This window comes from Streptomyces sp. NPDC037421, from assembly GCF_055602105.1.
This window is the reverse complement of sequence record NZ_JBVJWV010000044.1, coordinates 1-44,652: the sequence shown is the minus strand read 5'-3', so window position 1 is coordinate 44,652 and position 44,652 is coordinate 1. Positions and strand designations below refer to the sequence as shown.

Sequence of the window (44,652 nt, the reverse complement as noted above, 5' to 3'; positions counted from 1 at the left end):
GTCTCAGCAACGTTCTCCGCACTCCGCGCACCAATGAACACCTTGTGGTCCTGCGTGGCGAGGAGGCGAGCCACGGCCAACCCGATCCCACTGGTGGCACCGGTGACTACGGCGACCCGCTTGTCCTGGTCCGACATGTGTTTCTTCTCCAAAGGAAGGGATGAACGGTTGGAACGGGCGGCCGCCGCGTGGGGCGGCGGCCGCCCGGCAAGAGGGAATCAGGCGTCGACGAGGGCGTCGCGCAGGGTCTTGTTGATGGCCGCGACCAGCGATCGGGGCGTGGAGTTGTCGCTGAAGATCTCGTCGTCGAGCGTGATGCCGAACTCGCGCTCGATGCGCCCGCCGGTCTCCAGCAGCGCCAGCGACTCGTATCCCAGCGTCTCGAACTCGTTGTCGAGGATGTCGCCGTCGAGGTCGATGCCCTCATCGGCGCCCGCGCCCTCGAGGAGGATGCGCTTGAGGTCGTCAATGGTGAATTCCTGCTTGGACACGATGGATCCCTTCATAGGTTTTCCGCACCCGGAGGTTTTCGGCTGCGGGGTACATGGAGCGCCCCGTCCGTCAGCTGGGAGCGACGGCGGTTGGGCGCCGGCTGGTGGCCGTCAGTCGACGGCGCGCATCACGACCGCGGAGTTGAATCCGCCGCGGCCGCGGGCGAGGACGAGCGCGGTACGCACCGAGGCCGTCCGCGGCCGCACGGTCACCAGGTCGATGTCGTGCGCGGGGGAGAGTTCCACGTTGGTGGTCGGCGGGATCAGGCCCTCCCGCATGGAGAGGACCGCCGTGACCACGTCGATAGGCCCGGCGCCCGCGTTGATCCGTCCGGTCATCGTCTTGGGAGCGGTGACCGGCACGCCACGGGGGCCGAAGACCGCGGTGATGGCCTCGGCCTCCTCGCGGTCGAGCCGCAGGGTGGCCGAGGCGTCCGCGAAGACCACGTCGACCTCGGCGGGGTGGCAGGCAGCGTCCTTGAGCGCCGTGTCGATGGCACGGCGCAGGCCGGACTCCCGTCCGCTGCCCGGCTTGGGGTCCAGCGTGGAGCCGTAGCCCGCGAACTCGGCGTAGACGGTGCGGGCACCTCGGGCACGGGCGCTGTCCTCGTCCTCGAGGATGAGAAGGGCCCCGCCCTCACCCGGCACGTAGCCGCCGGCGGCCTCGTCGAAGGGCAGGTAGGCGCGCTCGGGCTCGTCACTCGTGGACATGACGCCGCCGTGCAGGTGGGAGGCCCAGCCCAGTGAGCAGATCGAGGCGTCGAAGCCCCCGGCGGCGATCAGCCGGCTGCCCTTGCGCAGCTGGCGGCGGGCCTGGGCGAGGGCGTCGAGGCCACCCGCCTGATCGCTGACGACGACTCCGGTGGGGCCGCGCAGGCCGTTGCGGATGGAGATCTGTCCGCTGTTGACGGCGTAGAACCAGGCGAAGGACTGGTACGCGCTGACGTGTTTGGCGCCCTGGCCCCACAGCTTGCGCAGCTCGTTCTCGCCGAATTCGAAGCCTCCGGAGGCGGCCGCCGTGACGACGCCCATGTCGTAGGGGTCCACTTCCCCCGGGACCAGACCGGCATCGGCGAAGGCGCAGTCGGCGGCGACGAGGGCTAGCTGGGTGACCCGGTCGGTCTGCGGGACGAGCCGGCTGGGCAGGTGGTCCGTGGGGTCGAAGCCACGGATCTCCCCTGCCAGGGGGGAAGGGTACGTGGAGGCGTCGAACCGGGTGACGGGCCCGATGGCGTTCTTGCCGATCCGCGTCGCCGCCCAGAAGTCCTCCACCCCGACCCCGCTGGGGGCGGCCACCCCGATGCCGGTGACCAGGGTCCTGGAGCTCACGCGGTCCTCCTTTCGGGTCGGGTCAGCACCATCGCGCTCTGGAACCCGCCGAATCCGCTGCCGACGGTCAGGACGGCGTCGGTACGGTGTTCCCGCGCGATGAGCGGTACGTAGTCGAGGTCGCACTCCGGGTCCGGCGTGTGCAGGTTCGCGGTGGGCGGCACGACGTGGTGTTCCATCGCGAGGAGGGAAGCGGCGATCTCCATGGAGCCGATGGAACCCAGCGAGTGCCCGATCATCGACTTGACCGAACTCACGGGCGTTCCGTAGGCGCTCAGGCCCAGGGCCAGCTTGTACGCGGCCGTCTCGTGCCGGTCGTTCTGCTTGGTGCCGGAACCGTGCGCGTTGACGTAGTCGATGTCGGCGGGGTTCAGGCGGGCCTCGTCCAGCGCGACCGTGATCGCCTCGGCCAGCTCCCGGCCGTCGGGACGCAGCCCCGTCATGTGGAAGGCGCTGGAGCGGGAGGCGTAGCCGGCGATCTCCGCGTAGACGTGCGCGCCCCGGCGGCGTGCGCTCTCCAGCTCCTCCAGAACGAACACGGCGGCGCCTTCGCCCAGGACGAAGCCCTTGCGGGAGGCGTCGAAGGGCCGCGAGGCCGTCTCGGGTTCGTCGTTGAGCGTGGTCGTGGCCTTGATCGCGTCGAAGCTCGCCAGGGTGAGCGGCGTGATCGGGGCGTCGGTGGCCCCGGTGATCATGATGTCGGCGCTGCCCTCCCGGATCAGGTCGACGGCGTGCGCGACCGAGTCGATCCCGGAGGTGCAACCGGTGGACACCACGGTGGCCGGACCCTCGGCTCCGACGGCCCAGGCCACTTCGGTGGCGAAGGAGCTGGGAACGAAATGGTCGTACAGATGACCCGGCGCGTACATGTGGTCGACCGTGGCGAGCCGGCCGTCGCCGCTGGCCACCCGGTAGGCGCTGTCGAGGCTGCTGATGGCTCCGACGGCGGTTCCGATGCTGACACCGGTGCGGTACGGGTCGAACCCGGCGAGGTCGAGACCGCTGTCGACGACCGCCTCCCGGGCCGCCACCACACCGAACTGCGCGGCGCGGCCCATACGGCGGATCTCCTGCGGAGTCATCCCGTGCAGTTCCGGGAGGAAGTCGGCCTCGGCGGCCACCCTGGAGCGGAACGGAGTGGGATCGAAGAGGGTGATCCCACGTGTCGCGGTATGACCTGAACTCAGCAGATCCCAGAACTCGCGCGTGCCGATGCCTCCCGGCGCCAGTACTCCCAGCCCTGTGATCACTACCCGGCGAGCCACCGGTACGGCCCTCCCCTCGTATCGGCCTGGAGGGACGTCACTCGGACGCCGTCCAGTCGTAGAAGCGGGTGGCCATCGCGTCGGCCGGGGTGCGCCAGGTGGCCGGGTCGTACGGCTGGATGAAGGGCAGCAGGTCATGGCTGATCTTCATGAAGCGCGGGTCGTTGCGGGACTCCTGGATGCGCTTGCCGCCGTCGTCGTCGGCGAAGTCCTGGAGGTGGAAGTAGAGCCCCTTGTACATGAACAGGCGGCGGCGCAGGGTTCCCATGCGCTCCGGCATGTCGGTCTTGTCGAACGCGGCAAAGAGCTCGGCGACTTGATCGCTCGACTTGCCGTCCATCCGGGCCACGATCAGGTTGCTGTGCTGCATCCGGTGTCTCGCTTCCGTGAGTCTGGGGTGTGGTTGGGCGTGGTTCAGGACTGGTAGAGACGGACGAAGTCCGCCACTCCGTCAGCGATCAGTGCGTCCGCCTCGTCCTGGGGCAGTGGCAGGGCACCCAGGAAGGAGCGCTGGACGACCCCGGAGGGAACGAGCAGGATGAAACGCTCCGCCGCCTGGTTCGCGTCCGTGATGTCCAGCAAGCCCTGCGCCGCGAGGTTCCCGAGCCGGCGGGCCAGCTCGCGGCGGGCCTGCCTGGGGCCGGTCGCCTGCCACTTCTGGACGGCTTCGGCCGGCAGGCGCGTGACCTCCGCGCTGATGTGCCGGACGATCGCGAAGTGCTCGCGGAAGGCCTCCAGCGGCGCCAGCCATGCCCGGCCGAGCGCGATCAGGTCCTGTTCCAGATCGGTGATCTCCGCGAGATGGCTCTCGGCGACGGCCGCGAGGGCCGCGGCGACGGAGGCGGAGCTGTCCAGCAGCACGCTCAGCAGCAGCTGCTCGTGGTCGGGGAAGTACCGCGCCACGGAGTCGGCGGGTACTCCCGCCTCCTGCGCGGTCGCCTCGGAGGTGCAGCGCGTCCAGCCGTCGCGCGCCAGCACTGTGCGGGCGGCCCTGACGATGGCGCGGCGTTCCTCGGGAGATCCGGAGTCGGCACGCGCGATCGCCGCCGTGGGCGTTGCCATGGGATTCCTCCTCGTGACGTGCTCGTCCGGCCGTGGGGTGCGCCGGCCGGCGGGGGTGTGCCGGCTGTCAGGGGGTCCCGAACCAGCGTTCGAGCGCCATCGGCAGGTCGTGGTGGCTGCCGGGTGCGGCCCATGCCACGTATCCGTCGGGCCGGATCAGCAGGGCGGTGGTGTCGTGCAGTCCGTCGGCCCCGGACGTCTCCTCGCGTGGCCGGGCGGTGACGATGTCGACCCGTTCCGCCCAGGCGGCGGCGCGCTGGCGCAGCCGGGGGTTGTCCGCCAGGTCGAGGAGCACCCCGCGGGCGGGGCGCAGCAGCTCGGTGCTGGAGGTGGGGCCGTCGGGGCCGGTGAGTTCCACGTTCGGCATGCGCCGGCCGAGCAGCGGGTGGCTGCCCCGGCCCACGTCGTAGGTGATCTCCAGGCCGGTGACCATGGCGGCGAGGTGCCGGGCGACGTCCTCGTACGCCATGAGTTCGCGCAGGGAGTCGCGCAGCGGCTGTACTTCCGCGCCGCTGAGGAACAGCAGTCCCTGGGCCCGGGTGTTCATCAGCAGCCGCCGGCCGACGGGGTGGCGTTCGCCGTGGTAGGTGTCGAGCAGGCCGAGCGGGGCCCGGCCGAGTACGACCGAGGCGAGCTTCCAGCCGAGGTTGACGGCGTCCTGGATGCCGGTGTTCATGCCCTGGCCGCCGGCGGGCAGGTGGATGTGCGCGGCGTCGCCCGCGAGCAGCACCCGCCCGCGCCGGTACTCGGTGACCTGCCGTGCCGCGTCGCCGAAGGCGCTGACCCAGACCGGTTCGGCGGCCGAGATGTCCTCGCCGGTGAGCCGCTGCCAGGCGGCCGCGACCTCGTCGAAGGAGGGCGGGCTCTCGCGCCGGCGCGGCGGGGTGCCGCGTTCGCAGACCACGATCCGGGTGGTGCCGCCGGGCAGCGGGCCCACCATGACCATGCCGCCGGGCAGGGTCTCGCCGATCATCCGGGGCTTGAGTTCGATGCCCTTGATGTCGGCGAGGTACATCTCCATGGTGGCCGCCGAGCCGGGGAAGTCGAAGCCGGCCGCCTTGCGGACGGTGCTGCGCCCGCCGTCGCAGCCGACCAGCCAGCCGGCGCGCAGGGTGTGCGTCCCGTCCGGGCCGCGGACCTCGACGTCGACGCCCTCGCCGTCGTCGCGTACGGAGAGAACCTCGTGGCCGCGCCGGATGTCGGCGCCCAGGGAGGTGGCCCACTCCTCCAGGTGCGTCTCCGTGACGGACTGAGGCACGGTCTTGGCGGCCTGGCAGGCGCCGTCGAGCACGCCGAAGTCCAGCGGCAGCCCGCCGAAGTGGCCCAGCGTGCTCCTCTCGATCTCGCCGAAGCGCGCGAGCAGGCCGCGCTGGTCGAAGGTCTCCAGCGTGCGCGTGGTGAAGCCGAGACCGCGGGATTCGCCCGTACGCCGCTCAAGGCGTTCGAGGACGACTACGGCGACTCCCGCCAGCCGCAGCTCGCCGGCGAGCATCATGCCCGCGGGACCCGCGCCGACGACGATCACTGGGGCGTCCATCACGTCTCCTTGAGTTCAGCCTCCGGAGACAGTGCACCGGATCTTGACTACAAGGTTCTTCGGACACGAACTGCCGTTCAATGGCGGCGGATTCAGGAGTAGGTCAGGTTCCACAAGGCAGGGTCCGGTGCCTCGGAGGACGGCCAAGGGAATGTCAAACAGCGGTCAGACGTCTGGATCCGGGTCCTACCGGATGCCGTGCGGACCGCTGCGAAGGATCATGCGGAAGGGCGGGGCAGAACGGCTCAGGTGCGCGCCGCCGCTCGCTGGGTGAAGCAGTCCCGGACATCGTTCTCGTTGTAGTACGTACGGCCCGCGCGGTTGCGCCTGCGCCAGCGCTGCTCGCTCGCCAGCCGGTAGACGGTGCCGGTCGGGGTGTGCCACAGCTGCGCGATGTCGGCGGCGGTCAGCCAGCGCTCTCCGACGGCAGGAGCCTCTCCGTGCTCCCGCGCCGAGTCCATGGAGCGGCTGAGTTCGCTCCACTGGTCGCTGGTCCAGCGGTGGCCCGGGACCGCGTCGCAGACGATCGCCCGGCCGGCGGTGGCACGCTCGTCGGCCCGTACGTCCAGGACGAGTCCGCCGGAGCAACCCGTCTCGGGGCAGCCGCCGAGGCGGATCCTGCGCGCCGGGTCGGGGAAGGCCACGCGACGGCCGGCCCGCACCAGGCGGGCGATCTCGTGGGTGGCCTCGGCCGCCGCGGAGTGGGCGGTGAGCCAGTCCGCGTTGCGCAACAGGAAGGAGGTGAGCTCGTAGACGGTGCGCGGCGGGGCGGTGGATCCGCGCTGTTGCGCGACGAGCCCGCTCCAGGAACCCAGTACGGAGACCATCCGTGCGCGCACGTCCGCCGCGAGCCCGTTGAAGGGCAGGCCCGGCAGGTCGCCCCCCGTGGTCTTCTCGCGCATGCTGCCGGGTGTCCCGCCACCGAGCATCCGGCCGCACTCCTCGTAGAGGCGCGTCAGCTCGGCCAACCCGGAGGTGAAGTGTTCCCGGCACGAACGGCACAGACGGCTGCCCTCGACGGCGCGCCTGCGGGACCGTCCGTCGGCGTGCCCTCTGCGGCATCCTTCGCCCTGGCACAGCGCCGTCCCCGTCATGTTCTTCGCCCCTCGGCTCGTATCGGTGGTGACGGTCCTGCCGCGGAGTTCCGCGGGGCCGGTTTCAGGCGCCCTGGCCGAACCGGAAGCCGACACCGCGGATCGTGATGATCCAGCCGGCGCCGATCTTGTTGCGCAGCGTGCTCACGTGCGTGTCGACGGTCCGGCGGGACCACGAGTCACCCCATACCTGCTGCATCAGCATCTTGCGGGGGATGACGGTGTCGGGGTGCGACGCGAGGAGGTAGAGCATGTCGAACTCCTTGCGCGTGGTCTCGACGGGCTCACCGTTCAGGGTCACCTCGCGCGTTCCCGCGTCGATCCGCAGTGGTCCGCAGGTGATCGTGGCCGCTACGGGCCGGACCGGCCTCGCCCTGCGCATGACCGCCTCCATCCGCGCCATCAGCTCGCGGAACCCGTAAGGCTTGACCAGGTAGTCGTCCGCGCCGGCCTGCAGGCCGAGGACCCGGTCCAGTTCGCTGCCGCGGGCGGTGACCGCGATCAGCGGGATCTCGTGGGAGGCGCGGATGCCCCGGCAGACCTCCAGCCCGTCCAGGTCGGGGAGCTCGAGGTCGAGGAGGACGAGGTCGGCATCGGCGTAGCCGCGCAGTGCCTCGCTCCCGGTCCCCACGATGTCGACCTCGTGTCCATGGCGGCGCAGACCGCGTGCCAGGGTCTCGGCCTCGTTCGCGTTGCTCTCCACGATGAGGATGCGCCACAGGCCCGACTGTGCCGGTGCGTGCTGTGGCGCCCTCAGGCCCTCAGCCGGCAGGAGCCCCCCGTTCACTGCTGCGGCAGGTGTGTGAGGTTCCAGCACAGCGATGGTCCGCTGGTTCATCTGCCCCCCTCCCTCAAGCTCGGTTGAGCCAACGTCAGCGAAGATACAAACCGCGCCGCCGGTTTGTCAAAGACTGTCAATCCAACCAACCCATCCCCGAGAACGACCAAAACGGGCCGCTGCGGGGCAATAATCACGATCAAATCGGCCACGCACGGGCCCCCGCCAGCCATTCCAATACCAACGGCGCGGTTTAATAATGGAAGGAAACTGATACAGGAGCTATGCGTGATGAAACAAGAACGCGCTGTCCGGACCCGTCATGCACTGATTGAGTCAGCCGCGACCGTGTTTGGACGGCGCGGCTACGCAGAGTCGACGCTGAGCATGATCAGCGTCGGGGCCGGGGTGAGCCCGGGCGCACTGCACTTCCACTTCGAGAACAAGGCGGCGGTCGCCCAGGCCGTCGAGGCCGCCGGGGCCAAGGCCCTGCGCGCGGCCGCCCGGGAGGCTTACGCGCAGCGCACGTCCGCCCTCCAGGCCCTGGCCGACAGCTCCCAGGCGCTCGCCGGGCTGCTCCTGAGGGACGTGGTCGCCCGGGCCGGCTTCCGGCTGGGCAGGGAGCCGGCGTACGCCGCCACCTGCGCCCTGCCCCGGGAGTGGCACGAATACGTCCACCGGCTGCTGGCGGAGGCCTCCGAGGAGGGCGCCCTGCTTCCGGGCCTCAACCACCGCAGCGTGGCGGCGACGGTGGTGGCGGCCACCCTCGGCTTCGAGGCGCTGGGCCGCGACGACCCGCAGTGGCTCGCGCCGCGCACCCTGGCCGGCTTCTGGCGTGTGGTCATGCCCTGCCTGGCCGTTCCCGCCACGCTGCGCACCCTGGACACCGCAGGGCTCGGGCGCTGAGCAGCACGACGGCCCGCCACCGCGGGGGGACACGGTGGCGGGCCGCCGCCAGGGGGGAAAACGGGTGGAGTCAGAGGGGCCGCGAAGGCCAGGGGTGCCTCACACCGAGCGCAGGGTCCTGACCGGGTCCCCCGCGTACCGCGTCGCCGGCTCCAGCACGGCCCGGCTCTCGCGCCCGACCACCTCGCGCACGTACCGCCGCGCCGCCGCCAGTTCCGCACCGTGGCCGGGGCTCCGCCCCACCGCCCGCTCGTCCAGCAGCACGTCGTGCCGGCAGGACACGGTGACCCCCGACGCGTCCGGCTCCAGGCACCACTCGCCGGCGTGTGCCGCGAGCAGCGGGTGCGGCCGGGTCCGCTTGAAGACGATCCGGCCGGCCGCCGGGAAGCACACCCGTAACGCCTCGGTCGCGTAGGCGGAGCCGTCGTCGGCCAGGTTGACCAGCCGGGTGCGCTGCACGCCGGGCCGGTCCTCGGACACCTCGGCCTCCATCACGTGCGCGACCCGGCCGGGCCAGGAGGCCACGCCGTACAGGAACTCGTACACCGGCTCGGCCGGGCCCTCGATCCGTACGGACTCCTCGAAGGACACCATGAGTTCGTCGAGCCGCCGCCAGCGCTCGGCCGTGGTCCGCAGACCGCCCAGCGCGGCCCACGCGCTCTCCTCCGCCCGCGCCACGGCCCGTTCGGCCTCCGCGGTCCGGCCGCCGCCGAGGGTGATCTCCCGTTCCAGGGTCAGCCGAGACCAGCCGGGCGCCAGTTCCTCCACGGTCCAGCCGCCGCCCGAGGCGGCGACGGGCGCGTCGGGGCGCTCCTCGTCGAAGAGGACGCGCCGCCCGCCGGCGTCCAGGGTCCGGCGCACGAGCGAGCGCCGCAGTTCCCCGCCGGCGTCGGCCCACCGGACGTACCGGTCGGTGGCGCCGTCGAAGTCCAGCCGCTCGACGTGGACGGTGTCCGGCAGGAACAGCGGCCACTGGGTGACATCGGCCACCAGGGTGTACAGGGCTCCGGCGGGCGCGGCCGCGTCGACCGCACATGACATCCGGTGCACTCGCTCGACAGACATCGGACACCTCTCTCAACGCTTGGCGCAGAGCCTGTCGGCGCCCGCCGGAGTCCGCGTCGAATGCCGCTGGAGCCTCAGACGGCGGCTCGGCTGCCCAGCACGTCGTTGACCAGTTCGAGGAAGAGCCGCGGGGTCTCGCCCGTTTCGAGGATCTCCCCGTCGAGGAGGACGTCGAACTTCCGCTCGATCGACCCTATGGTCTGCAAGACGGAGAGGCTGTCGTAGCCGAGCTCGATCCAGTACAGGTCCTGGACTTCCTCGGTCAGCTCGACGCAGTCCTCCTCGCCGCCCCAGACCCGCAGGATGCGGGTGAGGTCGGCGAGTTCCAGCCGGACCGTGGCTTGCATGGTTTGCCTCTCTCCTCGTCCGCCGGCGCAGCGGCTCATACCGGGTCGCCAGGAGCCTGACCCCCAGCCCTGGAGAACCCCTCACGCCGGGAACGAGCCCCGCTGGAGCCGCCGCGCCTCCCCTCCGCGACCTGCCCGGCCTACGCCGCGTACAGGTCGAAGGTGGAGCTGCGGCGCGGTCCGGCCACCACGTCGAGCGCCGGGTCCACCCGCAGCATCGCCTGGTGCAGGCGCTGCAGTTGCTGCGAGGGCTCGACGCCGAGCTCCCCGATCAGCCGGGCCCGGAGCCTGCGGTAGACGTCGAGGGCGGTGGCCTGCCGGCCCGAACGGTAGAGCGCGACCATGGCCTGAGAGTGCAGGCCCTCGTGCTGCGGGTTGCGGGCCATCAGCTCGGTGAGCTCGGCGAGCAGTTCGGTGTGCCGGCCGAGGCGGAGGTCCACGTCGATCCGCCGCTCGGTGGTGACCAGCCGGCTCTCGGCCAGCCGCAGCACCTCGATCTCCAGGATCGGGCCGACGCGTACGTCCACCAGCGCGGGTCCCTGCCACAGGTCGAGCGCCTTGCGCAGCAGGTCGGCGGCGCGCTCGTCGTCACCGTCGTCGAAGGCGTTCTGGCCGGCGGCGACGAGGGCCTCGTACTCGTGGACGTCCACCGACTCCTGCGGGATCTGGAGCAGGTAGCCGCCGTGCCGGGTGGCGAGCACGTCCTTGGCGGTGCCGGGAGCCCCCGGACCCATCGCCGTACCGAGCCTGCGGCGCAGCTGGAGGATGTACGTCTGCAGGGTGGTGAGCGCGCTTTCGGGCAGGTTCGTCCCCCAGATCTCCTCCATGAGGGTCGGTACGGGCATCACCCGGCCCGGGTAGAGCGCGAGAAGCGCCAGGATCTGACGCGGCTTGCCCGCCGTAGGAACGATCGATGCCCCGTTGACCTCGGCACTCAACGGACCCAGAACCTGAATCTTCACGGTCTCCCGTCTCCCCTCCATATTTCGTCGAGATACTCTCGGTTTTCAGTATTCGACCCGATGACGGTAAGCCAGCCCAGGGCAACATCACCGGGCATTCAAGCCGACATCGAGTGGACCTCCGAAACAGGCGAACAGACGGCGGATTCGAAAGACAGGATTCCGATTGGATGCCAAACCCCGTGCTCAGCCCGCTGATCGAGCTCGTCGTCTTTGTTCCGATTGACGTTGATGCAAATTAAATCTCAGGTCGTTCCCAGCGCTTCCTTAAATCCCCGTGCACCATTCACCGGACGATCACCCGAATGCCTGGATCAGCCGACCCGGGCGAGCCGCTTACGGGCGGTCTCCGGGGATTCGGCGGTGGTCGCCTCGGGACCGCTCATGAGGATCGACCGCTGGAGGCTGCGCAGGGCGGCCGAGGGCTCGATGCCGAGCTCGCGCACCAGCGTGGCGCGCAGCCGCTGGTAGACATTGAGCGCCTCGCCGCGCCGGCCGGAGCGGTGCAGGGCGAGCATGAACTGGCCGTGCAGGTTCTCGTGGATCCGGTAGCGGCTGGCCAGAACGGTCAGTTCCGCGAGCAACTCCCGGTGCCGGCCGAGCCGCAGGTCGGCCTCGATGCGCTGGTCGAGCGCGCACAGCCGGGTCTCCTCCAGGCGGCGCGTCTCCATGTCCAGCTGCACCCCGCCGTCGACGTCGGCGAAGGCCGGCCCCGACCACAGGGCGAGCGCCTCCCGCAGCAGCCGCGCGGCATTGGGGAAGTCCGCGGCGTCCATCGCCCGGTAGCCCATCCCGGCCAGCCGGTCGAACTCGCGCACGTCGCTGGTGCCGCCGGCGCTGTTCAGCATGTACCCGCCGGGCAGCGTCACGAGGACGTCCTTGGCGGTGCGCGCCCCGTCGGTCCCCTCCAGCGCGGTGCCGATGAGCCCGCGCAGCTGGAGCACGTAGGTCTGCAGGGTGGTCCGGGCGCTGCGCGGCGGCTCCGTCCCCCACAGCTCCTCTATCAGCGCGGCCACGGGCACGACCTGGTCCGCGTGCAGTGCGAGCAGCGCCAGCACCTGCCGGGGCTTGGCCGCCGTCGGCGTGATGGAGACCCCGTTCTCCCGAACGGTCAGTGCACCCAGTACATCGATGTCCACGCCGTACTCCCCTGCTTCGTCCTTGGATGAGCTCTCGACTTTCGCTGGAACGAGCAAAAAACAGACGAGCCGGTTTGTCAATACCAAACCGGCTGTACCGTTTTCTGGCACTCGCCACCCCTAGAGGAATCCAAGAACCGGCCTCTAGCTGCGAGTTTGCCCGTAAGCGGAGCCCCTGAGGCACTCATTCCGCCGCCACGAGAGGGCAGGGGTACGACCGAGGAGGCACTATATCGGCCAACAAACGGCCGAAAACCGGCCTCACGGTCGGCTCGCCCCGCGCTCTCCGAGACCCTCTCCGCAAGGAGTCAGACCGCTTGGCCTACCTCGACACGGCACCCGGAAGGGCATTACAAACCGCTTTAGCGGTTTGCTGAAGAATATTTACGCTCGGCAAGCGGCGGAGTCGGGCCGGAGGCCGGCTCGAACGCCACTCAAGATGAAGGGGAAGGACTCCCACCGGCCCTGGGCCGCGAGGCTCCGCCCAGGCCGGAACCCAGCAAGCGGAAGGCCGGCCCGCCATCCCGTCGGCCTTCCGGAATCTGATCCGCCAGCCAGTGGACCAGTCGCCCGCCCGCCCCGGGGCCCGGAGCTCGACGCGTCGGAACCGGGCGACGGAATCGCCCAGAACCTTTCACCTCGGCAAACCGCGAACGCACGTGACAGGCGGATGGGGCCGCGCCGGCAGCCGGCGGCGCGCATCCCGTCGACCACCCGGCCCACCCCGCCGATCGCGGAACGGCAGCACCGTTCCGGACGGCACAAGCCCTGCGGCAGGCTGGTGCAAGACTCTTCCGCGGCGGGAACCCGTCGTCCCCCCCGGGGACCCGGCGGTGCACCGCGGCGAACGGTCCGACCGTCCCGCAGACCGTAAAGCGATCTTCCGATGCGAATCGGCGGCCCTCCGTGCCGAACTCCTACCGGGAACCTGCTCAAGAACCGCTCTTGGCCCGGTTGAGCTGGTTCCAGCCGGGTGGCAGAGATTCGACGTCGCCCCACTGGCAGGGAACTGGGGAAACAGTCCGGCAGAGGTTTGGCCGGAAGGCAGACCTCCGCATATTTCCCGGGCAAGGATGATGCTCCCCCTGGATAAAAAACCGGTTGGTATATATTTTTCTCGCAGGTCACACCTGTAACTCGCCAGCGCTGTCTAGGGGGAACAATGAGCGCGAGCACGTTTCATGTCGAGCGCACTCCGACCTACGCCCCGACGTGGCGGGACACGCTCTCGCCGCTCGAACGGAGCGGATACGACGGCCCGTCGTTCACGACCACGGTCCCGAAGGAACTGGTGCACCGTGCGTCCGCCGCCGAAGTCTTCCTGACCGACTGGCGGCGCCTCGACGACACCCGCTTCTCGGTCACCGCGGAGTGGCCCCGCAACCACGGCTTCTACACCCAGGTCGCCGGAGACCACCACGATCCGCTCATCTGCATCGAGACGATCCGGCAGCTCGGCATCCTGCTGGGACACGCCGAGTTCGGGTTGCCCCTCGGTCACCAGTACCTGCTGTGGGACCTCGGCATCACCATCCACCAGCCGGAGCACCTCAAGGTCCGGCGGGCGCCGACGTCTCTCGACATCGACGTCAATTTCACCGAGATCAGGCGCCGGGCCGGGAAGCTGAGCAAAATCGCCTACGAGGTCGTGGTACGCCGCGACGGGCACGTCGTGGCGACGGGGCATGTCTCTTCCACCTGCACCAGCCCGGCGGTCTACGAGCGCCTGCGACCCCCGCACGCCCTGCGGGCCGACCACCGTCCGCTGCCCCTGACGGCTCCCGTCGCACCGCAGAGCGTGGGGCGGCTGTCCCCGATCGACGTGGTCCTGTCTCCCACGGCCGAGTCGAACCGGTGGCAGCTGAGGGTGGACACCCTCCACCCGGTCCTGTTCGACCACCCCCTCGACCACGTGCCGGGCATGCTCCTCGTGGAGGCCGCCCGACAGGCCGCCGCCGCCACCCTCGGGCGTTCGTCCTTCCTGCCGCTCGGCATCAACAGCGACTTCGAGCGGTACGTCGAGTTCGACGTACCCTGCGTGATCGAGGCGGAGCGCCTTTACCCGGACACGCCCGGAGCGGACGAGACCGTGCGGGTGACGGGCCTCCAGAACGGCACCGTCGCCTTCCGCGCCACCGTCACGGCGGCCTCGTACTAATCCTGGTGAGCGCCGCTCCGGCCGTCGTTCCCCAGCCGAGGCATGCCCGGCTCCATCGAGGCGTGACCCGACTCACCGCCGCCGACCGCGCGCCGCCCTCATCGCCCCGAAGGGATTCGGCCCTTCTCGCCGTCCGGGCAACCCGTCCCGACGCCCCGTTCCAACTTCCGGCACGACGGAAGCCAGCAGGTCAGTGACGGGCCGGCGGGCCCTTCTCGGACCGGCAGTTTCGGTCGTGCCGCTCCCGGGAACCGTCTCCCCTCCCTTCCCTCACCGTGTGTCTACGCGGCATCGATGTTGGCTGGACAGTCACCCGCTGTAAGATACGTACGGGACGGGCGGTTTGCACAAGGGCTTCCGACCCAGAGAGGAAGGAGCCAACATGGCTGAGCAGGTTCAGCAGGTCCGAGCCATCCGCACGCGTCAGGCGATCCTGTCCGCAGCGGCCAAGATCTTCGAGGAGCGGGGATACCAGGCAGCCACCATCTCCGAGATCCTCGCCGCTGCGGGGGTGACGAAGGGGGCCTTGTACTTCCACTTCCAGTCGAAGGAAGACCTGGCCCACGGCGTCCTCAGCTCTCAGAACCAGAACCTCACCATCCCCGACCGGTCGACCATGACCCAGGAAATCGTGGACATGATGATGCTCCACACCTACCGGCTCCAGACCGATCCCATGGTCCGGGCGAGCGTGCGGCTGGCCATGGACCAGCTGGCACGGGGCCTCGACCGCAGCGGGCCATGGCTCGCCTGGGTCGCTCCCATCACGGAGCGGCTGGAGAAGGCCCGGATCCGGGGCGAGCTGCTCCCCCACGTCATCCCGGCCGAGACCTCCGATGTGATCGTGGGGACCTACGCGGGCATCCAGTCCATGTCGCAGGCCCTCACCGACTACCAGGACCTCATCACCCGGGTGACCGCGCTCCTGCGCCACCTGCTGCCCAGCATCGTGCAGGCTTCCGTTCTCACCTCCGTGGACATCTCGGAGAGCCGGGCGTTCACTGTCTACAACGACGCCGTGAGGTGCTCCGAGGAGCATGAAGCGGCGAAGGCGACCGCCTGACCCTCGCGCGCCCCCTGGTACGCGCCGGCTCCGGAGCGGTACCAGGGCCGATGTGCGCCCGCCCGGGGTCGTACCGATCCGCAGGACCCGACATCCATCCCCTCCCCCTTGATCGACCTCTAAAAGATACCGCGCGTCCCGTTCTTTTCAAAGCCTTCGGACGACGAACTAAGCTCCGCAGATGATCAGCTCATCCCTCCGCCTCGTGCCGGTGACCCCGGACAACTTCGAAGCGGTGACCGCCGTCCGCGTCCGCCCCGACCAGGAGCACCTCGTCGAGTCCGTCGCGCGGTCCCTCGCCGAGGCGTACGTGCACGGCGAGACCGCCTGGCCCCGCGCCATCCTCGACGGCGACGAGGTCGTCGGCTTCGTCATGGCCTTCCTTGACATCGTCTGGAACCCGGCGAAGGACCCGGAGCACCGCCGCTCCGGCATCTGGCGCCTGAACATCGCCTCCGAGCACCAGGGCAAGGGCTACGGCCGCTTCGCCGTGGAGGCCGTCACGCAGGAGATCCGCCGCCGCGGCGGGAGCCGTGCGTACGTCACCTGGCACGACAGCGACGACAGCCCGGCGCCCTTCTACCTCGGCCTCGGCTTCCGCCCCACGGGCGAGTTCAGCGGCCCCCAGCCCGTGGCCGTCCTCGAACTCGCGTAGGCACTAGGGGGTGTCCGGCGGATCAGGGCCGGACACCCCCTAACCGAGCACCACGGTGCCGGGCACCCCCGGCACCGGGCCCGCTCCCGCGCCCTCCCGGAACTGCTGCGGGCTCACCCCCCGCACCCGCTTGAAGGCCGCCGACAGCGCGAACGCGCTCCCGTAGCCGACCCGGCGGGCCACCGTCGCCACCGTGGCGTCCGGCTCGCGCAGCAGGTCGGCGGCCAGGGCGAGCCGCCAGCCCGTCAGGTAGGCGACCGGCGGCTCACCGACCAGCTCGGTGAAGCGCCGGGCCAGCGCGGCCCGCGACACCCCGGCACGGCGCGCCAGTTCCTCCACGGTCCACCCGTACGCGGGGTCCTCGTGCAGCAGCCGCAGCGCCGCCCCCACGACCGGGTCGCCCTGGGCGCGGTGCCAGGCCGGCGCCCCCGATCCGGGGGCGGCGAGCCAGGCCCGCAGCACGCCGATGAGCAGCAGGTCCAGCAGCCGGTCCAGCACGAGCTCCTGCCCCGGCTCGTCCTGCGCCACCTCCGAGGCCAGCAGTGTGATCAGGGTGGCGTCGGCCGCCCGCACCGGCCGCACCAGCACCGCCGGCAGCGCCCCCAGCAGCCGCCGCCCGATCTCGCTCGGCGCCTGGTAGGTCCCGCTGAGCACCACCACCGAGCCGGCGCCCTCCCGGGACGGGCCCCAGGTCCGCACCCCGAGCGAGAACCGCTCGGTGACGTCCTCACCCTCCTGCGAACTGCACCGCTGGTCGGGGCCGATCCTGACGCTCACCGGGGTGTCCGCCGCGTCGGCGAGCGTGTACGGCACGGGCCCCCGCACCACCGCCACGTCGCCCGGCCCGATCCGCACGGCCTCGCCGTCGTCGGGCAGCAGCCACGCCGAGCCGCGCACGAGCGTCATCACCGACAGCGGGGCCCGGTCCTCGACCCGCATGGCCCACGGCGGGTCGAAGACGGACTTCATCAGGAAGGTACCGCGGGCCCTTGGCCCTTCGAGGAGACCGGTCAGCGTGTCCATGCCCTCATCCTCGGACGTCCCAGACCCCGCTCGCCGCCGCTTCGCGCGCGTAGTCGGCGAAATCCCTGGCCGGGCGCCCCAGCACCTCCTCGACCCCGTGGACCAGGTGCGCGTTGCGCCCGTCCGAGATCAGGGTGAACAGGTCGGCGAACTCCTCCGGGAGGTCGTGCTCGCGCAGCACCGCCCGGTACTGCGCGTCCGTGACCGGGACGTACGCGATCTCGCGCCCGGTCGCCTTCGACAGCTCGGCGGCCACCTCCGCGAAGCCGAGCAGCCGCGGCCCGGACAGCTCGTACGTCCTGCCGGTGTGCCGGTCGTCGGTCAGTGCGGCCACCACCACGTCGGCGATGTCGTCGGCGTCCACGAAGGCCTCCACCGCGTCCCCCACCGGCAGGACGATCTCCCCGGCCAGTACGGAGTCCAGGAAGAAGTACTCGTCGAAGTTCTGGTTGAACCAGCTGGCGCGTACGACGGTCCAGTCGGCTCCGGAGTCCCGCAGCCGGCTCTCGGCGAGCCGGGCCGCCTCCTCCCCGCGCCCGGACAGCAGCACCAGGCGCCGCGCCCCGGCGGCCACGGCGGCCACGGCGAAGGCGCCGATGCGGTCGGCGGCCCCGGGGAAGGCCAGGTCGGGGTGGTAGGTGACGTACGCCCGGTCCACGCCCTCCAGTGCCGGGCTCCAGGTCTCGGGCCGGTCCCAGTCGAAGGCCGGCTCGCCGCTGCGGGAGCCGATCCGCACCGCGCGCCCCTGGGCCTCCAGCCGCTCGGCGACCCGCCGTCCCGTCTTGCCGTTGCCCCCGATGACGAGGGTGACCGTGTTCTGCGTCGTCTGCGTCTCGTTCGTGTTCTTCGTCATGACACCCAGTCAAGCCGCGTCCGGCGAGACAGGACATGGCTCAGACACTCCCCCGCATACGCGAGCGTCTACTTCTCCGTGAGGGTGTGCTTGACCAGGGCGTTGGCGTGGCCGTGGCCCATCCCGTGCTCCGTCTTCAGCCAGGAGACGAGCTCCATGTGCTTGGTCAGGGGGGAGGAGCGGATCAGCTCCTGCCACTGGGCCACCGGACGGCCGTACTTCTTCTCGATCGAGGGGAAGTAGCTCGCGGGGCCCTTCACCGGCTGCTCGCTCATGTCGTGTTGCTCCTTGTGTCTGTGACGTACGGAAACGGAGGGGGACGGAAGCGCCGGAGGGAAACCGGACGCGGGGGCTCAGCCGGCCACGGGGGCGTACGCGTGCACCTGCGCCCCGCTGTCGCCGAGCACGGTGGTGCCCACCGGGCGCAGGGTCTTCACCGGCGAGTCCCCGCCGAACAGCCTGCGCCCCCTGCCCTGCACCACCGGCAGCGTCCACAGCCGCAGCTCGTCGAGCAGATCGTGCTCGATCAGGGCGTTGACGAGCCGCCCGCTGCCGTAGACGAGCAGGTCGCCGCCGCCCTGCCGCTTGAGCCGGGTGACCTCGGCGGCGAGGTCACCCGTCAGGAAGGTGGCGTTCCAGTCAGGGGCGGCGGTGCTGGAGCCTACGACGTACTTCGGCATCGCGTTCATCCGCTCGGTCCCGGCGTCGGCGCCCTCGGCGCGCGCCATCCAGGCCGGCGCCATGGCCTCGTACGTCACCCGGCCCAGCAGCAGGGCGTCGGCGGCGGCGAGCTGCTCGCCGGCGAACTCCTCCGCCTCGGCGTTCCAGAACGGCATGGACCAGCTCGGGTCCTCGAAGACGCCGTCGACGGAGACGAAGACGGAGGCGACGACCTTGCGCATGATGCTTCCCCTGACTATGTGTACGGCGTCCACATCCGGACACCCCGCAGCCTACCCAGAAAAGTGGACGCCGTCCACATTCGGGGTCGCGGGACCGGCTCCCGCTCTTCACAGGGGTAGACCGGCCCCCTCCCCGAAACTCATCGCCGAAGCCGCGAGAAGTTTTCGTACACCCCTCCCCACCGCCCCCCACCTGCGCAAATGAGATGCGGAGCGGCCAACGCGCCCCGTAGGGTCGACTCCCGTGGAACCGCTCACCGAAAAACAGATCCGCTCGTCCTTCGTGAACTGCACCAAGGGCGAGGCGGCACGCCTGCGCCTGCCCCTCGACTTCGCCGAACTGCCCTGGCAGGACCTGGACTTCCTCGGCTGGGTGGACCCGGGCGCCCCGCTGCGGGCCCATCTCGTCATCCCGCGCCCCGGGGGTCCGGTCGGCATCACCCTGCGCGTGCCCGCCGCGACCCGCACGAGCGCGGTGAAGTCCAGCCTGTGCCAGATCTGCCTGACGGGACACGCCTCCTCCGGCGTCACCCTGCTCGCCGCCCCGCTGGCGGGCGCCCGCGGCCGCGAGGGGAACACGGTCGGCACGTACATCTGCGCCGACCTCGCCTGCCCCCTCTACGTACGCGGCAAGCGGCAGCCGAAGCTGCGCGCCGGGCGACACGAGGAGTCCCTCACCGTGGACGAGCGCGTCGCGCGGATGTGGGGCAACCTGGACTCCTTCGCCGACAGGATCACCGCCGGAGCGGCGGCCTGAACCGAGCGGCCGGACCCTCAAGGAGAGTTGAGGGCCAGGAATGTGATCACATAACCGCATGACGAGGACTCTCTACCTGTTCTGCTCCGCCGCCCCGCCCGTCTTCGACGTGGCCCATGTGATCGAGGACGCCCAGTCGCGCGGCTGGGACGTGTGCCTGGGCCTGACTCCGACGGCGGCGCGGTGGGTGTCGGAAAGCCTCGACGGCCTCGCCGCCCTGACCGGCAACCCGGTGCGCTGGCAGTACAAGCTCCCCGGGGAGCCCGACCTGTGGCCGGCCGCCGACGCCGTCCTCTTCGCCCCCGCCACCTTCAACTCCGTCAACGCCTGGGCCCTCGGCCTCACCGACCGGTTCACCGTCGGCGTGGCCGCCGAGGCCCTCGGCAAGGGCACCCCGGTGGTGGCCATGCCGTGTACGAACGCCGCGCTCGCCGCCCACCCCCAGTTCGAGCAGTCCCTGGCCGTGCTGCGCGGCGCCGGCGCCGAACTGCTGTACGGCGAGGGCGGCTTCCTGCCCGGCCCGGCGGGCCCCGACGCCCCGCCGCACTTCCCGTGGCAGGTCGCCCTCGACGCCGTGGACCGGGCCGGCGCGGTGTCCGCGTAGGTCCGCCGGCTACTCGCCCGTGGCCCCGTCGATGGCCTCGCGCAGCAGGTCGGCGTGCCCGTTGTGCCGGGCGTACTCCTCGATCATGTGGGCCAGGATGTAGTGCAGCGAGTACGCCTGGTCGCCGAAGTGCCCTCGTACGTCGAGGGACTCGGCGGCCGCCACGACGGCCCGCGACCGCTCGCAGGCCTCCTCCCAGATCCGGAAGGACTCGGCGGGGTCGGCGTCCTCGACGTCGAACTCCGTCCCCTCGCCGGCATCGTCCTTCGGAAAGTAGCCGCGCACGTCCTCACCGTTCAGGACGTTGCGGAACCAGCCCCGCTCCACCTCCGCCAGGTGCCGGACCAGCCCCAGCAGGCTCAGTCCGGACGGCGGCACGGCCCGGCGCCGCAGCTGCTCGTCCGTCAGGCCCGCGCACTTCATCCGCAGGGTGTCGCGCTGCCACTGGAGCACGCTGGTCAGGGTGGAGCGTTCGTCACCGGTCAGTACGGGCGGGGTGCGCTGTTCGAGGTCCATCGGCCGATGATCACAGCGGTACGGGGCTCCCGCCGCCCATTTCACATGCCGGACACCCGCTCCGCCCCGGTCGCCGCCAGCGCCCGCACCCCCTCCGGGCTGCTCCCGTACCGCGGCTGCCAGCCCAGCTCCCGCCGGGCCTTGGCGTTCGACAGCCGCAGCGAGCTGCCCATGATGGCGTGCGCCAGAGGGGCCGCCCGCAGCACCCACAGCGGCACCGTCAGCGGAGCGGGCGCCCCGAACGCCCCGGCCACCGCCCCCACGTGCGCGCCCCAGCCCACCGGGACGTCGTCGGCGATGTTGTACGCCTGCCCGGCGCGCCCCGACTCCAGCGCGAGCACCACCGCGCGCGCCGCGTCCCCGGTGTCCACCCAGCTCAGCGCCCGGCCCTTGTCGGCGACCACGGGCACCTTGCGCCCGCGCAGCAGCGGCACGAGGTGGGTGTCGGTGGTGCCGGCCCCGTAGAACAGGCCGAAGCGCAGGCTGACGCCCTCGATGCCGTCGGCGGTGAAGGCCAGTTCCTCCTTGGTCCGCATGGCGCCGACGTGCCGCTCCAGCGCGGCGTTCGCCCCGCGCGGCCCGAAGCCGTCGTCCTCGCCGATCAGGGCCGTGCCGTGGTCCCCGTACCCGTAGCCGAACATCATCGACTCGACGAGGAACCGCCGCGCCCCCGTCTCCCGGGCGGCGGCCAGCAGGTTCTCCGTACCTTCGGTTCGCAGCCGGTTCGTGGCCGCCATGTCCCGGTGGGCGGCCATGGTCCTGCCGGAGAGGGCGGTCGCGGCGTGCACCACCGCGTCGAAACGCCGGCCGTCGACGGCCCGCAGCAGCCCCTCCCGGTCGAGCAGGTCGGCCCGTACGTCCATCCCCGCGCCCCGGCCCAGCGCCGCCACCTCGTGGCCCGCTGCCCGCAGCGCGGCCGCCGCCCGCTGCCCCAGTACTCCGCTCGCGCCCGCCAGCAGCACCAGCATTCCGGCCTCCTCCGTCGTGTCCTCACCCAGGGGACAGACGGGCCCTGCCGGATGTGACGCCTTCCCGGAAGAAACTTCTGACGTCTTCCACGAGCAGTTCCGGCACCTCCATCGCGGGAAAGTGCCCGCCCCTGTCGTACGAGGTCCATTGCACGATCCGGTCGGTCCGCTCGGCGACGTGCCGCAGCGGGACGAAGTTGTCCCGGGGGAAGTCGGCGAGCGCGGTCGGGGTGTCCGAGACCTCCGGCGGCTGCCCGTGGTAGTCGGCGTGGGCCCGCTCGTAGTAGATGCGGGCGGCCGACCCGGCCGTCCCGGTCAGCCAGTACAGCGTCACGTTGGTCAGCATCTGGTCCCGGTCGACGGGGGTCCGGGGGTCGCTCCACTCGGTGAACTTCTCCCCGATCCAGGCGAGCAGCCCGGCCGGGGAATCGTTCAGCCCGTACGCGAGGGTCTGCGGCCGGGTCGCCTGGATGTCGGCGTACCCCTGCCGCTCCCGCGCCCACACCCGGTACCGCTCCCAGGAGGCCAGCGTCCGCTCCCGCTCGGCGGGCTCCAGCACCGCGAGCTCCGGCTCCCCGGGCTCGGCGGTGGCACCGGCCCCGGGGAGCAGGTTCAGGTGCACCCCGACCACGTTCCCGGGCCGGATCCGCCCCAGCTCCCGTGAGACGGCGGCACCCCAGTCACCGCCCTGGACCCCGTACGCGCCGTACCCGAGCCGCTCCATCAGCACCCCGAAGGCCCGCGCGACCCTCTTGAACTCCCAGCCGGTGTCGGTGGTCGGCCCGGACGGCCCGAAGCCGGGGATGCTGGGCAGCACCAGGTGGAAGGCGTCGGCGGGGTCCTTCCCGTACGCCCGCGGATCCGTCAGCGGCCCCGCGACCTTCTGGAACTCCACGAACGACCCCGGCCAGCCGTGCGTCATCAGCAGCGGCAGGGCGTCCGGCTCGGGCGAGCGGACGTGCGCGAAGTGCACCCGCGCCCCGTCGATGACGGTGGTGTACTGCGGCCACTCGTTCAGCCGCGCCTCGGCGGCCCGCCAGTCGTACTCCTCGCGCCAGTACCGTACGAGTTCCCGCATCTCCTCAGGCGGCATCCCGTACGCCCGCCCGACGCCGTCGAGCCCGTCGGGCCACCGCGTCCGCCGCAGCCGCATGTCGAGGTCGTCGAGCTCCTCCTGCGGCACGTCGAGCCGGAACGGCGTCACACCAAGATCGTCCATGCCCCCACGATGTCATTCCTGCCCGGGGCGGTGCACCTGGGTGTTCTGGCAGGCGGTCAGCAGCCAGCGCCCGACGGTGGCGACGAGTGCGGCGATCGCTTCGAGGTCCGCCGAGCGAGGCGTGGTGTCCTTGTCCATGCGCGCCGTCCTCGTACCTCAAGTCCGGTTGAGATCAAGCGGCGTAGAGGTCGAAGGTGGAGCCCCTCCGGGGTCCGGCCACCACGTCGAGGGCGGGGTCGACCGTCAGCATCGCCTGGTGCAGCCGCTGCAACTGGGGCGACGGTTCGACGCCCAGCTCCCCGATGAGCCTGCCGCGCAGCCGCCGGTACACGTCCAGCGCGGCGCCCTGCCGCCCGGACCGGTAGAGCGCCACCATCAGCTGGGAGTGCAGCCCCTCGTGCTGCGCGTGGCGCGCCGTCAGCTCGGTGAGTTCGGCCAGGAGTTCGGTGTGCCGCCCGAGCCGCAGGTCGACGTCGATCCGCCGCTCCACCGCGACCAGCCGGCTCTCCTCCAGCCGCATCACCTCGATCGCCAGCACCGGCCCCACCCGTACGTCGACCAGAGCGGGCCCCTGCCACTGCGCGAGCCCCGCCCGCAGCAGGGCGGCGGCACCCTCGTCATCACCGGCCTCGAACGCGGCGAGGCCCCGCGCGACGAGGTCCTCGTACGCGTGGACGTCGACGGACTCCCGCGGCACCTGCAACAGGTACCCGCCGTGCCGGGTCGTGAGGACGTCCTTCGCGGCCCCCGGCCGGCCCGGCCCCATGGCCGTTCCCAGCCTGCGGCGGAGCTGGAGGATGTACGTCTGCAAGGTGGTCAGCGCGCTGTTGGGCAGGTCCTGGCCCCAGATCTCCTCCATGAGCGTGGGCACCGGCACCACCCGCCCGGGATACAGCGCGAGCAGGGCCAGGATCTGCCGCGGCTTGCCCGCGGACGGCACGATCGACTCCCCGTCGACCTCGGCACTGAGCGGTCCCAGAATCCGGATCCTCATGGTCTCCCCCTCCGCAGTTCGTCGATGCACCTCGATGACACGGACCCAAGGGCCCCGCTCCCGCACTCCCGACCCGCCCGACTCGGCACGCCAGAACCGGCGCGCCAGGAGCACGGATCCGACCTCCCTGGGGCCTGTCCGGAGGATCAGGGTCGGACAGGCCGGCCCTAGGGGGTGCCTGACGGATGTCCGCGGCGTCGCGACGCCCGGCGCTCCTTCCCCACGGACATCCGTCAGACACCCCCTAGACCCCGCTCCCGAGGAACTCGTAACTCCGCTCCCCGTCGGCCTGCCGAACGCCAGTGGAAGCGGCAGCGGTCCGGTACTCCCGCACCCGCTCCGCACCCACCAGGCTCGGCAGCAGCAGCCCCCACAGGGCCGCCACCTTCCGCTGGAGCTCCTCGTACGACAGCCCCGTCCCGGCCAGCACCTCGATCCCGCAGACGGCCGCCGCCACCAACGCCTCGGCGCTCTCCCACCGGTCGGCGGCCGAACCGGCGTCCTCCTCACCGTCGGGCACCCCGACGGGCGGCCGGTCCAGCGGCAGCTCTCCCACGTCCCGCGCCATCCGCAGCAGCTCGCACACCGCCGACAGCCACGCCCCGTGGAAGTCGACCGCGGCCGGCTGGTGCCCGGCGCACTCCTTGGTGATCCGGAAGCTCGCCGGGATCGCCGGATCCTCGTGCAGCGTCCGCGCCAGCCAGTGCGTCGTGTCGATCAGCGCCTGCAAGGGCGAGGCTCCGCCCTCCCGCAGCCCCCGGACCGCCTCGTGCAAAAGGCCACAGCCGCGCTGCTGCACCGCGTCCGCCAGCTCGTCCTTCGAGGCGAAGTGAAAGTACAACGCCCCCTTCGTCACCCCCGCCGCACCCGCGATCTCACCAAGTGTGGCGTTGGCGTATCCGTTGCGGTGGAACAACTCGGCCCCGGCGAAGACCAACCGCCTGCGGGTCCGCTCCGACCTCTCCTGCACCGCTCCGTCTCCCTTTCGCCCCCGCTCCGTCCCTGCACCTACCGCTGACCGGCACGCCCGGCGCCGGCCGCGCGCGGGTCAGGCCCGTACGAGCCTCTCGGCCCGCGGCCCCGCCCCGGTGCCCGTCCCCGCCACCACCGCCGGCTTGCCCACGCCGTCCGGGCCCGCCATCAGGATCGAACGCTGGAGCCTGCGCAGCGCGGTGGACGGCTCCAGCCCGAGGTCCCGTACGAGCGTGGCGCGCAGGCGCTGGTACACGTCGAGCGCCTCGCCGCGCCGGCCCGAGCGGTGCAGGGCGAGCATGAACTGCCCGTGCAGGTTCTCGTGGGTGCGGTACCGGCTCACCAGCACCGTCAGCTCCGCCAGCAGCTCGCGGTGGCGGCCCAGCTTCAGGTCCGCCTCGATGCGCTGGTCCAGCGCGCACAGCCGGGTCTCCTCCAGGCGGCGCGTCTCCATGTCCAGCTGCACCCCGCCCTGTACGTCGGCGAAGGCGGGCCCCGACCACAGGGCCAGCGCCTCGCGCAGCCGCTGCGCGGCGACGGGGTGGTCACCCGCGTCCATCGCCCGGTAGCCCATCCCGGCCAGCCGGTCGAACTCGCGGACGTCGCTGGTGCCCCGGTCGCTGTTCAGCAGGTAGCCGCCGGGCAGCGTCACGAGGACGTCCTTCGCCGTGCGGTGCTCGTCCTCGCTCCCCTCCAGGGCGGTCGCGATGAGCGCGCGCAGCTGGAGTACGTACGTCTGCAGCGTGGTGCGTGCGCTGCGCGGCGGCATGGACCCCCACAGTTCCTCGATCAGCGCCGACACCGGCACGACCTGATCGGCGTGGAGGGCCAGGAGCGCCAGGACCTGCCGGGGCTTGGGGGCGGTGGGCGTGATGGAGATCCCGTTCTCCCGCACGGCGAGTGCGCCCAGTACATCGATGTCCACGTCGTACTCCCCTGTCCTTTGGATGAGGTCGCAAGAGTCAGTAGAAAACAGGCCGGACGGTTTGTCAATGCGCTGCCAGCCGGGCAGTTCTCAGTCTGACGAAATCTCGGCGCCACCCAGAAATCCCCACTGACCTGGGTTTTTGTGAGCAACTCACACACCCATGACAGTTCGGAGCCCTTCAGCCGCCTCACAACAGGGGCCATATAACACCCATCAGGGCCCGAAAATCAAACCATTCAGTCTGTTTCTTGCTCCGCGATCGCCGCCGCGTCCGGCGCGATCCCCGGCAGCACCACCGTCCAGATCCGGGCCAGTGCCTGACGGGGGGTCCACTCCGGTTCCACGGCCCCCAGCGCCTTCAGCCCGGCCGTGAAGGCCACCACCACCCGTGTCGCGTCCTGCGGGGCCAACCCCTCGGCGAGGAGCCCGGCACGACCGGCGGTGACCATCAACTCCTCCGCCCACCGCAGGCAGTGCCCACGCAGATCCACCCGACTGTGGTGGGCCGCGTCGGCGCCCAGCGCGAACCCGGCCCGTACGACGGCGTCCTCCGCCAGCAGTTCCAGCAGCGCGTACGTCGCGTCGACGAGCACCTTCAGGGGGGCGCCGGCCCGCTCCGGCCCGCCCTCCGCTTCCGCGATCCGCCGCAGCGCCCGGGCGGCCCGCGCCTCCACGGCCCGGGCGAGGGCGGGCTTGCCGTCGAAGTGGAACTGGACCGCGCCGGAGGTCACTCCGGCCCTCTCGCTGATCGCGGCGATCGACGCTGCGGCGAAGCCCTCGGCGGCGAACACCTCCGCTGCGGCGAGGACGAGAGATTCCCGCGTGCGTGCCGCACGCTCCTGCTTGACCATGAGGGGCTCCACACCGCAATCGCCGCATCCGCGGGCCGCCCCACACCAAGGGGGGTACGAGATCCTGGGCCACAGTCGACGCCCGTACCGGAGCCGGACCGGACTCCCGGCGGAGCCGCCGCCCACCGTTAACGCCGTTAACACCAACGGCCCACGCCGCCGCCGACCCCGGCCACCGTTAACGCCGTTAACACCCGGACCCGCCACACCGGTCAACCCCCGCCACCGTTAGCGCCGTTAACGCCCCGCCCCCGTACCCCCAGCGCCCGCACCACCGGCCCCGTCGCGGCCGTCGTCACCAGGGCCATCAGCACCATGACGGTGAACAGCTCCACCCCGATCACCCCCAGCCCGAGCCCCACGTTCAGCACCACCAGCTCCGTCACCCCCCGGCAGTTCATCAGCGCCCCCACCAGCACCGCGTCCCTCGCCCGCACCCCCGCCGCCAGCGCCGCCGCCGTCCCCGCGCCCCACTTCGCCACGACGGCCACCCCCAGCACCGCCGCCGCCCACAACCAGGCCCCGCCGCCCCGCAGCGCCCCCACGTCGGTCCTCAGCCCGCTCCCCACGAAGAACAGCGGCAGCAGCACCGGCACCGCGAACTCCCGCATCCGCCGGGCCGCCGACTCCACCGCCTTCACCCCCCTCGGCACCACCGCACCGAAGACGAACGCCCCGAACAGCGCGTGCACCCCCAGCGCCTCCGTCGCGTACGCGGCCAGGCAGACCCCGCCGAACAGCGCCACCACCCCACCGCCCCGCTCCTCCACCCCCCACCGTTCGACCCCTCGCGCGAGCAGCGGCCGCACCGCCCACCACATCCCCGCGACGAAGACCCCGGCCAGGGCCGCCCGCCACAGCCCGGTACCCGCCCCACCACCCCCGGCGACGGCCACCACCACCGCCAGCAGGCACCAGGCGATCACGTCCACGACCGCCGCGCAGGCCATCGCCAGCGCGCCCACGGGCGTCCCGTAGAGCCCCTGTTCGGTGAGGATCCGCGCCAGTACGGGAAAGGCGGTGACGCTCAGCGCCACCGCCACGAACAACACGAACTCCCCCCGCCCCACCCCCTCCGGCGCGAAGGTCCCGTACAACCCGAGCGCCAGCAGCCCCCCGAGCCCCAGCGGTATCCACACGCTCGCCTGACTCACCACCACCACGGCCCGCCGCAGACCCCGCAGCATCCCCACGTCGAGCTCCAGCCCCACCAGGAACATGAAGACGACGAGCCCGAGGTTCCCCAGCTCGGCCAGATGCGGGAGCACCTCACCCGGCAGCAGCCACCGCTGCCCCTCCGGCCACACCCACCCCATGAACGTGGGCCCGAGCAGGATCCCCACGGCGATCTCCCCGACCACCGCCGGCTGCCCGAGCCCGCGCGCCAACATCCCGCCCGCACCGCACGCGAGAACCACCACCGCCACGGCGACCAGCACACCACCCGCCACGGCCCAGTCCTGCCCCGGCCGCCTGTGACCAGAACCAGAGGGCGTCCGACTTCAGGAGGTCGCCCGCCGCTCCACGAACAGCCCGACCCCGTCGAGGATCCGCTCCAGCCCGAACTCCAGGGCCTGGTCCTGCCCCCCGTGCGCGGCGACGGAAGCCAGCGCTCCCGCGAGCGCCGGATACTCCTCGCCCCTCGTCCCCACGACCTCCGCCAGCACGGCCCCGAGCTCCTCGTCCGGGCCTCCGGCGCCACCCGTCGCCCGTTCCTGCTCGGCGATCCCCCGCACGTGTCCGGCCACCAGCACCACGGCGTCCATCGCCTCGGCCCCGGTCAGCCCGCACCCCTCCAGCGCCGCCAGCGCCCGCTCCAGCCACCCGACCTCCCGCGGCCCCAACGCCCGCGCCCCCACCGTCGCGTCCAGCAGCCACGGATGTGCCCGGAACCCGGCCAGCAGCTCCCGCGCCCACGCCCCGAGCCGCTCCCGCCAGCCGTCCCCGGCCACCGCCAACGCGGCGTCCAGGTCTCCGGCCGGATCCGGCATCGCGGCCTCCACCATCAGCGCGACGACCTCCGCCTTCCCCGGCACGTACCGGTAGAGCGCCATCTTGGTGACCCCCAGCTCCCCGGCCACCCGCTGCATCGACACCCCGGCGAGCCCCTCGCCGTCGGCGATCCCGACCCCGGCCAGCGCGATCTGCTCCAGGGTCAACCCCCGCCGCGGCCCCCGCGCCGGCGTCACCGGCGGCCCCCACAACAACCGCACCGCCGCAGCCCACTGCCCGTCCGCCACCGGATCCCCTTGCCCTCGCACCAAAACCGCGTCTACCGTACACAAAGAAACAGCATCCACCGGACACAGTAAAAAGCCCCCACCCACACCCACACCCACGAAGGATCTGGTCACCCATGCCCACCACCACCAGGACCGTGCTCATCTCCGGCGCGAGCATCGCGGGCCCCGCCCTCGCCCACTGGCTCGGCCGCCACGGCTTCCACCCCACCGTCGTCGAAATCGCCCCGGCCCTTCGCCCCGGCGGCCGGGCCGTCGACTTCCGCGGCGAGACCCACCTCCACGTCCTCGACCGCATGGGGATCCTCGACGAGCTCCGCCGCGTCCAGACCGGCGGCACCCCGATGACCTTCGTGGACGCCGACGACCGGGAACTCCTCCACCTGCCCGCCGCCTTCGCGGGCGGCGACGTGGAGGTCCTGCGCGGCGACCTCTCCCGCATCCTCCACGAGGCCTCCCGCGCCTCCGCCGAGTACCTCTTCGGTGATTCGGTCACCTCCCTCACCGAGACCGCCGCCGGAGTGGACGTCACCTTCCGGCACGCCCCGCCCCGCACCTTCGACATCGTCATCGGCGCCGACGGCCTGCACTCCACCGTCCGCCGGCTGGCCTTCGGCCCCGAGGAGCGGTACGTCTCCCACCTCGGCTACTACGCCGCCGCCTGGAGCCTGCCGGGCGGGGCGCACCCCACCCGCCCCGGTTCCGTGGGCTTCAACGCCCGCGGCCGCCTCGCCTCCGTCGCCGCCTCACCCGCCGAGCCCGGCCGGGCGGGCGCCTTCTTCCTCTTCGCCTCGCCCGAGCTGTCGTACGACCGCCACGACCCGGCCGCCCACAAGGCGCTCATCACCCGCGCCTTCGCGGGCCTGCCCTGGAGGGTGGGCCACCTCCTCGACTCCCTCACCGCCGCCGGCGACCTCTACTTCGACTCGGTCAGCCGCGCCGACGTCGGCACCTGGTCGACCGGCCGGACCGCCCTCCTGGGGGACGCCGCCTGGGGCGCGACGATCGGCGGCATGGGCACCGGTACCGCCGTCGTGGCGGCGTACGTCCTGGCGGCCGAACTGGCCCGCACCCCCGAGGACCCCCGAGCCGCCTTCCGCCGCTACGAGTCCCTCGTCCGCCCCTACGCCCGGGCCTGCCAACGGGGCGGCGACCGCACCGGCCCCTTCCTCGCCCCCGCCACCACCCTCGGCCTGCGCCTGCGCAACACCCTCCTGAGCCACCCCCGCGGCCTCGCCTGGCTACTGAAGGCGGGCCGCACGACGGCCACCCTCTCCCTGTCCCTCCCCCGTTAACGGCGTTAACGCCGTTCCGGCGACCGACCGCACCCACTCACGCGCGGGCCAAGTACTCCCGGTACCAGAGAGCTGCCCCGTCCAGGCGCGCCAGCGGACCGGGCCCCGGTGAGCAGTCGGCCGCCCTCCAGATCCCTGCACTGTCGTACCAGTGGTCCTGCGCCACCAGCCTGAACTGACTCGGGCTCACCCGGCAGCCCGAGTCCGCCATCCGTTTCAGGAACTCGGCCTCGGGAAGCTCCTGCTCCACCGGCGGAAGCACGCCCCGGTCGGTGAACGCCCGTACCAGCTCGGCGGCCCGCACCGGCGCCGGATGGCTGGCGTGCCAGACCGTCCCGCCCGCCGGGCCACCGCCCAGGGCGAGACGGGCGACGAGGCGGGCGAGATCCTCCACCGCCACCACCGACAGCAGGGCCCCCGCCCCGTCCCACAGCGCCCCGGTGGATCCGAGGATCTGAGCCAGGGCGGGAACCACCCAACGGTCACCGGGGCCGATCACCAGGCCCGGACGCAGCACCACCGCCCCCGCGGCCAGCGCCGGCCCTTCGCCTGCCAGCCGGGATCGGCTGACCGGCGAGAGGGGCGCGGGAACCACCTCGTCCACCGCGATCCCCCGGTGCGGCCCCTGCCCGTAGACGGCCGAGGTGGACAGATGGACGATCCGGCGTACGCCGGCCGCCTCCGCCATCAGCGCCGCAGTCCCCTGGACGTTGACGGTGCGGCAGTCCCGCTCGTCCGATCCGATCCTCGAAGCCAGGTGCAGGAGGACGTCCGCTCCCACACAACACCCCCGCAGGGACACCGGGTCGGACAGGTCCGCCTGGAACCACTCATCGACCTGGCCGACCGGCCGCGGGGGCCTGCGACCCACCGCCCGCAGAACGAGGCCCCGGGAGCCGGCCTCCGCCCCCTCCCGCAGCCGAGCGAGTTCGGCTACTACCGCCGAACCGATGAACCCGGTGGCGCCAGTGATCACCAGCCTCTGCGGGTCGCTCATCAGGTACCCCAATCTTTCCCCAGAACAATCCGGACAGTCGCGATCGTATGTGTCAGCCACCGACGGCAGTGCGTACCGGCCAGGTGACAATCAGTCGGTCAATCGCCCGCGAGCTCACCGGACCCGGTCCAGAAGGGCCCCATCTTGACCACCTCACCCGCCTCCCGTCCCCTCGCCCCGCGCCAGCCCTCCCCCGGCGGCGAGCCGGCCCGGACCTCCCCGGCGGGCGGGGTCCCCGGGCCCTTGTCCACCAGGACCGCACTGGTGACCGGCGCCAGCCGCGGGATCGGCCGCGGGATCGCCGAGCGGCTGGCCGCCGACGGTGCCCTCGTTGGCGTCCACTACGCACGGAACGCCGAAGCCGCCGACGAAGTCGTGGACTCCATCCGGGCCTCGGGCGGAGACGCCTTCCCCCTGCGGAGCGAGTTCGGAGTCGAAGGCGACGCACAAGCCCTCTACGCCGCCTTCGACTCCGAACTGACCCGGCGGGGTATGGATCCCCAGCTCGACATCCTCGTCAACAACGCGGCGGTCAGCGGCTCGGCGCGGATCCACCAAGTGACGCCGGAGCTGGTCGACAGGATCCTCTCGGTCAACGTCAAAGCGCTCCTCTTCGTCACCCAGGAAGGCCTGAAGCGCATGCCGACGGGCGGCCGGGTCATCAACATCTCCTCCGCCGTCACCCGCATGTCCTACCCGGAGTCCGTCGTGTACTCGATGAGCAAGGGGGCGATGGACACCCTCACCCTTTCCCTGGCCAAGGAGCTCGGCCCCCGGGGCATCACCGTCAACACGGTGGCTCCCGGGTTCGTCGCGACCGACATGAACGCGAAGCTCCGTACGACACCCGAGGGCGCAGCACGCCTGGCCGAAATGTCCATCTTCGATCGGATCGGCAAACCCGCCGACATAGCCGGCGTGGTGGCCTTCCTCGCATCCCCCGATTCCCTGTGGGTCACCGGCCAGCGCCTCGATGCGTCGGGCGGCACGCACCTCTAGCTCGCTATCGGCGTTGACGGCGTTGACGCCGTCAACGGTGCCGCAGGACCGCCTCCATCCATCAGCAAGACCCCAAAGGCCCCAACCAGGGACGAAGTAAACCTCACACGCCGCCTGAAAAAGTACTGGTCGACTGGTTTTCTTTGACTAAATCCCACTAGATTGCACCCGTACCACCGGACGCAACCGCAGCAGGAGACACACGTGGCGAGGGTCAGGCAGGAACGGGCCGAGATCACCCGGCAGGCGATCCTCGACGGCGCGGCCGTCGCCTTCGACCGCGCCGGCTTCGGCGGCACCAGCCTCAGCGACGTCGTCAAGCACGCCGGAGTCACCAAGGGCGCCCTCTACTTCCACTTCCCCTCCAAGGAAGCCCTCGCCCGCACCCTGGTGGACGAGCAGTTCCAGGTGTCCAAGGACGTCCCCGCCCTGGAGGACCCGGGCCTCCAAACGGTCATCGACCTCACCCACCAGATGGCGTTCGGGCTGCGCACCAACGTCCGCATCCGCGCCGGCATCCGCCTGGTCATCGAGTTCGGCTCGTTCACCAGCCCGGACCCGTCCCCGTACAACACCTGGATCGAGACCTGTCGCAGCTGTCTGACGCCGGCCCAGGAACGCGGCGACATCCTGCCCTCGCTCGAAGTGCACGACCTCTCGACCTTCCTCGTCGGCTCGTTCACCGGCGTCCAGGTGACCTCGCACGTCCGCGCCGACCGCGAAGACCTCCACGCCCGGGTCGTCGACCTGTGGAACTACCTCCTTCCGGGCATCGTGCCCGCCCTCCGCATCCCCCTCTTCGACCCGGCGGGCTCGGCCGCCTGCCGCGCCGAACTCGGCCTGCCCGCCCCGCAGGCACCCGTCCCGGTCGGCTGACGGAGCATCCAGGGCGGCCCCGCACACGCCGTGGTGAAGCACGGGGGTGCTCGCTACGGCGTGTGCGGGGCCGCCCTGTGGCGTCTCCGGGCGCCCCACCACCCATTTCGTTAGCAAAACCCAAGCGTGGCGCCCACGCGGACCCAAGAACGTTAGTAAAGTCCCTCTCATGACTTCGCCCTCGTCCCAGAACGACCGAGAGAAGGTCGTCTCCAAGCTCCCCCCGTGGCTCCGCCAGGAGTTGAAGATCCGCACCGCACAACTGCGGGTCGACATCCAGGACGCCGTCCACCAGGGCATCGCACACTGGAGCGCCCTCGCCTCCTCCCCCTCCCCCGTCGACACCTCCGGCGCCGAGTCGTTCTCGACCTGGCTGCCCACAGGCCAGTGGGAGTCCTTCCGCACCGACTCCAAGGACCGCGGAGTCTCCCTCATCCAGGGGCTCGCCCAGGCGGTGCGCCTCTGGCTGGAGCTGAACCCGGCCCCCACCGTCAAGCGGCCCTCCGTCGTCCGCCGCATCGTCGTGTGCAACCAGAAGGGCGGAGTCGGCAAGACCGCCGTCACCGCCGGCACCGCCGAGGCCCTAGCCGAAGACCCCGCCAGCCTCCACCCGGTCCGCGTCGCCCGCCAACTGGCCCGCCGCACCACCCCCGAGGAGGCGGACGCCGGACACCCGGCCACCTCTCCCCTCGACCTCGAAGACCTCCCGGGCCTCGGCATGCGCGTCCTGCTCGTCGACTTCGACCCCCAGGGCCACCTCACCAAGCAGCTCGGCCAGCAGCCGCTCCCCATCGGCGGCGACAGCCTCACCTGCCACATGGCCGGCGAGGCCAAGGGCCCCCTGCGGGACCTCATCGCCCCCATCGAGCACGACCGGTTCGGCGACCGCCTCCACCTCCTGCCGGCCTGCACGGACGCCTTCCTCCTCGACGTCCGCCTCTCCACGGTCCGGGCCCGCGAGGCCGCCCTCGAACGCGCCCTGGCCCCCGTCGAGTCCGACTACGACGTCATCCTCATCGACTGCCCGCCCAGCCTCGGCCTGAGCATGGACGCGGCGATCTACTACGGCCGCCGCCGCGACACCGAGCAGCCGGGCGCCTCCGGCGCGCTGATCGTCGTACAGGCGGAGGACTCCTCGGCGGACGCGTACGACCTCCTCACCTCCCAGATCAACGACCTGCGCGACGACCTCAGCCTCGACATCGACTACCTCGGCCTCGTCGTGAACCTCTACGACGGCCGCCGCGGCTACATCGCCACCTCGTCCCTCCAGGCCTGGATGGACATAAAGGACCCACGGGTCGTGGCGATCGTCCCCGACCTCAAGGAACAGCGCGAGTCCGTCCGCCTCAAGCAGCCCCTCTTCGTCTACGCCCCCAACGGCGACCAGGCCGTCGCCCTGCGCGCCCTCGCCCGGGAGATCTCATGAGCAGCAAGGCCGACAAACTCGGCGTCTCGGCGTCCTTCGCACGGGCCCAGCCCGTCAGCGTCAGCTCCCGCCGCGCCGCCATCGCCGAGGCCACGGGCGCCCCCACCTCCGGCGTCGTCCCGCCCTCCGAGGTTCCCATCGAGGCCCTCGCCCACAACCCGTTCAACCTCCGCGAGGACCTCACCGACCTCGACGAGCTGGCCCAGTCCCTGACCGCACGCGGCCAGCTACAGCCCCTCGCGGTCGCGACCCGGCTGGCCTTCATGGAGGCCCACCCGGGCCAGACCGACGGCCTGGGCCGCGCCCCGTACGTGGTCATCGACGGCAACCGCCGCCTCGCGGCAGCCCAGCTGGCCGGGCTCAAGACGATGCACATCCACGTCAACGACGCCCTGTCCGCCTCGGCCGCCGACATCCTCGAATCGGCGCTCATCGCCAACGTCCACCGGGTCGACGTGGCCCCCATGGACCAGGCCCGCGCCCTCCAGGAACTGGTCGACGTCCACGGCTCCCAGGCCCAGGTGGCCAAGCGGATCGGCAAGACGCCGGCCTGGGTCTCCCAGCGCCTGACCCTCCTCAACCTGACGCCCGACCTCCAGGAGAAGGTGGAGACGGGCGAGCTGAAGGTCGAGCCGGCCCGCCGCATCGGCCGCCTCCCCCAGGAGGAACAGACGGCCGCCGCCGCGGAGACCATCAACGCCGTCAACCCCCCGCGCCAGCGCACCCGCCCGACGCCCCCGACCGTTAACGCCCCGACGCCAACGCCCGCCCCCGCCGCAACCCCCCGCATCACGATCTCCACGCACTCCCCGGAGACCATCGCGGACGCCCTCACCGCCCACCTCACCCCGGACGACCTGAAGACCGTCACGGAACTCCTCATGCAGCGCATCTGAGCCGGACGAGGTCCACGATTCGGATCCGCACCCACGCCGGAGCTCCGGTGGCAGCAAGCCGCCGGGCCCCGCGTGCGCGGGAGGGACGTCAGCGGTCGCGTCCGTCCGCCTCCAGGCTGCGCCGTCGTACGAGCAGCCGCCCGTCGTCCGCACGCACCAGTTCGTCGTAGCAGAGCAACGAACCGCGCACCGCCAGCGGGCCGCCCGGCGCGGTGGCCATCGCCAGCGCGTAGTAGCGGGTGCGCAGCGTGTCGTCAGGCCTCTGCTCGACGCCGACCATGCCGAACCAGTGCCGGAAATCGAGCCCCTGCGCGGCGATGTGCTCCACCCCCGCGCGCACGGTGGCGCGCAGCGTCTCACGCCCCCTCTGCGGCTCCGGCTCGCCCGCCGACTCGAAGACGGCGTCCTCGGTGAAGGTATCCGCCCAGGCGTCCGGATCGGCGTCCGTGCCCTCCAGAAGATTCATCTGCCACGCGTAGAACTGCTGCACCTCGGCGTACAGCTCCGCGGACACGTAGGTGTCCGAGCCGCTCGTGGTCCCGCTCATCCGCACTCTCCCTCTCTCGCGCACGCGCTCTTCGCGCCGAGGCTCCAACGCGCCTCTCGAGTCCGAGTTGAGCCGGGCCCGCCATCGTGGCCGCGCAGAAGCATCGGCTGAATCGAGGGGTCACACATGCGTGTTCTGTTCAACGTCTCTCCGGGGCTCGACCACATCTACCCGGCTCTCGGCCTGGCGTGGGCCCTGCGCACGGCGGGCCACGAAGTGGCCGTAGCCACCTCCGGGGTTTCCATCCAGGCAGCGGTGGGTGCCGGACTCATGGCCTACGACGTGGCTCCCGAGGCCGACTTCTCGAAGGTCTTCCCCAAGAAGGGAACCCCTGAGGAGCGGGTCACGGCCATGCGCGCCCGAGGCGCGGAAATGACCGCGTCCGAGGAGACTCCCGACTTCATCCTGGAGAAGTTCAGCCAGATCAACGATCTGATGGCTGACCGGACCCTGGAGTTCGCCCGCACCTGGCGGCCCGACCTGGTCGTCTACTCCCGCCTGCAGGGCACCGCGCTGATCACCGCCCGCGCCCTCGGCATCCCGGCCGTGGAGAACGGCTACAGCTTCCTGCGCGAGGGCAACCTCCCGGAGCGTCTGCTGCCGCACCTGGCGCCCACCTTCGAGCGGCTCGGCGTCCCGGTGGAGCTGCCCACCGTGCAGCCGATCCACTTCGCCCCGCAGGAGTTCATGCGCGGCCAGGGCGAGGGCTGGTCCATGCGCTTCGTCCCGCACCACGGCGGCGGCGTTCTTCCGGAGTGGCTGGCGGCCCCCAAGGAGCGGCCGCGCCTCGTCGTGACCCTGGGCACCATCGTGCCCGGCGTGGCCGGCGTGGGCAGCCTGAGCCGCGTGCTGAACGCCATCGAGGGGCTGGACGCCGAGGTCGTACTGGCGCTCGGCGACAAGGTGGACCTCGAGCCGCTCGGGCCCCTGCCCAGCAACGTGCGGCCGGTCGGCTGGACCCCGCTCAGTGCCCTGCTGCCCACCCTCGACGGCATCATCCACCACGGCGGCGCGGGCACCACCCTGGCGTCCGCCCACGCCGGAGTCCCGCAGCTCGCGATGCCGTACGGCTCCGACAACTGGATCAACGCCGGCATCGTCGAGACGGCGGGCATCGGCTTCAACCTCCAGCCCGAGCAGATCAACGTCGACGTGCTGCGGACCCTCGTGAGCGACGAGCAGCTGCGCAAGACCGCGACGGCCGTGGCCGAGAACCTCGCCGCTCAGCCGGGCCCCGACGCGATGGTCCCGCGCCTGGTCGAACTGGCCGGCAAGGGCTGACGAAGTCCTGCGGGCCGCCCGAGCCCGGGCCCACTTCAGTACAGCCACATCCCGCATCACCGAAAGGAAACACCGCACATGAGACTCACCCTGCTGTCCCGCGCCGCCCGGGGAACCGGCATCGCGCTCGGCACGGCCGCCCTGGTGACGGCCGCCGCGCTGCCCGCGCAGGCGGCGGTCACCGTCACGGATCTCGGCACGCTGCCCGGGCACACATCCAGCCTGGCGTACGGGATCAACTCCTGGGGCGTCACGGTCGGCTTCTCCTCCGACGCCCAGGGCGTCAGCCGCCCGGTCCGCTGGTCGCCCAACGGCACCGTGACCGACCTGGGGACGCTGCCCGGGGACGTCAGCGGCACGGCCTTCGTCGTGAACGCCTCCGGGACGGTCGCCGGCCGCTCGGTGGGCGCCGACAAGTCCGAGCACGCCGTCGTGTGGCGCCCCAACTCCGGGCCCGTCCAGCTCCCGGGCGTGCCCGGGGCGGTCAAGAGCCGCGCCTACTCCCTCAACAACCTCGGGACCGCGGTCGGGTTCTCGGCAGCGGCGGACAACGTCTACAAGGCGCAGCGCTGGAACTCCGACGGCAAGGCCGTCCACCTGGCCCCGCTGCCCGGCGGCACCGCCAGCTCCGCCGGTTCCATCAACAACTCCGGTGTCACGGTCGGCTACTCCCTCCAGAACGGGTTCCAGAACGCGGTCCGCTGGAACGCCGACGGCACCACCGTCCCGCTCGGGGGCATCCTGCCGGGCGACGACTCGAGCCAGGCCAGCTGGATCAACGACTTCGGCGTCACGGTCGGCAACTCGTTCAAGGCCGGCAAGTTCTACGACGGCCCGTACCACGCGGTGCGCTGGAACCAGCAGGGGCAGGCCGTACCGCTGTCACCGCTGCCCGGTCACACCGGAACCGCCGTCTACGGCATCAACAACTTCGGGGTCGCCTCCGGCTTCTCCTACTCGCCCGGCGGTGTCTACCACGCCGTGACTTGGAGCGAGAACGGCACGGTCACCGACCTGGGTGTGGCTTGGCCGTCGGGCGCGACCGAGGCCTACGCCGTCAACGACGCCGGCACCGCCGTCGGCTCCCTGACCACGAGCACGGGCGTTCTGCGCGCGGCGCGCTGGCGCGGCTGACCGGCCACCACGGAAGAGGAGCACATGGGACAGACACAAACGCACCGGTCCGTGCACGAGGCGCCGGTGCGGGCGTCCGCCGAGGACGTCCACCGGCTGCTCGCGGACGAGGACAACTGGCCCCGCGTCTTCGCGTCCTTCGTCCACCTGGAGAACCTCGGTCCCGAGGGCGGGTTCGACCGGATCGGCATGTGGGGACACTACGACGGCACCATCGAGCACTGGGTGGCGCTGCGTCGCGTCGACCAGGACGCCCTGCGCGTCGAATTCCAGCCTGAATCCCTCCCGCCGACGCTGGAGTCGATGCGCCGCACCTGGGTGGTCGAGCCCGCCGCGAACGGTGGGTCCACCGTCCGCCTGGAGCACGAGTACCGCCTCAAGGACCCGGCCGCGGCGGAGAGTGTCCGCGCCACCGTCGAGGGGATCGCCGTCACCGAGGTCACCGCGGTGCGCGAGGCCGCGGAACTGGCCGCGCTCCAGCCGGAGGCGCTGGTCACCGTGGAGGACGAGGTCACCGTCGCGGCGCCCGTCGCAGCGGTGTTCTCCGCCCTCTACGAGGCCGGGGATTGGCCGTCGTACATGGAGCACGTGGCACGCGCCGACGTCCTCGGAGGGAGCGAGGGGCACACCCACGTCCTGGAGCTGGACACCGTCGAGCGCCACGGCGGGATCTTCACCACCAGGGCCGCCCGTGTCGGCCTGCCCGGCGCGAAGATCGCGTACAAGCAGTTGCTGCTGCCTCCGCTGGGCGCCTCCCACCACGTCCAGTGGCTCCTCTCGGCCCGGGACGGGGCCACCATCGTCCGCTCCCTGCAGACGGTCGTCATCAAGGAGTCCGGCGTCGCCGCCGTGCTCGGCGAGGGCACCGGAGTCGCGGCCGCGAGGCAGTTCGTGCAGAACGAACTGAGCTCGAAGGTCCGGCTGATATTTGACGCGGTCAAGCACCGTCTCGAGCAGGATGCGAACTGATCCATATGACGAACTACTGAAAGGACCCATGATGCGAGCAGCCGCTCTGTCCGAGTTCGGCACCCCCGAGGTGCTGCGGGAGACCACGGTCAAGGACGTACAGGCCGGACCGGGCGAAGTACGCGTGCGCGTCAGGGCCGCCGGGGTGCTGCCCTTCGACGTCCGGGTGCGTGGCGGCTGGACCCCGCCGTTCATCAAGCGGGAGTTCCCGATGGTCCTCGGCAACGAGTTCGCCGGCACGATCGACCAGACCGGTGAGGGCGTGACGGCCTTCGCGGAGGGCGACGAGGTGCTCGGGTACAGCGTCCTGGGCGCGTACGCGGAGTACCTGGTCGTCCCGGCGGACCAGATCGTACACAAGCCCGCGGGCATGCCCTGGGAGGTCGCGGCCGGATTCTCCGGGAACGGCCAGGGAGCGCACATGGCCCTGTCCACGGCGGGCGTGAACGCTGGTGACACGGTGCTGGTCAACGCGGCCGCGGGCGGGTTCGGCACGTTCGCCGTGCAGCTCGCCTTCGCCTGGGGTGCGGCCCGGGTCATCGGAACCGCCAGCGAGCGCAATCATGACCACCTGCGCGCTCTGGGCGCCATCCCCGTGACCTACGGAGAAGGCCTCGCGGAGCGGGTCCGGGCGATCGCGCCCGACGGCGTGGACGCGGCCGTGGACGCGGCGGGACCCGATGCCGTGCGGGCTTCCGTCGAGGTGGCCAAGGACAGGAACCGGGTCGTCACGATGATCGCCGACGAGACCGCGCAGGAGCTGGGACTGCCGCCCGTGGCGGGTGCGCGCTCGGCCGAACGGCTCGCCGAGCTCGTCGACCTGTACGTCCAGGGCAAGGTGAACATCCACATCCGTGAGGCGTATCCGCTCGCCAGGGCCGCGGAGGCCCACCGGGACGTGGAGAGCGGCCACGGCCGCGGCAAGGTCGTCCTGACAGTCGCCTGAGCGGTTCGCGATCCCCCGTCGTCGGAGGGGGCGGCCACTGCGGCCGCCCCCTCCCGCGTGTGTGCTTCGAGGCTCCCTCGACCGGTCGGCCACAGGCTCGAACCCAATGCTCCGGCCCCCTGCGCACGAGCCGACGACAACATGAGGTGAGACTTTCCGTGAAGGGAATCATCCTGGCCGGCGGGAACGGCACCCGGCTGCACCCGCTCACCGTGGGAATTTCGAAACAGCTGCTCCCGGTCTACGACAAGCCGATGATCTACTACCCGCTGTCCGTGCTGATGCTCGCCGGCGTCCGGGACATCCTGATCATCAGCTCGCCGGTTGACCTTCCGCAGTTCCGCCGCGTGCTCGGCGACGGCAGCGCGCTGGGTCTGAATCTGTCGTACGCCGAACAACCCGAGCCCCGTGGCCTCGCGGAGGCGTTCGTCATCGGCGCCGAGCACATCGGCGGTGACTCCGTCGCCCTCGTCCTCGGTGACAACGTCTTCCACGGACCCGGGTTCGCCAATCTGCTGCGCCGCCACGTCCCCCACACGGAAGGGGCCCTCCTGTTCGGCTACCCGGTGCGCGACCCGGAGCGGTACGGAGTGGGTGAGACCGACGTCCGGGGCAAGCTCGTCTCCATCGAGGAGAAGCCGGCCAGCCCGAAGTCCAACCGGGCCATCACCGGCCTGTACTTCTACGACAACGACGTGGTGGACATCGCCCGGAGCCTGCGCCCCTCCCGGCGCGGCGAGCTCGAGATCACGGACGTCAACCTCGAGTACCTCGCCCGCGGCAAGGCCTCCCTCGTCGACCTCGGCCGCGGCTTCGCATGGTTGGACACCGGCACGCACGACTCGCTGCTGGAGGCGTCCCAGTACATCCAGACCATCGAGCGGCGCCAGGGACTGCGCGTCGCCTGCGTCGAGGAGATCGCCCTCCAGATGGGTTTCATCGACGCCGACCAGTGCCACCGCCTCGGCTGGCTCCTGCGCAAGTCCGGCTACGGGGAGTACGTCATGGCCGTGGCCGAAGCCGCCCGGGCCAACCAGCACGCGACGACGGTCCCGGCCTCGGCGGCCGGGACCGTCGCGGCCCTCTAGTACCGACTCCCGCTCAACTGCGGCTGGGCTCCGGTTCTGCCCGCGCCTCTTCGCCGGCGGCCTCCTCGCGGGGCCGCTTCGGCATGAAGAGCGCGGGCACGACCATGGCCGCCGCCATGCCCAGCACCCACCAGAACGTGTTCGTGTAGGGGGACGGGTCTCCGTGGGGGCCCCCGGCATCCGGGGAGGCGCCAAGATTCACGGACAGCAGCAGGGCGACCATCGCGGTCCCGAAGGACGCGCCGACCCGCTGTACCACCGCGATCATGACCGTGCCGCGGGGAATCCGGTCGCTCGGAATGTCGAGGTAGGCGTTGATGAGGATGGCAACACCGACCACTCCGAGCCCCAGGCCCCGTACGCCCAGCGAGATTCCCAGGAGCAGGTCGTCCGGTTCCGCGGCGAGCTGGGTGAAGCCCACGGTGCCCGCCACGGACAGTACGGTGGCGGCCAGGATCAGCACACGCGGTTGGAAGCGGTCCGTGAGCCACCCGGCGACGGACAGGCCGACCAGCATGCCCAGGCCCTGGGGGGCCAGCAACCAGCCGATGGTGGAGCTGTCGTGGCCGAGGTAGCGGGCGTAGAACAGTGGCAGGACGAACAGTGGCCCGTAGATGGCCACGCCGCTGAGGAACACCAGCATCGAGGACGACAGGAAGGCTCGGGAGCGGAACAGCCGCACGTCGACGAGCGGGTCGCGCGAACGCACGGAGTGCACACAGAACGCGGCGATCAGCGCCACCCCCGCGAGCAGGACTCCGACCGTCAGCGGGTTGGTCAGCTGCGACACGTCCCGTGCGCGCGAGAAGCCGTAGACCAGCGCGACCATGCCCGGCGGCAGCAGCATGACACCGGTGCGGTCGACCTTGGCGTCCCCGCCGCCGGCCGAGCCGGGCAGCACCCGGTATGCCAGTGCCAGCGCCACGAGGATCAGCGGGACGTTCACGAAGAAGATCCAGCGCCAGTCGGCGGCGTCGATGATGAGGCCACCGGCCACCGGCCCCAGGATCGGGGCGAGCTGGCCGGGAATGCCCACCAGGCTCATCACCCTGCCGAAGCGCTTGGGGCCGGCCGCCTGGGCGAGGATCGTCTGCACCATCGGGAGCACCATGCCGCCGCCGATGCCCTTGACGACACGGAAGGCGATCAGGCTCTCGACCGACCAGGCCAGCCCGCACAACACCGATCCGCCGAGGAACACCGCCAGGGCGAACATCCACATCCGTCGGTTTCCGAACCGGTCGACGGCCCATCCGACGAGGGGCGTCACCAGAGCCAGTGTGAGCAGGTACGAGGTACTGACCCAGGACAGCGCGGTCTCGGACGCGTCGAGATCCGCCGAGATGTCGTTGAGCGCGACGCTGACGATCGTGGAGTCCAGCAGGGAGGCTATGGCGCCTATCAGCAGCGTGCCCGCGAGGATGAGCAGTTTGCGGTCCAGGCGTTCCGGAGGGGAAGTCTGCATACGAGGACCGTACGAAGCGCCGCTCCGCTCCGCCTCGAATCCGGTTCGAGCGGATCCTGTTCCTCCGAACGCCTGTGAGGGCGTCGCCCGAAGCGCGTCGACGGCCCGTCCCGGGCAGGGAGGGCGGCCATGGGGTGTCCGGGTTACCGGCGAGTGCCGACGAAGAATCCGGGGCGGCCGCCGGCCGTCTCGACGTACTCCACGTCGAGCCCGCTCTTGCGGAACGCGTTCACGTAGTCCTCACGGGAGAACAGCGTCAGGTAGTCGATCTCGCTGCGGTGCTGGATGCCGTCCTCGGAATCGGCGACCACGTAGTGGATCTCCATCCGCGTGAGGTTGCCCTCCTGCGTGGAGCGGGATACACGGGAGATGCCCTGGCCGTCCTGCTTGAACGCGTGCGTGGAGACGTAGCCGGGGAGGAAGTTGTCAGGGAAGTACCAAGGCTCGATGGCCAGGACACCGCCCTCGGCCAGGTGCCGGGTCATGGCCTGGACGGCGGAGTCCAGGTCCTCGGAGGTACGCAGATAGCCGATGGAGCTGAACATGCACACGACGGAGTCGAAGGTCTCACCCAGCTCGAACGTCCGCATGTCGCCCTCGTGGACGGTGACGCCCCCGAGCCGCTCCGAGGCGATCGCCGCCATGGAGTCGGACATGTCAAGCCCCGCCACGCGGTCGAAGTGCTTGGCGAAGGCCGCCAGGTGGATGCCGGTGCCACAGGCCACGTCCAGCAGGCTCGAAGCGTCCGTCTTGCGCTCCCGGATGAACCCGGCGACCTCGGCGGCCTCCGCGTTGTAGTCCTTGCGGTCCTGGTAGAGCCGGTCGTAGAGCTCCGCCTGGCTCTTGTTCTCGTACATCGAAACCTCCCGTTGGGCACTTCCGGACCGTCCTCGGACCGCGATGAGGCTGACCCAGCGGGGTCGCGTCCACCTCGACTCCTCCTGGACGCCCGGAACCGGCCGGCCACCACCCGTCCGGTCCGGCCCGAGCCTCCGTCGAGCAATGGGAGGCACGATCTGCGCCGACTGCACCGCCGGTTCCGTGGCTGCCGGCGATTCGCGACGGAAAGTGACCAGCGCCGCGCCGACCCGACGCCCGCACAGTACGCGACCGACGCTTCGTCGACCGCAGGTTGAGCACGTCTCCAGGTGCCTTGTCCAGCCTGAACCCACCTTCGCGACACCGTCCATCACTCGCTCGAGCCACCCGGAGAGCAATGTCCCGCCGTCTGTTCACCTCGGAGTCCGTGACCGAGGGTCACCCCGACAAGATCGCTGACCAGATCAGCGACACGATCCTCGACGCGCTCCTCACCGAGGACCCGACCTCCCGCGTCGCGGTCGAGACCCTCATCACCACCGGTCTCGTGCACATCGCGGGCGAGGTGACGACCAAGGCGTACGCGCCGATCGCCCAGCTCGTCCGCGACAAGATCCTCGAGATCGGCTACGACTCGTCCGAGAAGGGCTTCGACGGCGCCTCCTGCGGTGTGTCGGTGTCCATCGGAGCGCAGTCCCCGGACATCGCCCAGGGTGTGGACACCGCCTACGAGCAGCGGGTCGAGGGTGAGGGTGACGAGCTCGACAAGCAGGGTGCCGGCGACCAGGGTCTGATGTTCGGCTACGCCACGGACGAGACGCCCGAGCTGATGCCGCTGCCGATCCACGTCGCGCACCGCCTCTCGCGGCGCCTGTCCGAGGTCCGCAAGGACGGGAAGGTCCCCTACCTGCGTCCCGACGGCAAGACGCAGGTCACCATCGAGTACGACGGTGCCAAGGCCGTCCGTCTCGACACGGTGGTGGTCTCCACCCAGCACGCCGCCGACATCGACCTCGACTCCCTCCTCACCCCGGACATCCGGGAGTTCGTGGTGGAGCACGTCCTCGCGCAGCTGGCCGAGGACGGGATCAAGCTGGAGACCGAGGGCTACCGGCTGCTGGTGAACCCGACCGGGCGTTTCGAGATCGGCGGTCCGATGGGTGACGCCGGTCTGACCGGCCGCAAGATCATCATCGACACGTACGGCGGCATGGCCCGCCACGGCGGCGGTGC

The 44,652-nt window shown here is 71.3% G+C and carries 48 protein-coding genes; 17 read left to right on the top strand and 31 right to left on the bottom strand.

Annotation, left to right across the window (positions count from 1 at the left end):
- The 9 genes from ACZ7IF_RS35650 to ACZ7IF_RS35610 form a co-directional block, all read right to left on the bottom strand.
- Positions 1 to 137, bottom strand: a 137-nt coding sequence (locus tag ACZ7IF_RS35650; RefSeq protein ID WP_470980483.1) for an SDR family NAD(P)-dependent oxidoreductase, incomplete at its 3' end; no start/stop codon positions are given.
- A gap of 81 nt (positions 138 to 218) precedes the next feature.
- On the bottom strand, positions 219 to 491 hold the full coding sequence (locus tag ACZ7IF_RS35645; protein WP_468494153.1) for an acyl carrier protein: 273 nt from the start codon (positions 489 to 491) through the stop codon (positions 219 to 221).
- Between the two features lie 111 nt (positions 492 to 602).
- Positions 603 to 1,820 carry a ketosynthase chain-length factor gene (locus ACZ7IF_RS35640; RefSeq protein WP_470980477.1) on the bottom strand — a complete coding sequence of 406 codons (1,218 nt, stop codon included), beginning with the start codon at positions 1,818 to 1,820 and terminating at the stop codon, positions 603 to 605.
- Positions 1,817 to 3,085 carry a beta-ketoacyl-[acyl-carrier-protein] synthase family protein gene (locus ACZ7IF_RS35635; protein ID WP_470980474.1) on the bottom strand — a complete coding sequence of 423 codons (1,269 nt, stop codon included), beginning with the start codon at positions 3,083 to 3,085 and terminating at the stop codon, positions 1,817 to 1,819. Before ACZ7IF_RS35635 ends, ACZ7IF_RS35640 begins: the two co-directional genes overlap by 4 nt.
- Before the next feature lie 37 nt (positions 3,086 to 3,122).
- Complete coding sequence (locus ACZ7IF_RS35630; protein WP_470980471.1) at positions 3,123 to 3,455, bottom strand: TcmI family type II polyketide cyclase; 333 nt, start codon at positions 3,453 to 3,455, stop codon at positions 3,123 to 3,125.
- A 44-nt stretch (positions 3,456 to 3,499) separates the two neighbouring features.
- A complete protein-coding gene (locus ACZ7IF_RS35625; protein ID WP_470980468.1) occupies positions 3,500 to 4,147 on the bottom strand; it encodes a TetR/AcrR family transcriptional regulator C-terminal domain-containing protein in 648 nt (215 codons plus the stop codon).
- 67 nt (positions 4,148 to 4,214) lie between these two features.
- Positions 4,215 to 5,684, bottom strand: coding sequence for an FAD-dependent monooxygenase (locus ACZ7IF_RS35620; RefSeq protein WP_470980465.1), 1,470 nt, complete (start codon positions 5,682 to 5,684; stop codon positions 4,215 to 4,217).
- Positions 5,685 to 5,929: 245 nt separating this feature from the next.
- Positions 5,930 to 6,652, bottom strand: a complete 723-nt coding sequence (locus ACZ7IF_RS35615; RefSeq protein ID WP_470980462.1) for a hypothetical protein — start codon at positions 6,650 to 6,652, stop codon at positions 5,930 to 5,932.
- 190 nt (positions 6,653 to 6,842) lie between these two features.
- The gene (locus ACZ7IF_RS35610; RefSeq protein ID WP_470980459.1) at positions 6,843 to 7,616 is read right to left on the bottom strand and encodes a response regulator transcription factor; all 774 of its coding nucleotides are present in this window, start codon (positions 7,614 to 7,616) and stop codon (positions 6,843 to 6,845) included.
- Between the two features lie 231 nt (positions 7,617 to 7,847).
- Between ACZ7IF_RS35610 and ACZ7IF_RS35605 the strand changes: the two genes are divergently transcribed.
- Positions 7,848 to 8,462 (top strand): ScbR family autoregulator-binding transcription factor, encoded by a 615-nt coding sequence (locus ACZ7IF_RS35605; RefSeq protein ID WP_470980455.1) that lies wholly within the window; start codon positions 7,848 to 7,850, stop codon positions 8,460 to 8,462.
- A 99-nt stretch (positions 8,463 to 8,561) separates the two neighbouring features.
- On the opposite strand, the gene ACZ7IF_RS35600 is transcribed toward ACZ7IF_RS35605, so the two are convergent.
- The 4 genes from ACZ7IF_RS35600 to ACZ7IF_RS35585 form a co-directional block, all read right to left on the bottom strand.
- Positions 8,562 to 9,527, bottom strand: a complete 966-nt coding sequence (locus ACZ7IF_RS35600) for an SRPBCC family protein (RefSeq protein ID WP_470980452.1) — start codon at positions 9,525 to 9,527, stop codon at positions 8,562 to 8,564.
- A gap of 74 nt (positions 9,528 to 9,601) precedes the next feature.
- Complete coding sequence (locus tag ACZ7IF_RS35595; RefSeq protein ID WP_470980449.1) at positions 9,602 to 9,874, bottom strand: phosphopantetheine-binding protein; 273 nt, start codon at positions 9,872 to 9,874, stop codon at positions 9,602 to 9,604.
- Between the two features lie 140 nt (positions 9,875 to 10,014).
- Positions 10,015 to 10,836 (bottom strand): AfsR/SARP family transcriptional regulator, encoded by an 822-nt coding sequence (locus tag ACZ7IF_RS35590; RefSeq protein WP_331719167.1) that lies wholly within the window; start codon positions 10,834 to 10,836, stop codon positions 10,015 to 10,017.
- Positions 10,837 to 11,150: 314 nt separating this feature from the next.
- Positions 11,151 to 11,975 carry an AfsR/SARP family transcriptional regulator gene (locus ACZ7IF_RS35585; RefSeq protein ID WP_470980446.1) on the bottom strand — a complete coding sequence of 275 codons (825 nt, stop codon included), beginning with the start codon at positions 11,973 to 11,975 and terminating at the stop codon, positions 11,151 to 11,153.
- Positions 11,976 to 13,137: 1,162 nt separating this feature from the next.
- Here ACZ7IF_RS35585 and ACZ7IF_RS35580 point away from each other — a divergent pair.
- From ACZ7IF_RS35580 to ACZ7IF_RS35570, 3 genes are all read left to right on the top strand, one after another.
- Positions 13,138 to 14,133, top strand: coding sequence for a ScbA/BarX family gamma-butyrolactone biosynthesis protein (locus ACZ7IF_RS35580; RefSeq protein ID WP_470980444.1), 996 nt, complete (start codon positions 13,138 to 13,140; stop codon positions 14,131 to 14,133).
- Between the two features lie 382 nt (positions 14,134 to 14,515).
- Positions 14,516 to 15,196 (top strand): ScbR family autoregulator-binding transcription factor, encoded by a 681-nt coding sequence (locus ACZ7IF_RS35575; protein WP_470980441.1) that lies wholly within the window; start codon positions 14,516 to 14,518, stop codon positions 15,194 to 15,196.
- Between the two features lie 181 nt (positions 15,197 to 15,377).
- The gene (locus tag ACZ7IF_RS35570) at positions 15,378 to 15,851 is read left to right on the top strand and encodes a GNAT family N-acetyltransferase (protein WP_470980438.1); all 474 of its coding nucleotides are present in this window, start codon (positions 15,378 to 15,380) and stop codon (positions 15,849 to 15,851) included.
- A gap of 39 nt (positions 15,852 to 15,890) precedes the next feature.
- On the opposite strand, the gene ACZ7IF_RS35565 is transcribed toward ACZ7IF_RS35570, so the two are convergent.
- From ACZ7IF_RS35565 to ACZ7IF_RS35550, 4 genes are all read right to left on the bottom strand, one after another.
- On the bottom strand, positions 15,891 to 16,874 hold the full coding sequence (locus tag ACZ7IF_RS35565; protein ID WP_470980435.1) for an AraC family transcriptional regulator: 984 nt from the start codon (positions 16,872 to 16,874) through the stop codon (positions 15,891 to 15,893).
- Positions 16,875 to 16,878: 4 nt separating this feature from the next.
- Positions 16,879 to 17,727 (bottom strand): NAD(P)H-binding protein, encoded by an 849-nt coding sequence (locus ACZ7IF_RS35560; RefSeq protein ID WP_470980432.1) that lies wholly within the window; start codon positions 17,725 to 17,727, stop codon positions 16,879 to 16,881.
- A gap of 68 nt (positions 17,728 to 17,795) precedes the next feature.
- A complete protein-coding gene (locus ACZ7IF_RS35555; protein WP_470980429.1) occupies positions 17,796 to 18,002 on the bottom strand; it encodes a DUF4287 domain-containing protein in 207 nt (68 codons plus the stop codon).
- A 78-nt stretch (positions 18,003 to 18,080) separates the two neighbouring features.
- Complete coding sequence (locus ACZ7IF_RS35550; RefSeq protein ID WP_470980426.1) at positions 18,081 to 18,629, bottom strand: dihydrofolate reductase family protein; 549 nt, start codon at positions 18,627 to 18,629, stop codon at positions 18,081 to 18,083.
- A 244-nt stretch (positions 18,630 to 18,873) separates the two neighbouring features.
- On the opposite strand from ACZ7IF_RS35550, the gene ACZ7IF_RS35545 reads away from it, so the two are divergent.
- Both ACZ7IF_RS35545 and ACZ7IF_RS35540 read left to right on the top strand, forming a co-directional pair.
- A complete protein-coding gene (locus tag ACZ7IF_RS35545) occupies positions 18,874 to 19,386 on the top strand; it encodes an FBP domain-containing protein (RefSeq protein WP_470980423.1) in 513 nt (170 codons plus the stop codon).
- Positions 19,387 to 19,444: 58 nt separating this feature from the next.
- Positions 19,445 to 19,990 carry a flavoprotein gene (locus ACZ7IF_RS35540; protein ID WP_470980420.1) on the top strand — a complete coding sequence of 182 codons (546 nt, stop codon included), beginning with the start codon at positions 19,445 to 19,447 and terminating at the stop codon, positions 19,988 to 19,990.
- A 9-nt stretch (positions 19,991 to 19,999) separates the two neighbouring features.
- On the opposite strand, the gene ACZ7IF_RS35535 is transcribed toward ACZ7IF_RS35540, so the two are convergent.
- The 10 genes from ACZ7IF_RS35535 to ACZ7IF_RS35490 form a co-directional block, all read right to left on the bottom strand.
- Positions 20,000 to 20,506 (bottom strand): DinB family protein, encoded by a 507-nt coding sequence (locus tag ACZ7IF_RS35535; protein ID WP_470980418.1) that lies wholly within the window; start codon positions 20,504 to 20,506, stop codon positions 20,000 to 20,002.
- Between the two features lie 41 nt (positions 20,507 to 20,547).
- On the bottom strand, positions 20,548 to 21,474 hold the full coding sequence (locus ACZ7IF_RS35530; RefSeq protein ID WP_470980415.1) for an NAD-dependent epimerase/dehydratase family protein: 927 nt from the start codon (positions 21,472 to 21,474) through the stop codon (positions 20,548 to 20,550).
- Between the two features lie 22 nt (positions 21,475 to 21,496).
- The gene (locus ACZ7IF_RS35525) at positions 21,497 to 22,693 is read right to left on the bottom strand and encodes an epoxide hydrolase family protein (RefSeq protein WP_470980412.1); all 1,197 of its coding nucleotides are present in this window, start codon (positions 22,691 to 22,693) and stop codon (positions 21,497 to 21,499) included.
- Positions 22,694 to 22,705: 12 nt separating this feature from the next.
- On the bottom strand, positions 22,706 to 22,831 hold the full coding sequence (locus tag ACZ7IF_RS35520; protein ID WP_470980409.1) for a hypothetical protein: 126 nt from the start codon (positions 22,829 to 22,831) through the stop codon (positions 22,706 to 22,708).
- Between the two features lie 34 nt (positions 22,832 to 22,865).
- Complete coding sequence (locus tag ACZ7IF_RS35515; RefSeq protein ID WP_470980406.1) at positions 22,866 to 23,687, bottom strand: AfsR/SARP family transcriptional regulator; 822 nt, start codon at positions 23,685 to 23,687, stop codon at positions 22,866 to 22,868.
- Between the two features lie 244 nt (positions 23,688 to 23,931).
- Positions 23,932 to 24,657 (bottom strand): ScbR family autoregulator-binding transcription factor, encoded by a 726-nt coding sequence (locus ACZ7IF_RS35510; protein WP_470980403.1) that lies wholly within the window; start codon positions 24,655 to 24,657, stop codon positions 23,932 to 23,934.
- A 78-nt stretch (positions 24,658 to 24,735) separates the two neighbouring features.
- Positions 24,736 to 25,584 (bottom strand): AfsR/SARP family transcriptional regulator, encoded by an 849-nt coding sequence (locus tag ACZ7IF_RS35505; protein WP_470980400.1) that lies wholly within the window; start codon positions 25,582 to 25,584, stop codon positions 24,736 to 24,738.
- Positions 25,585 to 25,823: 239 nt separating this feature from the next.
- Positions 25,824 to 26,438, bottom strand: a complete 615-nt coding sequence (locus ACZ7IF_RS35500; protein ID WP_470980397.1) for a TetR family transcriptional regulator — start codon at positions 26,436 to 26,438, stop codon at positions 25,824 to 25,826.
- A gap of 212 nt (positions 26,439 to 26,650) precedes the next feature.
- Complete coding sequence (locus ACZ7IF_RS35495; protein ID WP_470980394.1) at positions 26,651 to 27,889, bottom strand: cation:proton antiporter domain-containing protein; 1,239 nt, start codon at positions 27,887 to 27,889, stop codon at positions 26,651 to 26,653.
- Between the two features lie 51 nt (positions 27,890 to 27,940).
- Positions 27,941 to 28,678, bottom strand: coding sequence for a TetR/AcrR family transcriptional regulator (locus ACZ7IF_RS35490; RefSeq protein ID WP_470980391.1), 738 nt, complete (start codon positions 28,676 to 28,678; stop codon positions 27,941 to 27,943).
- A 116-nt stretch (positions 28,679 to 28,794) separates the two neighbouring features.
- Here ACZ7IF_RS35490 and ACZ7IF_RS35485 point away from each other — a divergent pair, with 116 nt between their 5' ends.
- A complete protein-coding gene (locus ACZ7IF_RS35485; RefSeq protein ID WP_470980388.1) occupies positions 28,795 to 29,973 on the top strand; it encodes an FAD-dependent monooxygenase in 1,179 nt (392 codons plus the stop codon).
- A gap of 37 nt (positions 29,974 to 30,010) precedes the next feature.
- On the opposite strand, the gene ACZ7IF_RS35480 is transcribed toward ACZ7IF_RS35485, so the two are convergent.
- Entirely contained in the window at positions 30,011 to 30,970 is a 960-nt protein-coding gene (locus ACZ7IF_RS35480; RefSeq protein WP_470980385.1) for an NAD-dependent epimerase/dehydratase family protein, read from the bottom strand.
- A gap of 243 nt (positions 30,971 to 31,213) precedes the next feature.
- Between ACZ7IF_RS35480 and ACZ7IF_RS35475 the strand changes: the two genes are divergently transcribed.
- The 4 genes from ACZ7IF_RS35475 (at position 31,214) to ACZ7IF_RS35460 (ending at position 35,170) form a co-directional block, all read left to right on the top strand.
- The gene (locus ACZ7IF_RS35475) at positions 31,214 to 31,969 is read left to right on the top strand and encodes an SDR family oxidoreductase (protein ID WP_470980481.1); all 756 of its coding nucleotides are present in this window, start codon (positions 31,214 to 31,216) and stop codon (positions 31,967 to 31,969) included.
- A gap of 204 nt (positions 31,970 to 32,173) precedes the next feature.
- Entirely contained in the window at positions 32,174 to 32,845 is a 672-nt protein-coding gene (locus tag ACZ7IF_RS35470; RefSeq protein WP_470980382.1) for a ScbR family autoregulator-binding transcription factor, read from the top strand.
- A gap of 169 nt (positions 32,846 to 33,014) precedes the next feature.
- Positions 33,015 to 34,274, top strand: a complete 1,260-nt coding sequence (locus tag ACZ7IF_RS35465) for a ParA family protein (RefSeq protein ID WP_470980379.1) — start codon at positions 33,015 to 33,017, stop codon at positions 34,272 to 34,274.
- Entirely contained in the window at positions 34,271 to 35,170 is a 900-nt protein-coding gene (locus ACZ7IF_RS35460) for a ParB/RepB/Spo0J family partition protein (RefSeq protein WP_470980376.1), read from the top strand. The genes ACZ7IF_RS35465 and ACZ7IF_RS35460 overlap by 4 nt, the downstream gene beginning before the upstream one ends.
- 88 nt (positions 35,171 to 35,258) lie before the next feature.
- On the opposite strand, the gene ACZ7IF_RS35455 is transcribed toward ACZ7IF_RS35460, so the two are convergent.
- Positions 35,259 to 35,717, bottom strand: coding sequence for a nuclear transport factor 2 family protein (locus ACZ7IF_RS35455; protein ID WP_470980373.1), 459 nt, complete (start codon positions 35,715 to 35,717; stop codon positions 35,259 to 35,261).
- Between the two features lie 126 nt (positions 35,718 to 35,843).
- Between ACZ7IF_RS35455 and ACZ7IF_RS35450 the strand changes: the two genes are divergently transcribed.
- From ACZ7IF_RS35450 to rfbA, 5 genes are all read left to right on the top strand, one after another.
- The gene (locus ACZ7IF_RS35450) at positions 35,844 to 36,998 is read left to right on the top strand and encodes a nucleotide disphospho-sugar-binding domain-containing protein (RefSeq protein WP_470980370.1); all 1,155 of its coding nucleotides are present in this window, start codon (positions 35,844 to 35,846) and stop codon (positions 36,996 to 36,998) included.
- 78 nt (positions 36,999 to 37,076) lie between these two features.
- A complete protein-coding gene (locus ACZ7IF_RS35445; RefSeq protein WP_470980367.1) occupies positions 37,077 to 38,132 on the top strand; it encodes a hypothetical protein in 1,056 nt (351 codons plus the stop codon).
- Positions 38,133 to 38,156: 24 nt separating this feature from the next.
- Positions 38,157 to 39,101, top strand: coding sequence for an aromatase/cyclase (locus ACZ7IF_RS35440; RefSeq protein ID WP_470980365.1), 945 nt, complete (start codon positions 38,157 to 38,159; stop codon positions 39,099 to 39,101).
- Between the two features lie 31 nt (positions 39,102 to 39,132).
- Positions 39,133 to 40,047, top strand: a complete 915-nt coding sequence (locus tag ACZ7IF_RS35435; protein WP_470980362.1) for an NADP-dependent oxidoreductase — start codon at positions 39,133 to 39,135, stop codon at positions 40,045 to 40,047.
- 158 nt (positions 40,048 to 40,205) lie between these two features.
- Positions 40,206 to 41,135, top strand: a complete 930-nt coding sequence (gene rfbA / locus ACZ7IF_RS35430) for a glucose-1-phosphate thymidylyltransferase RfbA (RefSeq protein WP_470980360.1) — start codon at positions 40,206 to 40,208, stop codon at positions 41,133 to 41,135.
- A gap of 13 nt (positions 41,136 to 41,148) precedes the next feature.
- On the opposite strand, the gene ACZ7IF_RS35425 is transcribed toward rfbA, so the two are convergent.
- Entirely contained in the window at positions 41,149 to 42,600 is a 1,452-nt protein-coding gene (locus tag ACZ7IF_RS35425) for an MDR family MFS transporter (RefSeq protein ID WP_470980358.1), read from the bottom strand.
- 143 nt (positions 42,601 to 42,743) lie between these two features.
- Positions 42,744 to 43,457 (bottom strand): class I SAM-dependent DNA methyltransferase, encoded by a 714-nt coding sequence (locus ACZ7IF_RS35420; protein ID WP_470980355.1) that lies wholly within the window; start codon positions 43,455 to 43,457, stop codon positions 42,744 to 42,746.
- Between the two features lie 359 nt (positions 43,458 to 43,816).
- Here ACZ7IF_RS35420 and metK point away from each other — a divergent pair.
- Positions 43,817 to 44,652 (top strand): methionine adenosyltransferase (gene metK / locus ACZ7IF_RS35415; protein ID WP_470980352.1); only part of this gene is annotated, 836 nt, incomplete at its 3' end.

Coding starts and splice junctions, on each gene's coding strand:
- ACZ7IF_RS35630 (WP_470980471.1), bottom strand. CDS start 3,455: ATGCAGCACAGCAACCTGATCGTGGCCCGGATGGACGGCAAGTCGAGC.
- ACZ7IF_RS35625 (WP_470980468.1), bottom strand. CDS start 4,147: ATGGCAACGCCCACGGCGGCGATCGCGCGTGCCGACTCCGGATCTCCC.
- ACZ7IF_RS35620 (WP_470980465.1), bottom strand. CDS start 5,684: ATGGACGCCCCAGTGATCGTCGTCGGCGCGGGTCCCGCGGGCATGATG.
- ACZ7IF_RS35610 (WP_470980459.1), bottom strand. CDS start 7,616: ATGAACCAGCGGACCATCGCTGTGCTGGAACCTCACACACCTGCCGCA.
- ACZ7IF_RS35605 (WP_470980455.1), top strand. CDS start 7,848: ATGAAACAAGAACGCGCTGTCCGGACCCGTCATGCACTGATTGAGTCA.
- ACZ7IF_RS35600 (WP_470980452.1), bottom strand. CDS start 9,527: ATGTCTGTCGAGCGAGTGCACCGGATGTCATGTGCGGTCGACGCGGCC.
- ACZ7IF_RS35595 (WP_470980449.1), bottom strand. CDS start 9,874: ATGCAAGCCACGGTCCGGCTGGAACTCGCCGACCTCACCCGCATCCTG.
- ACZ7IF_RS35580 (WP_470980444.1), top strand. CDS start 13,138: ATGAGCGCGAGCACGTTTCATGTCGAGCGCACTCCGACCTACGCCCCG.
- ACZ7IF_RS35575 (WP_470980441.1), top strand. CDS start 14,516: ATGGCTGAGCAGGTTCAGCAGGTCCGAGCCATCCGCACGCGTCAGGCG.
- ACZ7IF_RS35570 (WP_470980438.1), top strand. CDS start 15,378: ATGATCAGCTCATCCCTCCGCCTCGTGCCGGTGACCCCGGACAACTTC.
- ACZ7IF_RS35565 (WP_470980435.1), bottom strand. CDS start 16,874: ATGGACACGCTGACCGGTCTCCTCGAAGGGCCAAGGGCCCGCGGTACC.
- ACZ7IF_RS35560 (WP_470980432.1), bottom strand. CDS start 17,727: ATGACGAAGAACACGAACGAGACGCAGACGACGCAGAACACGGTCACC.
- ACZ7IF_RS35555 (WP_470980429.1), bottom strand. CDS start 18,002: ATGAGCGAGCAGCCGGTGAAGGGCCCCGCGAGCTACTTCCCCTCGATC.
- ACZ7IF_RS35550 (WP_470980426.1), bottom strand. CDS start 18,629: ATGCGCAAGGTCGTCGCCTCCGTCTTCGTCTCCGTCGACGGCGTCTTC.
- ACZ7IF_RS35540 (WP_470980420.1), top strand. CDS start 19,445: ATGACGAGGACTCTCTACCTGTTCTGCTCCGCCGCCCCGCCCGTCTTC.
- ACZ7IF_RS35535 (WP_470980418.1), bottom strand. CDS start 20,506: ATGGACCTCGAACAGCGCACCCCGCCCGTACTGACCGGTGACGAACGC.
- ACZ7IF_RS35530 (WP_470980415.1), bottom strand. CDS start 21,474: ATGCTGGTGCTGCTGGCGGGCGCGAGCGGAGTACTGGGGCAGCGGGCG.
- ACZ7IF_RS35525 (WP_470980412.1), bottom strand. CDS start 22,693: ATGGACGATCTTGGTGTGACGCCGTTCCGGCTCGACGTGCCGCAGGAG.
- ACZ7IF_RS35520 (WP_470980409.1), bottom strand. CDS start 22,831: ATGGACAAGGACACCACGCCTCGCTCGGCGGACCTCGAAGCGATCGCC.
- ACZ7IF_RS35515 (WP_470980406.1), bottom strand. CDS start 23,687: ATGAGGATCCGGATTCTGGGACCGCTCAGTGCCGAGGTCGACGGGGAG.
- ACZ7IF_RS35500 (WP_470980397.1), bottom strand. CDS start 26,438: ATGGTCAAGCAGGAGCGTGCGGCACGCACGCGGGAATCTCTCGTCCTC.
- ACZ7IF_RS35485 (WP_470980388.1), top strand. CDS start 28,795: ATGCCCACCACCACCAGGACCGTGCTCATCTCCGGCGCGAGCATCGCG.
- ACZ7IF_RS35480 (WP_470980385.1), bottom strand. CDS start 30,970: ATGAGCGACCCGCAGAGGCTGGTGATCACTGGCGCCACCGGGTTCATC.
- ACZ7IF_RS35465 (WP_470980379.1), top strand. CDS start 33,015: ATGACTTCGCCCTCGTCCCAGAACGACCGAGAGAAGGTCGTCTCCAAG.
- ACZ7IF_RS35460 (WP_470980376.1), top strand. CDS start 34,271: ATGAGCAGCAAGGCCGACAAACTCGGCGTCTCGGCGTCCTTCGCACGG.
- ACZ7IF_RS35455 (WP_470980373.1), bottom strand. CDS start 35,717: ATGAGCGGGACCACGAGCGGCTCGGACACCTACGTGTCCGCGGAGCTG.
- ACZ7IF_RS35450 (WP_470980370.1), top strand. CDS start 35,844: ATGCGTGTTCTGTTCAACGTCTCTCCGGGGCTCGACCACATCTACCCG.
- ACZ7IF_RS35445 (WP_470980367.1), top strand. CDS start 37,077: ATGAGACTCACCCTGCTGTCCCGCGCCGCCCGGGGAACCGGCATCGCG.
- ACZ7IF_RS35440 (WP_470980365.1), top strand. CDS start 38,157: ATGGGACAGACACAAACGCACCGGTCCGTGCACGAGGCGCCGGTGCGG.
- ACZ7IF_RS35435 (WP_470980362.1), top strand. CDS start 39,133: ATGCGAGCAGCCGCTCTGTCCGAGTTCGGCACCCCCGAGGTGCTGCGG.
- ACZ7IF_RS35425 (WP_470980358.1), bottom strand. CDS start 42,600: ATGCAGACTTCCCCTCCGGAACGCCTGGACCGCAAACTGCTCATCCTC.
- ACZ7IF_RS35420 (WP_470980355.1), bottom strand. CDS start 43,457: ATGTACGAGAACAAGAGCCAGGCGGAGCTCTACGACCGGCTCTACCAG.